This is a genomic window from Vibrio sp. A11 (genome assembly GCF_013048705.1).
Taxonomy (GTDB): domain Bacteria; phylum Pseudomonadota; class Gammaproteobacteria; order Enterobacterales; family Vibrionaceae; genus Vibrio; species Vibrio metschnikovii.
Genome location: NZ_VHSI01000015.1, coordinates 1 through 57,671, shown reverse-complemented (window position 1 = coordinate 57,671; position 57,671 = coordinate 1). Strand labels below are relative to the sequence as shown.

Genomic DNA, 57,671 nt, shown 5'->3' with positions numbered 1-57,671 from the left:
TATAGTTACAGAAAGAATAGTTATAAAAAGAAGGGGCTTGGCTGGAATAAACTTTCCACGTCAGGCACGTATTTTTTATCGACCAAGAACATCACCACGTGATCATCTTGTTCAATCACGGTGCGATCATGGGCAATCAGCACTTCTTCACCACGGACGATCGCTCCAATGGTCGTTCCCGGTGGCAAGCGTATTTCTCCCACCGTGCGTCCGACCACTTTAGAAGTAGTTTCATCACCGTGAGCAATCGCTTCAATCGCTTCTGCTGCGCCGCGCCGTAACGAAGAGACGTTGACAATGTCGGCACGACGCACATGGGTCAATAACGCCGAGATGGTCGCTTGTTGAGGCGAGATCGCCACATCAATTACCCCACCTTGCACTAGATCGACGTAAGCACCACGCTGAATCAACACCATGACTTTTTTCGCGCCCATGCGTTTTGCTAGCATAGCGGACATAATATTGGTTTCATCTTCGTTGGTTAGGGCAATAAACACATCGACTTGATCGATATTTTCTTCCGACAATAGCTCTTGATCCGCCGCATCACCACAAAATACAATCGTGTTTTCGAGCTCTTCAGACAGTTGCTCCGCCCGTTGATAATTACGCTCGATAAGTTTCACGCTATAGGTATGTTCTAAACGTTTGGCTAGACTCGCGCCAATATTACCGCCACCAACAATCATGATCCGTCGATACGGTTTTTCTAACCGTTGTAGCTCACTCATGACTGCACGAATGTGGTTGCTCGCAGCGACGAAAAAAACTTCATCGTCAGCTTCAATGATCGTCGTACCTTGCGGTCGAATCGGTCTACCTTGTCTAAAAATCGCCGCCACACGAGTATCAATATGTGGCATATGCTCGCGTAATGCCGATAATGCATTGCCCACTAACGGGCCGCCATAATAGGCTTTTACCGCCACTAAGCTGACTTTTTCTTCGGCAAAACTGACTACCTGCAACGCACCGGGATACTGAACTAAACGCTCAATATAACTGGTTACCAGCTCTTCTGGAGCGATCAGATGATCAACAGGCACCGCGCCCGATTGAAACAGTGCCTCTTTTTCTAGTAGGTATTCTGGAGAACGAATCCGCGCCACTCGATTTGGGGTGTTAAATAAAGTAAACGCGACTTGGCAGGCAGCCATATTCGTTTCATCTGTATTGGTCACGGCCACTAACATATCGGCATCTTGTGCACCCGCTTCACGTAGCACACTCGGATGGCTAGCATGGCCATTAATCACTCGCAAATCGTATTTATCTTGTAATTCACGCAACCGTTCGGGATTACGGTCAACAACGGTAATATCATTATTTTCGCCGACCAAGTTTTCTGCTAGCGTGCCACCGACCTGCCCTGCACCAAGAATGATGATTTTCATACCCTACTCTCTTGTCTTCACGTAATCCAACGGATGATATTTTGAACTCTGATGGTTTTAATCAACGCTCAACAACCATGATCGTCTATCTATGACTAGGCTTGCTTGCGCAACACCGCATAGTAGAAGCCGTCCATGTCCTGCTCACCAGGCAAAATTTGTCTGCCCGGCTGCTCGGGATCAGAGTCGATCAGCTGTGCCTTAGGCGTTCGCGCCAAGAAAGCTTTGATTTGCTGGCTGTTTTCTTGCGGAGTAATTGAGCACGTTGCGTAGACTAAAGTGCCGCCGATTTTAAGTTGCTTCCACATCGCATCGAGAATTTCACTCTGTAGCTCAGCTAAAGCCTCAATATCACTGGCGCGGCGTAACCATTTAATATCCGGATGACGGCGAATCACTCCCGTTGCCGAACAAGGCGCATCGAGCAAGATACGATCAAACTGCTCACCTTGCCACCACTCTTCTGGGTAGCGTGCATCGCCGCAAATCACATCCGCGCGCAGTTGCAGACGTTCTAAATTATCGTAGACTCGCTCCAAACGTGCCGCATCGCTGTCGATCGCCACTACTTCAGTATCTTGAGTATGCTCTAAAATATGCGCTGTTTTTCCGCCCGGTGCCGCGCAGCAATCTAAAATCAGCTCACCATCTTGCGGTTGTAAATAATCTACCGCTAACTGAGCAGCGGCATCTTGCACTGACACCCAACCACGATCAAAACCGGGCAATAAAGTAACATCACACGGACTCGCGAGCTTAATCGCGTCTGCCGCCTGTGGATGTACGGTGTATTCGATCTGCTCATTATCGAGCAGCGCAAGGTATGCTTCACGGCTATGATGCTGGCGATTAACCCGCAGCCACATCGGTGCTTTACTATTGTTGGCTTCAATGATGGTTTGCCATTGCTGAGGATAAGCCTCTTGCAGCAGTTTCAATAACCAACTTGGGTGCGCATATAATCCTGCATTATGGCTAACAGCAAAAGTATCAAGGGCTTCTTGATCGCGTAAATAGCTGCGCAGTACGGCATTGATCAGACCACTTAAACTTGGACCACGCAAAGTTTTGGTGGCTTCCACCGTCTCCGCTACCGCGGCATGGGAAGGAATGCGCATAAAGCTCAACTGATACAAACCGACTAAGATCAGATGATGAAAGACGCGCTTTTTACCTTTTAATGGATTATCCATTAACTGGCCGGCTATCGACTCTAAGCGGGGTAAATAACGTAATGCCCCGTAGCAGATTTCTTGTAATAAAGCATGATCGCGGGGACGGATGGTTTTTTGCGCCGCAGGCAAAGCGTGTGACAGAGAGTGGCCTTTATCGACCACTTGGAATAAAACATTGGCCGCAGCTGCGCGAACATTCATGAGTAATACCACATTAAAAAGAAAATCAATTAGGGCATCTCTGCCCTCGTAAAGGTTTAGCTAAGTTGGGTGCCCACCGCAAACCAACTGGCGCGAGCATTAAGAATATCCTGTACTGGCATAGCTTTTTTACCCGGCACTTGGATTTGCTCTAGCACTAACACACCACGGCCTGTCGCCACATAAATGCCCGATTTATCCGCTTGAATAATGGTACCGGGGGCATGAGTAGACTCGCGCTCATCGACACGGCTTTGCCAGACTTTAATCGTATTATCAGCGACATCAAAATGACTGATCGGCCAAGGATTAAACGCTCGCACGCAGCGTTCAATAAACGCCGCCTCTTGTGTCCAATCGATTTTCGCTTCTTCTTTACTCAGCTTCTGGGCGTAATTTGCCAAAGCATCGTCTTGCTTTTCTGGGCTAAGTTGGCCTAAAGCTAATTTATCAAGGCAAGCAACCAAAGCCTGTGGGCCAAGCTCAGCTAATTTGTCATACATTGAAGCGCTGGTATCACTGGCTTCTATCGGTAAGCGAACGATACTCAGCATATCACCGGTATCTAAACCAACATCCATCTGCATGATGGTGACGCCAGTTTCACTGTCACCGGCCCAAATCGAGCGCTGAATCGGCGCTGCGCCACGCCAGCGAGGTAAAATTGAGCCATGAACATTAATACAACCCAATTTAGGGATATCAAGCACAGCTTTCGGTAATAACAAACTGTAAGCCACCACTACCATCACATCGGCATTAAGATCAGCCAAGGTCTGTTTTGCTTCGTCGCTTTTGAAATTCTCTGGCTGATACACAGGGATTTTTTGCTCAAGCGCCATCTGTTTAACTGGGCTGGCGGTGAGTTTTTTACCGCGTCCGGCAGGTCGATCGGGCGGAGTATAAACCGCGATAACCTCATGCTCCGAAGACAACAACGCCGCCAAGTGACGGGCGGCGAAATCCGGAGTTCCTGCAAACACAATACGTAATGATTGGTTCACGCTGACCTCTCTATTGCATTAATTTCGTTTCTCGTTGAAACGCTTAATCTTTTCTAACTTCTCTTTGATACGCTTACGCTTTAATGGCGATAAGTAATCAACAAATAGCTTACCTTCTAAGTGGTCCAGCTCATGCTGAACGCAGATAGCCAATAAATCATCAGCCTCAAAGGTATACTCTTCGCCATCGCGATTAAGCGCTTTTACAGTCACCTCAGCAGCACGAGGCACTAAAGCTCGCGATCCAGGTACCGATAAACAACCTTCTTCGATACCATCTTCACCGCGCTTTTCAATAATTTGCGGGTTAATTAGCACCATGGGTTGATCTCGGCTATCCGAAACATCAATCACCACAATACGTTGATGAATATCGACTTGAGTCGCAGCAAGCCCGATACCCTCTTCGTCGTACATGGTTTCTAGCATGTCATCAACGATTTTTTGGATCTCTGGCGTGACCTTTTCAACCGGCTTGGCAACGGTGCGAAGACGATCATCAGGGAATGTTAATACTTGTAATACAGACATATACACTCGAAAAATTGAACTGTGCCGAAACAGCTTAACGCTGGTTGGGTCAATTCTAGACATTTTATGACCTAAATGACAGCATCCTGCCATATTTCTCACAAACCTTTTCTCATTCATCCAGCAAGGAAGTCAGGTGATGACCGTATTAATGACTCGATATCGCTCTCTGTGGCTACGGTTTAGCGCACTAGGTTTAGCCGCTCTCTGCTTATCCATCAATGCATTAGCCTCTCCGGCTCCGTTAAGCATCAAAGACTCAGCACCACGGACTTATACGGTAGTTAAAGGCGATACACTGTGGGGTATTTCTGCCCTGTATTTAGATAACCCTTGGTTATGGCCACGTCTGTGGCAAGCAAATCCTGAGATAAGTAATCCGCATTTAATTTATCCTGGCGATCAACTGACGTTAATCTGGCGCGACGGTCAACCGACATTAAGCCTTAAACCGATGATCAAACTCAGCCCACAAGCACGAGTACTCAAAAAACCGCCCCTCACAACGGTCGAAGAAGCGTTACTGCTGCCTTACTTACTGGCTGATAGACTGATTCTCTCCCAAGAGTTGAACGACCAGTTACGCATTCTTGGCTCAAATCAAGGCAAGCAATACCTGAGTCAACCGGATGCGCTATACCTTGAAGGTCAACATGAGGCGCAACATTGGGGTATCTATCGTCCCATGAACGAGTTTCAACGTGCCAACCACTCTATGCGAGCTCTACGTCGCTTGGCGACCGCACATCTGGTTGAAAGTACCCCCTCAATGACAACCTTAGCCATTGATGAGCTCAATCAAGAGATCCGTGCAAACGATATCGCTTTGCCAGAAATCAGCTTGGAATCATTACCATTAAGTACAACTTTTTTCCCTCGCCCAGCACCACATAATGCGCGCCCTAGGCTACTCGGCACGTTGGAAGGCAGTCAATACGCAGCGAAGCACCATGTGGTGGTTATCGACCATGGGCGAGAAGAGGGCCTAGAACAAGGCAGCATGTTTGAACTTTATCAAGCCGGCCAAACGGTTTACCAAAAGGGGGAGCAATATACCGACAAAGCACAGCGCGCCAGCCAAGTCATTACGTTACCAGCGAAAAAAGTCGGTACTCTCATGGTCATTCGTCCTTATCCCACCATGAGTCTAGCGCTGATCACCAGTAGCCAAGCCGCGATTGATAATCAGATAGTGATCCTACCTCCCGAGGTATCGGATAGCGCGACATCGACGTTCAGCTCACTTCACCCATAGCACAGTGATGCCAACCGACCAACACGATTTAACCATCTGGCTCGCACTCAGTTTTACGCCTAAGTTAACCCAAAAAAACTTAAGCCGATTACTGAGTCGTGATGCATTGACTAACCTTGCGGGTTACACCGCCCAACAATGGCTGGCTCTGGGATTAACCGCTCAACAAGTGGATTATCTGCTTAACCAAAGTAAGAAGGACGTTGAACAGTGTTTAATCTGGCAGCAACAAGCCACACAGCGTCATATCATCCCTCTCTATGATGAGGTCAATTATCCTCCGTTATTACGTGAAATTCCCTCGCCCCCCAAAGTACTGTTTGTTGAAGGACAACGGCACTGGTTAAAACAACCTCAAATCGCTATTGTCGGCAGTCGTAATGCGACGATTGATAATCAACATATCGCTCAACAATTTGCTGGTGAATTAGCCGCGCACAATATAGTGATCACCAGTGGACTGGCTTTAGGTATTGATGGTTATGCGCATGATGGAGCGCTGAAAGCTGGGGGAGCAACCCTCGCAGTATTAGGCTCTGGACTGAATTGTATTTATCCCACACGGCATAAAACGCTTGCGGAGCGGATCAAAGATAATGGCGCATTAATTTCTGAGTTTCGTCCTAATACACCACCGCGTGCCGAACATTTTCCACGACGCAATCGCATTATCAGTGGCTTATCTCTTGGGGTGTTGGTTGTAGAAGCCGCTGAAAAAAGCGGCTCATTAATCACCGCCCGCTATGCAATAGAACAAGGACGAGACGTTTTTGTGATTCCCGGCCCGATCACGAGTACCAATAGCCAAGGCAGTAATCAGTTGATCCGTCAAGGTGCCTGTCTCGTACAGACTGTTGAGGATATTTTGGCAGAAGTAGAAAACCTGCTCAATTGGTGCAAAGATTCACCCTCTAGCACACAAGGTGAACTTTTTTGTTGCCCAAATGATGAAGAACAATTGCCATTTCCCGAGCTGTTAGCTAACGTAGGAGTAGAAGCGACACCAGTTGATATTCTGGCACAACGGACCCATATCCCCGTGCAAGAAGTCATGATGCAGCTACTAGAGTTAGAGCTTTTAGGCCATGTTGTTGCCGTTTCCGGTGGCTATATTCGTAAGGGGAGAGGCAAGCTATGATGATGGATATTTTGATGTATCTATTTGAGACGTATATCCATAGCGATGCTGAATTGCAGGTGGATCAAGACGAGCTCGAAGATGAATTGTTAAGAGCAGGCTTTCATCAACCAGATATTTACAAAGCACTACATTGGCTCGAAGAGCTGGCAGCGTTGCAACAAACCGATACTCACTCTGCCATCGCCACCAGCGCAACTACGTCGATGCGAATGTTTACCGCCCAAGAAATGGAACGTTTGGACATTGAAGCACGTGGATTCTTACTGTTTTTAGAGCAAATAAAAGTATTAACCTCTGATACCAGAGAAATGGTTATTGATCGAGTCATGGGCTTAGAAACCAACGAATTCGAACTCGATGACCTAAAATGGATCATTTTAATGGTGCTGTTTAATGTTCCTGGCAATGAAAATGCCTACACTTTGATGGAAGAGCTACTGTACAGCAAAGAACAAGGTATTTTACATTAAGCCACCATGAGCAATTCGATCGATCCATCGCTATTTTCGGCTCATGAACAAGCCCTTAACCATCAACCATGCCCCAAGTGTGGCGGAGCCCTACAGCTTCGCCGCGCTAAACTTGGCCCATTCTTAGGCTGTGAGCACTACCCCCAGTGTGACTATATCAAACCCTTGCATCACAACGATGGACACATTGTCAAACCACTCGGTGTCGCTTGCCCAGAGTGTCAACATGAACTGGTGCTACGCCAAGGACGCTACGGCATGTTTATCGGTTGCAGTAACTATCCAATCTGTCACCATATCGAGTCACCAACCGCAAACACACCAAAAAAAAACCATACGAGTCACTTGGTTTGTCCAGAATGTCGCCAAGGCCATCTGATCGAACGTCAATCTCGGTTTGGCAAAGCCTTTTATGCCTGTGATGCCTTCCCAAAATGCAAATTTGCCGTCAATCAACCACCATTAGCAGGACAATGCCAAGTTTGTGGCTTTCAATTACTGGTAGAGAAAAAATTTGCCAGCGGCACTAAACACTTATGCGCAAATCGTAAATGCGCGCACGTTCAATCCGCCGACTAACTTACTTTACAGGTTCAGGTTACTGCGCCACACGCTGAATAAATTCACTTAACCACTCTTCAACTGCATCTTCAGGTACAGGATGGTGCTGAATATCAATCGTTAAACAATCTGCAATCGGTGTTGCGCCAATGTCTTCCAATAAATCATCAGCGTGTTTTCCCGCCGCACAAAAGGTGTCATAACTTGAATCACCAATCGCAACCACCGCGTAAGACAACTGCTGAGTATTCGGTGGCGTTTGCTGAAGATCATTAATAAAAGGCTGAATATTATCAGGATAATCTCCAGCACCATGAGTTGAGGTCACAATAAGCCATGTACCTTGCGCTGGAATATCCGTCAATACGGGCTGGTTATGAATCTGAGTATCAAGCCCCGCTTGCTGCAATACGTCACTAATGTGATCGCCTACGTACTCAGCCCCGCCCAAGGTACTTCCGGTAATAATATGAATCATGTGCATTACTCGATTAACTGATATAAAAAAATGACGTTATTTACCTTAATAGATGAGCTGAATTAAGGCGAATCCCCTACAGATTATGATGGCCGACAACAACTGACTAATCTATTTGCCGATACAGAAAGTGAAGTTTCCCATAATAGCTGGCCTCGCGCGACGTCTTGGGGACCGATTGGGGACCAAATTACAATTTATGGTCAAATTCTTACTTCCCAAGATGACTTCCATCATAGATCAATATGGGAAAAGTGGGAATGGTGGGAAATGGCTTTCCAACTGACAATCTATAGTAAGCAAATCCTGTCCAGAAGAGTAGAGCGAGAATACGAACCCTGTGAATAAGCAGAAGATATCTTTTGATCCAACAAGTGATAGAGAAGGTGATCAACAAAAGTTGCCAAACAGGATCATCAAGAGTCTCAGTAGGTTGATCACAACTCGTTTGATCTCGTCCATATCAATCATTCTTCCAGAAATAACCATTACCAGCTATATCAAAATGCTTATCCTTCATTGGGAGTCCGGTGCTTGGGTTGATGATTGTGCGTTTTGTCTTCGTTGGCTGTGTCATCGGTAGTTCGTACTGACGGTGCAAACTCCAAACGTGCTTAGCAAAATAAGTTAGCGCAGTAGCTATGCCAAGAAGCCAATGAAAGTAGATAAGTACCAACCAAAATAGCACCGCAGCCAAGCGTTTTTTGTGAAAAAAGTTCAGCGGAGTTTGAAACCAGACAACAAGTGGGATGGCCGTTAGCACCAATCCCCATGACTGGTATGTTGCGATTAAACAGCCAAGGGAAAATAAACAAAAGAGCGCAAAATTTATCAATGTCTTCATGCCGTTCTCTCCGCTAACCAAATTTATACTTAGTTATCCTAAGTATACAGATATAATAAAAACTTAGAAAATCTAAGCACCAAAGGTTGATGATGATTCTCACTTGTCTAGAACAAACGTATTCCCGCAGCGCCTTAAACAGGCTAGAAATCGAGTTGGCATCAGCCAAAGAGAGCTCGGTATCCGTTTGGGTATGGACCCAAGTTCTGCGAGTGGCCGAATGAATCATTATGAAAAAGGGCGTCATATGCCCGATATCGGTACGCTACAAAAGCTTGCTCAGGAGCTTGGTGTGCCTGTTGCGTTTTTCTTTTCAGATTCCGACAGCTCAGCAGAACTGGCATGTTTGATTGAAAAGCTCAGTGAAACTAAAAAGCAGGCGCTTATTGAGCAGATCAGGCAGGAACTCGATAACATCGACCAGTAATAAAGCTATCGCTCTCGTCCTGAATACCAAAATACCCCACCGACTGCGGCGACTGTCAGTAATAAACCCCCCAGCCAAAACCAAAGTTCCATATTCATCTCCTGTAAGTATCTTCTATCTTTGTTTAGCTTAGCTTTCCTAAGCATGAATTTCATTGAAAGCATGCGTTACTTGAGAAAAAACCGTCACAACCAACTTGTGTTCCGCTAAGGATGCAATTTGAAAGTAAATATTGCCTGTAGGGTTGGCCCAAATCTCATGTTGCTCGCTTCCGTAACGGAGTAGCTTTTGAAAGCGTGTTCTTGATGACAAAGTCAGTCTTTCTAGATTTGGGTGGGAGAGTTGCTTCTGTAAGCTGTGCCATGGATTGCGAATATCACCTTGCCTGTGCCTTTGTTGGTAGCGTTGCATTGCATGGTTGCTGATGGCGATGGTGCCAAGTTTTGCAACCTCAAACGTCGGATAGGGTGAAGCATAAGGCGTAATAATGTCTTTTGTTTCTGGATGAGTGATATCAACAATCTCGTCAGAATAAAGTTTGATACCGGATAGACGGTTGGACAGAAACAGTGCGGCAGTTTTGAGAGCTTCATTCTTGGCCGCTAAAATGGTTTCTTTGGTTAGGCTGAGTGCGAGACCTTTACCGCTGTTTGGTACGCGCCCGAATACCTGTTTGTCGAGTAGTAAGAACCTTGCCGCCGTTAACTCTGCGATAGCGCACCGGAACTCACTTTGAGCAATTTGAACCGTAACGATACCGTGATTGTTCAACCCCGTGAACCACGCGACTTCGACGCTTTCAGCATTGATGTTTTCAACCTGAACTTTCAATCTCATCACAGCATTTTCTCCTCACTTTACTACCAGCGTATCATCGATTTTGAAAATGCAAACTGTGGGGAGAAGCTTCATTTCACTGCATGAAGCTTCCTGATTGGATAGAACTAAATTTGCAGTTTTTTTATCGCTCGCATCGTTTTTCTCACCTGGCTAGACAGCTCTCTTATTGGATTCACACGCTGTTCCAGTCGGTTGATCTGGTCTAGCAAATGAAGATAGAGAGGGATTTCCCAATCCATTGCATGTGAAAAACGGCGTAACACCCCATTTGAAACTTCTTGGGTTTCAAGCTCAGGATACCAACCTACACGAGCGATCACGCGGTGCCACTTGATTTTAGGTAAGCGCTGTTCACTCGTAACAATGAACTCATAGCGAAATGGGTACTCTACGTTGTACTCTTTTGACAAGGCTTTCTTTAGTTTATCCATTTGTTTCTTCAGTTCTTTTGCTGCTGCCATCAAGTGCTTTGACTCTGTCGCAACGAAATTAGATAAACCATCGATTCTTTCTGGCAAAGGAACTGCCTCAGGCAGCTTCAACTTGAGATTACTTAACTCAATTTCCTTGCTTAGTTGTACGATCCCGACATTGGGTGTGGTTTTCTTCGTCATAGTGCTTCTCCATTTTGGGATTTTTGAAAGTGCTCACGAAGCTTGTTAAGCCGTTTTGTACAGATTTGTGCTTTTTGTTTGATGGTGAGGATTTCATGCCGCACTTCGCGGATCAGTGCGAAGGCATCTTCTGTGTACTCAATAAGATCGGATTCCCATTCCGAGTTTGCTTTTGAAAAGCGACCCGGTGGGTAACGAAAGCCTTTGCCTTTGGCTAAATGCTTTGATCGAACACGCTGTTCTTTGTTGTTTCGCTGTGACATTTGGTTGGCACTGAGATACCAGTTGTAGTACCAAGCCGCTTCAAAGCGATGGTTGCGAACCCGAACACGGCAGCCGTAGCGGCCAGGTGAGGTTTCCTTATGTGTTCGATGGATTCGCCAAAATTGGTTAGCGTAGCAACTGGCTAAAAACTCAAGCAGATAGGGCTCTTGCATTGCAAAGTTCTCGATATCATTAAGAGCTTTTAGCGATTGTGATAGCGCGAGTTCAAAGCACTCTTGTTCACTTTCGGGATGTCGCTGCTGGGCTCGTTGATGCCATTGATAGGCGGCGGAATGTTCATTTAATACAGTCATATTGGCTCCTTGTTTGTTTTGCTTAAGGTAGCGCAAACGTACGGTTACCTACGCATCTGTAATTGCCCTTTTTGAGCGCATAATTTTCCTCTAGTCCCATCGCTGATTGGTAGTCATGGCAGCGATTCCTCTCCTAGGACCTATCCCTGTACTTTCCAGATATCTATCCTTGTGGGACGTTGCTACGGATTATTTTCTTTGCTTTATTGTTTTGGCGGGGATGTAGGGATTTATAGTCCAATCATTGTGGGACCTGGGCGTCGATTATTTTTTTGATGGGATTGCGACGGTAAATTTCTAGATTATTGTGGGATTTGGTCAGTTTGAAGCGCTTGAGGGCTGATGCACTTTCACATGTGAAAGCCCATGGGGCAGCACGCGGTGGGCTGTGAGCAAGAGCGCTTTTGGGTTGCTTTTCGGTTGGTGGGTTTGATACTCGCGTTGGCACTTAAATCCAAAAGCAATCAAAATAATGACTTGTGATGAACTATGTGACTCTAACGAGGTGGTTTGTCTAATGGTTGAAACTAAACAGATCAATGTTATTTAAAGTGGATGAACTAAAGTGTGTTCAGCTTGCTTCCCTAAGTAAAAGCGTATTGCACTAAAAAACGATGGCCAGTCTCCTGCTCGATTTTTCCTAAGTATAGATGTGGCTAATGAACTACGAGCCTGTTCTATCGTTAGCCCACGTCCCACTCTTTCTGTGATTCGACTATTGAGGTCTTCAAGAATCATTTTTCGAGCCCGCATTAAGCGTGGAGAATTTAAATTTAGTTCTTTAATTGTGTGGCGCGCCATTTCAGCGTCTAACCCCTGAACTTCACAAGCTCTCTCATTTACATCCATTTGGCCCGTAGTTCGAGAAAACTTCCAAATGTTGTGGTGAGGTAAATTTAGTGGATTGAAGATAATCGTATCCAGAATTTTGTCATCTTTTGGTACATCACAAGAATAGTTTTTCCGATCAGTATCGAACCTCTGCTCAGGCTCAACAACTTTGCTTTGATTTCCACCACAGCAAACAACTAGTAAGTTAGCCCAATCTAACCCCCAGTTACGTTCTCCCTGCTCGCGTTTCGATTTTGGGTGAAAATGCTCGATGCGGCAGTCATCTAGAGCTCCGCTTGTTCCTGACAATAAATCCTGTTCACAATATGCACATAAATTGCCTTGGTCCGTCCGTAGTTGTTGCTGTGTTTCCTGATATCTTGCACCGCAACAGCGGAAAGTTTCGCCAATTAATTCATTGTCTTTTTTATCCCACAAAGCGTCAGGGTTTGCTGCTCTGAATACACCCAGTCGGTTTGGTTCCACTCCTTTATTGATGGTTTTCATTGTCTCGCTCAAACTCACGAATACGAATATCAGTTTCTAATTTTTGAAGTTCAGCTTCTGTCTGCCCACCCCATCGATATAGAACAGTTTTAAGCTCTAACGCTTCATCTGTATCCCATTGGTCAGCTTCTACCAATTCCGTATAACGATTTAGCTTTTTGACAATATCAATGTGTTGAGGTCGAATATTGCCTCCCAAGACGTCTTCCAACATTCTTGTACTTTCAGAGCCATAAGTACTAGTTCCTGTTAATAGTTTTGCTTCACTTTCATCGGCAGAAATAATTCGGATTGATTCTGCATGAACAGTGGTAAGTACTTGAGGACTATGCGTAGTAACAATAAATTGGACGTTCTTAAACAAGCTTGTAAGATCATTTAGAACTTTCTGCTGCCATCTTGGGTGTAGGTGAAGCTCAATTTCATCGATTAGAACAATCCCATTCACTGCTAGTGGGTTATTACTGGCAGGGTTAAGTAAATAGGCACGTCTTACTAAGTCGATTGTTAAAGCGACCATATTTCTATAGCCTTCGCTTAGCTGCTCTAAGGTAAGCTGTACACACTCATCCTTCTCATTTTTCCAATGCACCACAACATCATTGCTGTTTTTATCAAATTCTATGCTCGTTGCTCGCTCTACAATCTGATAAACAGCTTCAGAGACAAGTCTCTTTGCCGGGTGGATAAACTTGTGTTGTTTTAGCTCATCACGCTTTCGAAGCTCATCTACTTCAATTTTCGAGAACCAGTTTTTTATAATGCCGTAGTTCACCTTAGCATCTAGAGCAGAGTCATAACCTTCGCCACGAATATCTTTTTCGAAGGGGTTTATTGCTACTTTAGAACTTGTTGGGGTGAGGGCACGACTTGTTCCATAGTAGGCGATCAATGGAAATTCAGATTGGCTATCAACTAACTGACTGGCATAGCCAGTTAATGCTGCGGTTCCTATCTTCGGAGGCTCTGAAGTCCCCGCACCTTTAGCTACAAGGTCCCAACTCAAACTTGATGTTGTCTCAATCGCTATACGAGCATGGCTCGCAACCCCGTTTGAACTAACATGAATATCCGATTTTTTTATCAGCTTTCCCTTTGCATCAGGCATAGCGGTAAGAAAAGGACCAAGACCACAAGCCACCGCTTCTAAAATTGAAGTTTTACCGGCACCATTTTCACCAACCAAGACATTCAGAGAAGAATGCATTGGCACTTTAAAATCCGTGTATCCCCTAAAGTTGCTTACAGAAACTTCACTAACTTTGAGGTCTTTGCGTACGTAAAGAGAAGGATCTAAGTTAAATTGTCTTTCTGCTATCTGCCGAGGGGGCAAGCTAACACTAAATCGGCCCTCATTGTCACAAGCCTCAACAATCGCATTTATATTGTCGTGTGAGAGAACATTTCGACCTCGAGCTGGTTCATAAAACAACGAAGCATCGACAAATTTGACGCTTCTATTGTTTTTATTCTCTAACCCTGAATTGAGAACAATAAGCACTGTCGGAATTGACGTCGAGTAATGGATGTTTTTAGGTAATAAAATGACCTGTTCGATAACTCCTTGAGACACTAAATACTCGCGAACTTTGGCTTCAGAGCCTGTTCTCGTTAAGGCCCCTAGAGACATACCAACTAACAACTTACCTCTCTCAGTAAGAGCTGACAGCATTGATAGCGTTATAAACCAATCACTTCTACTTTCAGGCAGAATGCTGGCTACGTCTAGCCACTTATTACCCATTGAATAGTAAATATCTTCCCGAGATGATTTGGGGATTTTCATTCCAAAAGGTGGAAAGGAAACAATTAGGTCGTATTCATTTTTCTGATAGATGGGATTCGATAAGGAGTCTCCAAAAAAGTCTCTACCTTTTATCCCCCTGATTACTCGGCTTATTATTAGTTGAAAATAAGCGTCCTTGTTGACTTCTTGAGTATCTATATAAACTCTTTCTTTGCTTACATTGGAAAAAGAAAATGCTGTGTTTCCAGCCCCTGCAAATGGGTCGCACACTGACTTTGGTTGATAGCGCAAACCTAGCGCTGTGACCAAGTGGTTTACATCTTTGGGAGTGTAAAATTCCCCCCCTGATTTGCCTTCATTCTCAGCAAAGAGCAAATTTAATTCAGATAGAGAAAGTGACGCTATGGAAGCGCTTCTATTTAATAGCCCATCTCTGATTGCATTACGAACAAAAGACTCATTAATGTTGTCGAATGAACGAAATGTATTTTCTAAGTAATCACACAGAAAATTGGACACATCGCGATGAATTAATCCTAGATGAACAGCATGCTCAACCAACTCATAAGAGTAACGAGCAATAACATTAAAAGAATCGAACCTTGGTGCCTCAAAATGCTGACCGGTATTGGATTGGAGATAACGTATAAAGAAAATTGAATAGGCTAATGAACGATAGTTCGATATAGGAGATGCCCCTCGAACATAATCAAGTATCTTCCATATTTCTCTTGCCTGAGATCTAGCCAGTTTCAGGTCTTCATCGCGATAGGTCATTTCTTATCTCATTACTTAACGTTTTACGTATAGAGCCCTTAGTTACCCAAGCGTTCTCTATTCATTCATGCTGCTATTTTGCTTCATCATGTCAAAAATCAGCTCAACATAACTTGCTATTACCTGTGAGGCGCTATATCGCCCTTTTGACAACCGCAAGGTGTCTGATTCAAAGCGGCACTCTACACGGGTTTGACTGTCAGCACTTGTAAAGAGAACAAGCTCCCCTTGAGAGGCTGTGGGCTGTTATCTGCCATAAGTTCAGCCTCGTACGTTACTAGTTATGAATACTGAGTCAGTACCCCAGATCATACAGTTTCCACCTCAACTGCCTCACCAACGCTTTTCATCAATGAAGTAAATTGGTCGCTATCTTGCTTGAGTCGTTCAATGATTTGTCTGGCGGCTGTTTGCATTTCTGGTACATCTATAGGTATCGAACCACTTTCGAAGCACCCCTTTAAATGTGAAAATTCGTTATTGATTCTATCTACTAACACCGCTGGGATTTTTTCATCACCAAAAAACAGCTTTAACTTATCTTCATCAGATGTTTGATCAGGGTACTTATAGTAAAGATAAATCTCGAAAAATTTTCGCGCATTATTCGCAAAGTTATAAAACGAGTTGAAGTTTGCATCATCAACACTTTCGACATTGGCGCACTTGTAGATTTGATGAAAAAGATAATTGAACTCTGTGATGTATTTTTTTAGGTAATCAGGCATAGACTGAATTGTAGAAAATTTACCTTGCCTAATCACAACAAAGAAATCTTTCTGGTAGCTTTTTAACTTTCCAGAGCCTGCTGGATCGATATACTTGCCATTCAGCATTCTCAGATACTTCAAAAAATCAAGGTTGTGTGTTGAAACAAACAGTTGTGCAAATTTGCCCTTTTCGACCACTTCCGCATTCAACAAGCTATAAATAAAGAAAATATGGTTGCCATCGAGCGACGAGATAGGATCATCAATCCAAATAATGGGTTTTGAGTCTTTGGTTGCGACATCATCTAACTTGGCCAAAAAGTAGCAAAATGCCAGCAAGCTGCATTCCCCTTCACTAAGATGATAAGCTTTTTTACCATCACGGATCACTTCAAACCGAATACGTTTTGCCTCTTGCGTTAGCCCTTCATCCTTTTTAGCCTCCAACGTCAAAAACTGATGCCCGAAAAAATTATTCAGATATTCATTTACCTTTTTAGCCCCTTTTTCTTCGTCATTCAGTTCACGTTTCTTAGCCGTAACCTGTGCTTGTTTTTCGGTAATATTCGCATTGATAGTCTCCTGTGCTTGTTGAGCCTCGTATCTTTTTTGCCGTAAGGTTTCAATTGAATTGAGCTGTGTTTGGTAATCAATCGTAAGCAAGTACTCAGCGACCTCTTTCAATCGCAAGTCGGCTTTGGCCTTGGTTTGTTCGCCAGCTAATGAGCTGCTAAATAACTCTGATTGAGCGCAAAGGTCACTATATTCCTGCCAGATTTGCGTTAGTTTCGCGGTACCATCAGCGGGGCTCTCAAAGTCTTTAACGTTTAAAATATCACCTTTTCGCGCCTTCAGTTGCTTGGTTAGATTACCTAAAGCAAGCTGATAGTCTTTGGTTGCAGCTTTTAACCTTAAATTTAAGGCAGTTAGTTGTGAGTGAAACTTGGAATAAAAAGCAGATTGATCTATGGTGAGTGCGGATTGAATTGTTTGGTTTTCGGTTTCTATCTTAGCAAGTAACGCATCAATCGACTTTTCTAATTGCTCAGATTCTTCATCAAAGTGCTTTTCAAGCTCTGCCCACCGCTCAGTCGAAATTTCATTGTCACAAAATGCGCATTTTTCATGCTTATTTCGATGATGAGAACGACCTTCATTGACCCAGCGGTTAAGTACAGCATCTTTTACTAACGCCTGAATTTTATCAGACTCACTGATGGGCTTGGTTATCAACGTTTCAACTTGTAGTGCCAAGCTTAAAAAACTTAGCTGAGGTGAAGAAAATTTAGGTATTGCAGGCAAAACCTTTTCATCAATCAGCTTTTCGTGCTCGCTCACTTGCTCTGATGTTAACGGCTGAAAATCAGGGCTACTAACAGTTGTGATATCGGCCTTTAATTTGGTAATGGTGTAGTTTTGGTCACCAAAACGCTCAGGCTTGTATTTAATGCCGATGTCTTTATTAGTCGCTTTATCACCCAGTTGTTTTTCTAGACTTTCATTCGATTGTTTATGAGAGGCAAAGGCCTCGCTGTATGCAACTGCAGCCTGCTTTTTGCCGGCAAACAAACCGGTTTCTTGCCCTTCAATACTAGAACCGAGCTCTTCCTCAAGAGCTTCAATCTCTTTTTCGATCTTATTATTGTCATCGCCTAAAATGGCAAATGGCTCAATGCTGTCGTCAGGATTAGTGATAAATCGAAGGTTATCTCTAATAAAGTCTTCATTGAAAACACGAATGTTCTTGTCGTGGGTGGTTAAGGCCGCGAGTGTTACATCTGAGTTGTCAGTAAAATTTAGCTGGAACGATGGCGATCCATATTTTTCAGATAAATAGCCAGTCTCTAGGGCACGCGCAATACGTGATAGTGTGGTTTTACCGGAGTAGTTGCGACCATAGATGATGTTGATATCAACAAAGTTCTGAACAGCACCACCTTTGTTTTTAACTTCACTATCCCAACTGAAGTCTTTGAAGACACCAAGCTTCTTAATGTGTTGTATTTTCTTAAGCATTATCGCTCTCCTTATTGTGCTAGGTGGCCCATCTTTAATTTGGTGCTTGGTTGTTATTTTGATGAGTTATTACGCTCCATTGCTAAAAATGGCTTGCCAACGACAAAACGCATTGCGGTGCCTGTCTGTCCATTGGGTGCAAATCACGTAGGTTTTTCCATCTCGCTGGGCCACTTTAGTGGTGGAGTAGCGGTTTCGCTCTTTGGCATCTTTTGCTGCACTGCGAATGTCTTCTGGCCGTGGTGATTTAGCCAGTTTTAGCACCGGGAATGACAACCCGAAGGTGTTGCGACAATAGGTTAGCTGCGTGAGGTTTTCTATTTCACTCAGTGGTAGAGCGTGTTCAACCAAGCCTTGGATAGCTTCGGTTATTTCGGCATTGCTGATTTTGTTTTGTGTTTGGCTGTGTAAGGATCCTTGTGCCTCAGCTTCATTTTCAAGGGCAACCGAAAACGGAAAGCCTTTGGCTTGAACGGACTTTGCTAAAAACACGTTGATGGCCTGTTCAATCGGTAAACCTAACTCAGCAAAGATACTCGTCGCTTTTTCAAGTAGTTGAGGGTCTATCTTGGTTGATTTCATGTGGCTTACAAACCTACAAATTGTAATTTTTGTATCTTAGCGGGTTTTATGTGTAGTGGTGAGTACTTGGGTCAAAAAAGCGAGAAGAAATTGGCGTAGTGATTGCTTGGGATGAGAGAGGTGTACCGTTTTCGTCAAATCGGTACAGTTTGGTAACGTTGTAGTGATTAAAAGTTAATTTATAACAATGTTTTAATTGGTTGGTCAGTTTAACTGTACCGTTTTAGGTGTACCGAACAAAAGCGGTACACTTAGTTGTTTTGTCCGTTCAAAGCATCATGTTTTGCTACTTTCACATGTGAAAGTGTGTCTCTAATCACTATGCGTTAACTATGGTGAGCAACTTAACGCATTAGCGGGTTACTTAACGCATAGCGCTTTGTGGCTTGATGAATAACGCTGAAGTAACGCCTAATCACATTACCGCACCATTATCTGCTTCTGTAACCCTAAATAAAGCATTTTACAGGCATATTTTCTGCTCCATCTGCCCATTTTGGGCCTGAGCACCGCGCGCCTTTGTATTGCTCATTCTGCAAACTACTCCTTGATTATCCATTAACTATTAGGAGTAGTTATGACTGAACAAAATCAATCAAATCAGCTATTAAGCTATCAAGGAGTTTGTCAGTTAACTCAGTTGTCTCAGGCAACCATTCGCCGTTATGTGAAAAATGGTTCTTTTCCTTCTCCAGTGAATTTATCGCCTGGTGCTCGAAGTGTGAGATTTCGTGTTGAAGACGTGCAGAAGTGGCTGCTGAGCCTGTGACGGTGAGGTGTGTATGTATCGAAACAAAAATAACGCACTGGAATACTGTGACAAAGAAGAAGGTTGGATGGCTATTAGCTCTGAACTTTCTGTCGTAGCGAGAGTAAGGGCACAAGATAAAAAATCGGCTTACGGTGCCTGCATTGAGTTTGTAAATATGGATCTTGTTCCTGTCCGGTTGGTTGTGCCTGCAAATCGAATTTTAGGTAGCGCAAGTAATGTACTACGTGAGGAGCTATTTGATCGCGGCTTTTGGCTAGAAGATGAGAAGTATAACTGGAGCCTTGTATTACGCTACTTACGTCAACATATAAAACAAGCGCCAACTGGCATCAGTGCATTTAATACAGGCTGGCATGACGATGTATTCGTGACAACTGAAACCAGTTTTGGCGTATCTGAGGAGCCATATTTTTACGCTGGAGCAATTGTTGATAGCAATTTTCAAGTCAAAGGTAGCCTAGATCATTGGCAACAGGAGATAGGCTGTCTTTTGAGCGGAAATCCAACCTTGATATTTTGTGTTGGAGTCGCACTTGCAGCACCACTACTAGCACCATCGGGAGGAGAAAGCTCAGTCTTTCATTTAATGGGTTCATCAAGCCAAGGTAAGTCTGGCGCTATTTATGTTGGATCGTCAGTTTACGGCTCTCATTCGTATAAGAAGACTTGGTACAGCACGAACAATGGCATCGAATCTGTATCAGCCAATTACAACGATGTCATGTTGCCTCTGGATGAGATTGGCATGGCGAGAAGTGAAAATTTGGATACTGCGGCTTACCAAATTGTGAATGGCGATGGAAAGTTAAGATCGTTAATTACAGGGGCTTTAGGCAAACAAGCAAAGTGGCGAACCTTAGTGCTTAGCACTGGTGAAGTTGGTTTGATCGATTTGCTGGAAGAAATAGGCAAAAAGCCCGCCGCAGGCCAATTGGTCAGAATTGTGGAGATACCGCTGACGGAAAAATATGGCTGTTTTTCTAGTGTTCACCGATTTAATGATTCTCATGAATTTGCCAAACATTTGGAGGAGGCAACGAAAAAGTACCATGGTTCGCTATTTCCAGCTTGGATGTGCTTGATAGTAAAGCAACCAGATCTGGAACTACTATTGAGATCGGAAATGGATAGACTGATGCAACGCTGGAAAGAAAGCTGTATGTCAGCTCAAGTCCTCAGAGTTCTACATCGCTTTTGCTTGGTTGCCGTTGCACTCTCGCTGGCTTCTCGACACAAATTAGTACCTTGGAGCGAAGAAGAGTCTTTCTTCTCCATACATAGTATTTTTCAGCGCTGGATTGCAGCCCGAGGACATACTCAAAATCATGAAGAGTTTGAAGTGCTTTTGGCATTGAAGCAGGCACTCTCCAAATGGGAAAAGCAGTTAAGTGAGATATCCAGCGGCAGAGCATCAAGTACGGGGTACTACCGACAAGACGGAGAGGAAGTACAGTGGCTGATTCATAAAAATGTGTTTATTCGTGATCTCCAGCTGCGCAAGCAATACATCAGCCAGCTGACTCCTTTGGTTCAAAGGCGGTGGTTTGAATCAAACGAGGGGGCTAGAGGGACGCTACGAGTAAAAGTGAACGGCAAATTGGAAAGGTTCTTTGCCTTTACACCTTCTCAAATTATCGAAGAACTAGAGGAGCTGACAGCCGATGCGTAATCCGTTTCCCAGTTTTCCCATATTTCCCATATTTCCCAACGCAGCGACATGGAGGGGGAGTTATGACAAGCAATGAACAGGTCCTTCTCCAGTCCATTTTGGCTAAAATCGATCATGTCGAGCGGGTTGTGTTAGAGCAGCGTTTGCAGCAACAAAAGGTGGAACTCCTTGGAAAGGATATTCTAACGGTTGATGAATGTGCAGCCTTGTTGGGCTTATCAACCAACCAGCTTTATAAGCTGACCAGCTCTGCGGAAATACCATTTTTCAAGCTTGGTAAGCACCTCCGATTTGAGCGGCAAGCCATCATGAAATGGGTTGAGGAGCAGCGTGTTTCATCTCATTATGAGATCGAAAAAAGGGCAGCAAACTATATCGCCACCACATCTCGTAAATAATACTTTCATAGCAGCGGCCTTAGGCCGCTGGATCCTTTCCAGAAGCAAAAATATCAGGGAATGTCAGCATGGCTTCCATCCTGCGCTGTTCTATGATGTCAGCGTAGATCTCGGTTGTCTTGAGTTCGCTATGGCCGAGCAGTTTCGATACTGCATATATATCAATTCCTCGACTCAACTGAATTACAGCAAAGGTGTGACGACCGCTATGGAATGTAACATGTTTACTGATCCCTGCAGCCATACACCATCTGAGCAACTCGACATTCATGTATGCGGAGTACTTTAATCCCTTAAATACTCGCTCATGTGCCGCTTTGACTGGGCCTAAGAGTGATTCTGCAGACTTAGACATATCCAAATACTGAAGGCTTTTAGCATCGCCGTGAGAGAGTTTGGCTTGGTCGAAGATAATGCGTTTGTGATTATTGAATGTCTCTATTTCTGACCAAGTAAGTCTGTGGATATCGCACCACCGCATCCCGGTTGAACACGAGAACAAAAATGCACGTTTAAGTACAGAATAGCGACATTCTGTGTGGGCTAATGCGTTGACTTCATCCAGTGTTAGATAAACCCTTTTAGTTGTTTTCGCTTTGATACTGGTTACTTGTGAAAGCGGGTTATCGCGAATAATACCTTCTCGATATGCTTGGTTGATCGCCGCTCGAACTTTATTGAAGTAGGAGCTTTGTGTGTTGCGAGATAACGCTGTGTCACTTTTGGTTTTCGCTTCATTGGTTAGGTAATACTTAAACCCGTCTAACCAGTCTTTATCCAGTTCATCAAAACTAAGATCATTTTTCCCGCAGTAGAACAACAGGTGCTTACGAGCTGAAAGCCAGATCGAATGGTTCGAGGTTGAAGTGGTTTGTTCTTTGATATCAACTTGCCGTTGAAAGTAATCAATGAAGCTAGCTGAACGCTTGGTTCGATCCTCAAATCCATGCTTCTGAGATTGCCACTCAACCAGTCGTTTACTCTTAATGGTTTCGGCGAGAAGCATATGTTCTTTATTGTGTTGGCGCTGAGCTGGCGTTTTGGGTTTGTCATAGATAAACAGATCTAGTATTTCGTGTTCACGTTTTCGCTGACGAGATCCGTTTGATTTAGTGGTATAACCGTGGTCATAAATGAGACGCAATGTTCGCGTTCCATCTGCTTTAAGTGCCCGTTTTTCAATGAAAATTTTCATGTTTGTCCCCAATTGGTCCCCAATACGGCATTTATAATGTCATTGGGGACCAACTGGGGACTAGATTTGGCAATTAACGGCAACGGATAGAAACAAACGGCAAATGACGATCTAATAAAATCAGTATGTTATCTACCGTTGCTTGCTGTTGTTTTCCGTTATTTGCCCACTTTACTTCCCGATACAAAACGAAGAGAAAATGCGTCCAAGGAGATCATCAGAGCTGAACTCGCCGGTGATCTCATTTAAGTGTTGCTGAGCTATGCGTAACTCTTCGGCAAGAATCTCACCGGCCATGTAGCCTTCGAGTTGCTGTTGACCAATCGCTAAGTGTTCTGCGGCACGCTCTAACGCATCAAGATGGCGACGACGCGCCATAAAACCGCCCTCTTGGTTACCGGTAAAGCCCATGCACTCTTTCAAATGCGTGCGTAGTGCTTCGACGCCTTGACCGGTTTTGGCAGAAAGACGAATCAAAGTCGGTTGGCTAGCGTGACAGATACCCAGTGTTTCACCGGTTTGATCGACTTTATTACGGATCACCGTCATCCCCATTTGATCGGGTAGACGGTCAACAAAGTCCGGCCAAATATCCTTTGGATCGGTTGCTTCAGTCGTCGTGCCATCGACCATAAATAGCACTCGGTCAGCTTGTTTGATCTCTTCCCACGCACGCTCGATACCAATTTTTTCTACTTCATCAGAGGCATCTCGTAGCCCTGCGGTATCAATGATGTGCAGCGGCATACCATCAATATGAATGTGTTCACGCAATACATCACGCGTGGTACCAGCAATGTCGGTCACAATCGCCGAGTCTTTACCCGATAACGCATTTAACAGGCTCGATTTACCGGCATTAGGGCGACCGGCTATCACTACCTTCATCCCTTCACGCATAATCGCGCCTTGGTTGGCTTCTTGACGAACCGCAGCCAGATTATCAATGATGGCTTGTAAATCAGCAGCAACTTTACCATCCGCCAGAAAATCAATTTCTTCTTCCGGGAAATCAATTGCCGCTTCAACGTAAATGCGTAAGTAGATCAAAGACTCAACTAAGGTATTAATTCGTTTAGAAAATTGCCCTTGCAGCGATTGAAGAGCAGATTTTGCCGCCTGCTCTGAGCTGGCGTCAATTAAGTCCGCAATCGCTTCCGCTTGGGTTAAATCTAACTTATCGTTCAAAAACGCTCGCTCAGAAAACTCGCCAGGCCGCGCTGGACGAAGACCAGGAATCGCTAAGATACGCTTGATCAACATGTCCATTACCACGGGTCCGCCATGACCTTGTAGCTCAAGGACATCTTCACCGGTAAAGGAGTGAGGATTTGGAAAATACAGCGCGATGCCTTGGTCTAGTTCAGCACCATCAGCATCTTTAAAAGGCAGATACTGCGCATAACGAGGCTTAAGGTCCATTCCGGTTACTTGCTTGGCCACGAAAGCGGCTTGTGGGCCAGAAACACGAATGATGCCAACGCCGCCTCGCCCAGGAGCGGTAGCTTGCGCGACAATGGTATCGGTGGTCATACTATTACCTACTTAACGATCGATGAGTGATTATTGTAATCAGCAGCGAACAAAAAGGCGACCAAAAGGTCGCCTTCATTAACTCAATCGCCTATTACTTAGAGTGCAAACCGCGCTTCTCTAATGAACGGTAAATCAACGTTTGTTGAATTAACGTTACGATGTTCGATACCAACCAGTAAAGCACTAAGCCTGATGGGAAGAACAAGAAGAAGAAGGTAAACATCACCGGCATGAAGGTCATGATCTTCTGCTGCATAGGGTCAGTAATGGTGTTCGGACTCATTTTCTGAATCAGGAACATACTGGCACCCATCAGCAATGGCAAGATGTAGTATGGGTCTTGCGCTGATAAGTCATGAATCCAACCAAAGAATGGTGAATGACGCAGTTCAACTGATTCCATCAATGCCCAGTATAAAGCAATGAAGATCGGCATCTGTAGCAAGATAGGTAGACAGCCACCCAGAGGGTTAACTTTCTCTTTCTTGTACAATTCCATCATTTCTTGGCTCATACGCTGACGATCATCGCCAATACGCTCACGCATCGCTTGCAGCTTAGGCTGTAGCATACGCATTTTGGCCATTGACGTGTATTGCGCTTTGGTCAGTGGGTACATGGCACCACGGACGATAAAGGTCAAACAGATAATCGCAACACCCCAGTTGCCGACAAAGCTCTGAATAAATGACAGCAAAGTATGCAGCGGCTTAGCAATAAACCATAACCAACCGTAGTCGACCACTAAATCTAGATTCGGAGCGGTAGCGGCCATGTCATTTTGCAATTTAGGGCCAACCCATAAGGTCGCCGTAAACTGAGTCGCATCACCATCAGCAATAGTTTTGTTTGGCATGCGCACACCAATATCACCAACGTTACCAATCACACGAGAATACAGATTGGTACCAGGTTCATTGCGAGGAATCCATGCGCTAGCAAAGTAATGCTGGATCATCGCTGCCCATCCCTGACCATTAGGTAAAGGTAGTGACAAGTTACGATCTTGCATATCTTTGAAACTGAATTTTTTATAACGTGTATCTTCGGTAGAGTAAGCGCCACCACGATAAGTCGGCATCGCTAAACTGCCGCCTGAATCAAGTAAGGTTTGACGCAAATGCGCATACATACCTAACGTCGCGTTATTACCAGAACGGTTGATCACATCAAACGTAACATCAACGGCATAATCACCACGTCTAACAATGAAGGTTTTCACGTACTCAATGCCATTCGCTTGATAGGTCATAGGAATACGCAATTCCTGCTCACCATCCGCTAACGCAAAATGATCACCATCAACGTGATAAACCGGACGATGATTGCTACTCAAATCGATACCTTGCGGACCAATCAAACCACTTTGAGCGATAAACAAGTGATTAGGGTCATTTCTTAACAAAGTAAATGGCGTCGATGAATTAAGTTCATCAGCGTACTGATTGAGCAAAGCATGAATAATATCCCCACCAACGGTATCAATTGACAGAGTCAAAACATCCGTGGTGACCGTCACGGTTTGTGCAGCAGCACGATGTTGCTCAGGAGCAGGATCAAATTCATCTGCAAATGAAGGTGCTGGGGCCGTGGTGCTGGTTTGAGCCTGCTCAATCACTTGTGGGGCTGGGTTCTTTGCTGCTTGCCATTGCTGGAAAAGTAAAAAAGAAACAAGCGCCAAAGCAATTAACAGGATATTACGTTGAGAATCCATCGTTATTTGTCTCTGTCTGGTTTTTTGACTGGTGGAATGGGGTCATATCCCCCTTCGTTCAAAGGGTGGCATTTTAATAGACGTTTGCCAGATAACCAACACCCTTTTATAAAACCGTGAGCTCTCAATGCTTCTATCGCATAATTTGAGCAAGTCGGCGTAAACCGGCAACGAGGGCCGATAAGCGGACTGATGATCCATTGGTAAAGTTTAACTAAACCAATAGTCAACCACGTGAAGGGCGAGATAGGCGATGCCATAACTTGTCGAATAAAGTAAACAGTTCTTCATTGCTTAAATCTTGCGCGGTTTTCTTCGCGATCACAACAAAATCTTTGTTAGCAAGTTTATGTTGATGGAGACGAAAACTTTCACGAGCAATACGTTTAAAGCGATTACGACCCACAGCCGTTTTAATTTGCTTCTTTGGGACAGCTAATCCTAAACGAGGATGAGAAAGGTTATTATCGCGAGCAATGATGGTAAAGTGAGGAGAGCCAGCACGATGCGCTTGCTGGAAGACTTTTTGATAATGCTCGGGAGTTAACAGACGTAACTCCCGATTGAACGCGTACGTATTCAAAATAATTCAGTGATTATTTTGACAGGCGCTTACGGCCTTTTGCACGACGTGCATTGATTACTTTACGACCGTTCGCAGTCGCCATGCGTGCACGGAAACCGTGGCTACGCTTGCGCTTTAGAACTGAAGGTTGAAAAGTGCGTTTAGACATTATTATTACCTTTACTGATCAGTAGTGTTAGGTTCTTAAGTTAACCCGGCGTGGGATATGTGTCTTCGTAAAGACGCCGACGCCTCTCAACAAAGAGGCGGAATTGTAATCACAGTCACAAAAAGTGTCAATGACTTGGGGTGGCGAAGTGTTACTCATTTTTCAATAAGCCATTTACCTCCCCATTCTTTCCGGTCGGGCGATTATACGGAGTATCAATGAAATCTCAAGGATCCTCGCTCGATCTTCACGCTTTTTTACTTAATCTGGCTTTTTCCACAGACTCAACGACGGATCAATATCTCATCTGATGCACATCTTATACCGAGTTAACCATAGCTTATCGGCGATTAATACAAAATAAGATAGTAAAAATCACTATTGGGGATAACTTAGCAAGATCTTAGTATATGTGGATCATAATGGGGGTAATTAGCTTGATCCCTGTGAGGATCTTCGTAAATATCCCCTGAACCTTGTGCATAAGTTCGATCTTATTCAAGAGTTTATCGATCAATCACTGGCGATCTAAGTTATCAACAGGTAGAATCACCTTCTTTATTAGCCATTAATTTTAGAGTGAGGGAACCGTGTCATCTTCGCTTTGGTTGCAGTGTTTGCAACAGCTTCAAGAAGAGCTACCAGCCACAGAATTCAGTATGTGGGTTCGTCCGTTACAAGCGGAGCTCAATGACAATACTCTCACTTTGTTCGCCCCAAACCGCTTTGTGCTCGATTGGGTACGTGATAAATACATAAACAATATCAATAGGTTACTTAGAGAACATTGCGGGCACAATGCACCCAGTTTACGGTTTGAAGTCGGCAGTCGACGAGTAATTGCGTCCGCTCCAGCCGCCCCCATCCGAACCGCAGCGGATGTTGCTGCCGAATCCTCTGCCCCAGCGCAATTAGCTCAGCGCCGACCGGTTCATAAAACATGGGATGACGATTCTGCCGCTAGCGATATCAATCATCGCTCTAATGTAAACCCTAAGCATAAGTTTAATAATTTTGTTGAAGGTAAATCGAACCAACTCGGTCTTGCCGCCGCGCGTCAAGTGGCCGATAACCCAGGTGCAGCTTATAACCCATTGTTTTTATATGGGGGAACCGGCTTAGGTAAAACTCACCTATTGCACGCGGTGGGTAATGCGATTGTCGATAAAAAACCCAATGCGAAAGTGGTCTACATGCACTCTGAGCGTTTTGTGCAAGATATGGTTAAAGCGCTGCAAAATAACGCGATTGAAGAATTTAAACGTTATTATCGTAGCGTCGATGCTTTATTGATCGATGACATTCAATTTTTCGCCAACAAAGAACGTTCTCAAGAAGAGTTTTTCCACACCTTCAACGCATTACTTGAAGGGAATCAACAGATCATTTTAACATCGGATCGTTATCCCAAAGAGATCAACGGGGTAGAAGATCGTCTGAAGTCTCGTTTCGGGTGGGGATTAACCGTTGCGATTGAGCCTCCGGAATTGGAAACTCGCGTAGCCATATTAATGACCAAAGCGGAAGATCATCAAATTCATCTTCCTGATGAAGTGGCATTCTTTATTGCTAAACGCTTACGTTCTAATGTGCGTGAATTGGAAGGAGCACTTAACCGAGTGATCGCCAATGCCAATTTTACCGGTCGACCGATCACGATTGATTTTGTTCGTGAAGCACTCCGCGATCTGCTTGCTTTACAAGAGAAGCTGGTCACGATTGATAACATTCAAAAAACCGTTGCTGAATACTACAAAATCAAAGTTGCTGATTTGTTATCTAAACGCCGCTCTCGTTCGGTGGCTCGTCCTCGCCAGCTAGCCATGGCGCTTTCGAAAGAGTTGACCAACCATAGCCTACCAGAAATTGGCGATGCATTTGGTGGTAGAGACCATACTACGGTGCTGCATGCTTGCCGAAAAATCGAACAATTGCGTGAAGAAAGTCACGACATAAAAGAAGATTATTCCAATTTAATTCGTACCCTTTCTTCATAAGTTTTTACGCTATATTGAACGCTTATTAGGTACCGTTTTATTCCATATTGTTAGGTTAAGATCTCACTATGAAATTTACCATTGAACGTAGTCACTTTATTAAACCCCTGCAACAGGTCTCCGGTACATTAGGTGGGCGAGCTGCGTTACCCATTCTAAGTCATTTATTATTAAAGATTGAAGATAACCAACTATCGATCACCGCAACCGACTTAGAAGTGGAATTGATCAGTCGAGTTACCCTAGAAGGGGACTTTGAAGCAGGCAGTATTACCGTTCCAGCGCGTAAATTTTTGGATATCTGTCGAGGTTTACCAGACAGTGCGGTGATCACCGTGCTGCTTGAAGGAGACCGCATTTCGATTCGCTCAGGTCGCAGCCGTTTTTCACTGGCAACCCTACCAGCCAATGACTTCCCAAATATTGAAGATTGGCAGAGCGATATCGATATTACAGTCACTCAAGCCGAATTACGGGGCCTGATTGAGAAAACTCAGTTTTCTATGGCTAACCAAGATGTGCGTTATTATCTGAATGGAATGATGTTTGAAATCGATGCTTCGACCTTACGTGCCGTAGCAACAGATGGCCATCGTATGGCTGTCGCTCAAACGACCGTCTCTCAAGCGTTGGCAAACAAACAAATTATCGTCCCTCGTAAAGGCATTTTAGAGCTCGTAAAACTACTTGATGCACCAGAACAACCGGTTGTGTTACAAATTGGTGCGTCAAATCTACGTGCAGAAGTCAACCAATTTGTCTTTACATCCAAGCTCGTTGACGGCCGTTTCCCTGATTATCGCCGAGTTTTACCGCAAAATACTAATAAGACGCTAATCACTGGCTGTGATGAATTACGCCAAGCTTTCTCGCGCGCGGCGATTTTATCTAATGAAAAGTTTCGTGGCGTGCGCGTCAACCTTGCTGAAGGAACGATGCGCATTACCGCCAATAACCCAGAGCAAGAAGAAGCCGAAGAGATGCTCGATGTGAGCTTTACTGGTGAGGCAATTGAGATTGGTTTTAACGTCAGTTACGTGATTGATGTGCTCAATACCTTGCGCTGTGACCAAGTCCGCATCTCAATGTCAGATGCGAATGCCAGTGCATTAATCGAAAACGTTGAGGACGACAGTGCCATGTATGTGGTGATGCCAATCCGTCTTTAATTGACAGATAAAGAACATAGCATGCCATTAACGCGCTTAGTCGTTCAGCAGTTTCGTAACATTAAAGCCTGTGATATGACCCTGTCATCAGGCTTTAATTTTCTTATTGGTCCAAATGGCAGCGGTAAAACCAGTGTACTAGAAGCTATCTATTTATTGGGTCATGGCCGCTCATTTAAGAGCTCATTAACTGGCAGAGTGATCCAAAATGAGTGCTCAGAACTGTTTGTTCATGGCCGTTTTTTGAACTCGGATCAATTTGAGCTACCGATTGGCATTAATAAGCAGCGAGATGGCTCAACAGAGGTTAAAATAGGCGGTCAATCAGGACAAAAGTTAGCTCAGCTGGCGCAAGTCCTACCATTGCAGTTAATTCATCCTGAAGGATTTGAACTACTAACCGATGGACCGAAACAGCGTCGAGCCTTTATTGATTGGGGGGTTTTTCATTCTCAACCCGCTTTTTTTGATGCTTGGGGACGATTTAAACGCTTAAATAAACAGCGTAATGCGTTGCTTAAAACCGCCAAAAGCTATCGCGAGATCAGCTACTGGGATCAAGAATTAGCTCAGCTTGCCGAGCAAATAGATCAATGGCGTCAGATCTATGTCGAGCACATGAAAAAAGTCGCCGAAGCATTGTGCCAAAGCTTCTTACCCGAATTTTCGATCAGCTTAACCTACTATCGAGGTTGGGATAAACAAACGCCTTATAAAGAGATATTGCAAAACAACTTTGCCCGTGACCAATTGTTGGGTTACACCTTCAGCGGTCCAAACAAAGCGGATTTGAAAATAAAAGTGAATGGAACACCTGTAGAAGATGTTCTATCACGCGGCCAGCTTAAGTTGATGGTCTGCGCCCTGCGCGTAGCACAAGGTCAACATTTAACCGAGCTGACCGGGAAGCAATGCATTTATCTGATTGATGATTTTGCTTCCGAACTCGATAGCCAACGTCGTCAGCGTCTAGCAGACTGCTTAAAAGCGACGGGGGCTCAAGTTTTTGTAAGTTCTATTACTGAAAGCCAAGTCACCGACATGATCGAGCCGAATAGCAAGATGTTTCATGTCGAACATGGCACAATAGAGCAAGGATAACTACTGAGAGAGTCACTCATGTCGAATAATTACGATTCATCGAGTATTAAGGTACTGAAGGGTCTAGACGCGGTACGTAAGCGTCCAGGAATGTACATCGGCGACACCGATGATGGCACCGGTCTTCACCACATGGTTTTTGAGGTGGTGGATAACTCAATAGATGAAGCGTTAGCGGGTCACTGTAAAGATATCGTCGTGACAATTCATGAAGATAATTCGGTATCGGTCAGCGATGATGGCCGTGGTATCCCAACGGAATTACATACCGAAGAAAACGTCTCTGCTGCAGAAGTTATCATGACCGTATTGCACGCTGGGGGTAAGTTTGATGATAACTCCTACAAAGTATCCGGTGGCTTGCACGGCGTTGGGGTTTCTGTCGTCAACGCGTTATCTGAAAAAGTCGTGTTAACCATTTATCGTGGTGGCAAAGTTCACACTCAAACCTATCGTCATGGCGTACCTCAAGCCCCCTTAGCGGTGGTTGGTGATACCGAACGTACTGGTACTACACTGCGCTTTTGGCCAAGTGCCGAGACGTTTACCAACATTGAATTCCATTATGAGATTCTAGCTAAACGCCTGCGTGAGCTGTCTTTTTTAAACTCAGGTGTCTCTATTCGTCTACAAGATGAGCGTGAAGCGGATAAACACGATCACTTTATGTATGAAGGGGGAATTCGAGCGTTCGTTACCCACCTCAATCGCAATAAAACGCCTATTCATGACAAAGTATTCCACTTCAATCATGACCGTGAAGATGGCACCAGCGTTGAAGTCGCTATGCAATGGAATGATGGTTTCCAAGAAAACATCTACTGCTTTACCAATAATATTCCACAGCGTGATGGCGGGACTCACTTAGCCGGATTCCGTGCTGCACTGACTCGAACGCTTAACACCTATATGGAAAAAGAAGGCTACAGCAAAAAAGCCAAAACCGCGACCTCTGGCGATGATGCTCGTGAAGGCTTAACAGCGGTCGTTTCTGTTAAAGTTCCCGATCCTAAGTTCTCCAGCCAAACCAAAGACAAATTGGTCTCTTCTGAAGTGAAGGCAGCGGTTGAGTCAGCGATGGGTGAAAAGCTCAATGAGTTTTTAGCAGAGCATCCTTCTGAAGCGAAAATGGTGTGCAGTAAAATTATTGATGCCGCTCGAGCTCGCGAAGCGGCACGTAAAGCGCGTGAAATGACGCGTCGTAAAGGCGCACTCGACCTTGCAGGCTTGCCAGGCAAACTTGCTGATTGCCAAGAGAAAGATCCAGCACTGTCTGAACTGTATATTGTCGAGGGAGATTCAGCGGGCGGCTCTGCAAAGCAGGGACGCAACCGTAAGAATCAAGCCATTTTGCCGCTCAAAGGTAAAATCCTTAACGTAGAAAAAGCGCGTTTTGATAAAATGCTCTCGTCACAAGAGGTGGCGACGCTGATCACCGCACTGGGCTGTGGTATTGGCCGCGATGAATACAACCCAGACAAACTGCGTTATCATAATATCATCATCATGACCGATGCTGACGTCGATGGTTCGCACATCCGAACACTATTATTGACCTTCTTCTATCGTCAAATGCCAGAATTGATCGAACGTGGCTACATCTATATTGCTCAGCCACCACTGTATAAAGTCAAAAAAGGCAAACAAGAGCAGTACATCAAAGATGAAGATGCCATGACGCAATATCAAATTGCTTTAGCGCTCGATAATGCCTCTTTGCATGTGAATGCCGATGCGCCAGCGTTAGCGGGTGAACCACTCGAGAAACTGGTGCTGCAATACAATGCAGCGATGAAATTAGTGGAAAGAATGAGCCGCCGTTATCCACTGGCGATGCTCAATGAATTTACCTATATGCCACGTTTAACCGAGCAACAATGCCAAGATAGCAGTGCGGTAGAAGCATGGACCGAACGTTTGGTCACTCAATTGAACGCCAAAGAAGTCGGTGCAAGTCAGTATCACTTTGCGATTGAGCATAATCCAGAGCTCGGTGTTTATTCACCGAAAATTATCGTCCGTACCCATGGAGTTACGTACGATTACCTACTCAGTGTTGATCTACTTAATTCTAAAGAATACAACCGATTAGCGGATCTTTTTGACTCGCTCGATGGGCTTCTAGAAGAGGGGGCATACATTCAACGTGGCGAGCGTACCCAAGTGGTTTCCAGTTTCACCGCCGCCCTTGACTGGCTCATTAAAGAATCACGTCGTGGTTTAGCAATCCAACGTTATAAAGGTTTGGGAGAAATGAACCCAGATCAACTTTGGGAAACCACCATGGATCCTGAGTCACGTCGCATGATGCAAGTCACCATTGAAGATGCCGTCGGTGCTGATGAACTATTTACCACATTGATGGGCGATCAAGTAGAACCTCGTCGGGCCTTTATTGAGAACAACGCATTAAGAGTAGCAAACTTAGATGTGTAGTTTTTCATAACATCGTGTTCTCTCACGCAGTGCTTCGGCACTGCGTTTTTGTTTATATAAACAGCGAAAATAACCATTTTATTCTCTTATTTCGATAAAACTGGCCTTTAGTCCTAGTATCAATCTTACCCTTACCATTTTCTGTCCTTTAATGACTAAAAACGCCATTTTCTCTGGTCGAGCACTTTTGCTTTCTTTTTTTAACTCGCTATAGTCAACAGACTTCATGATATAGCCCAATCGTCACTAGCCGTGACAGGGAATCACACAACGTTTGCAGGAGGAATAGTGATGGCATTTCTGGTTTAGACCGAGAGCAAACTTGCTCTCGGGAGACACTTAACGGCTGTCTTGTTATCAGGAGTGAGGAGAAATCACTATGCTTTACCGCTTTTATCGATCATGGCTACAAACGCTACGCATGTGGTGGCTAACCAGTGGGTTTATCACCTACCAATCCCCTTTGCTCCTCATTCAATTGTTCGAGCGACAAGAGCAGCAAAATACCCCGCATTGCCCTCGAGCCACCAGCATTCGCTTAGGTGATACCGTACACCTATTGGATGTAGCCACTAACAGTCCTTTTAAAATCAAGCTGGTTGCAGATCATCGTTGTGATCATACCGTGGGCTATATTGCGGTCGATTCCTACTTAGGAGCCGCACTGTTTGGCCGAACTGAGCAAGAAGTGATTAGTCTGCTACTGCTCGGCCAACGACACTCTTTTGTTATCACCCAAGTTACCCGTCAGTCATACCAACCTCGACGTACATCTGTACCATGTGGTTGTTTACTTTGTCAGTAAATGAAGGAGATCTCACTCATGAGTAAAAAAGACCTGAAGAAACCTCAATTAAGCTTAAAGGAAAAGCGTAAATTGAAACAAGAAAAAGCCTCAGAAAACGGAGTAGAAAAAGCACGTAAAAGTCGCGCCAAGTAACGTTTTCTTAGCTAATCGATTCTCCCTGAGCCTAATCATCCGATTAGGCTTTTTTTTAAAAAAAATCGATACGCGACTCTTGAAAGTCCAACGACTGACCTTATATAAAGTAGTGAAGAGGATGCCGCAAGGGCCTCAACTTGGATTGGCGTTACGCTCACTGAGGTAAGCCCGTCCATCAACATTAATCTTGATGAGCTTAGTTGTTAACAATAAGCCTCATCCTTAACGAAACTCGTTAAGACTATTGCTTACTAAGAGGATAGCATTATGAGAACTGTCGATTTTACTCCTTTATACCGCAACGCGATTGGCTTTGACCGTCTATTAAATATGATGGAAGCAAACAGTAACAAAAATACTCAAGGGGGTTATCCTCCTTACAATATCGAGCAACAAGAAGACAATAAATACCGTATCACAATGGCGGTTGCTGGCTTTGCCGAGCAAGAACTCGATATTACTCAACAAGAAAATACCTTAATTGTTCGCGGTGAGCGTCAGCAAGAAGACAACCGCAACTATATCTATCAAGGTATTGCTGAACGTAATTTTGAACGTAAATTCCAATTAGCGGACTACGTAAAAGTGATGGGAGCAGGGCTTGAAAACGGTTTATTGCATATCGACTTAGAACGAGAAATACCACAAGCTATGCAACCGCGTAAGATTGCCATTAATCAGCATCATCTATTAGAAAATCAGTAATCCCTACTCTCAGAAACAACAAAAAAGCGGCTTCGGCCGCTTTTTTACGTTTTTCACTCTTCATACCCATCACTTTTTATCCCTATTCACTTGGTTGACTCTCCGAACACTTGTGGATAAGTATGTCTTTATACGGTGATTAACCTATAGTTATTCTTTTTAAACTGAAGATCTTTTTTATGCCTGTGCATAAAACCTTTTTTTGATCCCAGCTAATACGCGATTTGATCAGTGTCTGAACACATGATCTGATCGCTAACATGATCATGATCTTGTTGATCATTTCCCGCTTATCCACAGAGATCATCTTGCGTAATAATAGATCTAATAAAAGATCTCTCTATAGATCTTTCTTTATATTATTAAATAACGCGTGAAGTAAAAAACTCGAAAACCGATTTTCTCTGCTTAGGAAAGAAGGTAGAATACGTCTCTTTTGTTTATCCCTATCTCAATAAATACCTGAGGTCGTTCATGCTTTATCACGAAACATTTGACGTCATTGTGGTTGGTGGCGGTCACGCAGGAACGGAAGCCGCACTCGCAGCCGCTCGTACAGGACAGCGTACGTTACTTCTGACTCATAATATCGATACTTTAGGCCAGATGTCCTGCAATCCCGCGATCGGCGGAATTGGTAAAGGCCATTTAGTCAAAGAAGTGGATGCGATGGGTGGTTTAATGGCACAAGCCATTGACCATGCAGGTATTCAATTTAGAACTTTAAATGCTTCTAAAGGTCCAGCGGTTCGTGCAACTCGAGCTCAGGCAGATCGTGCACTTTATAAAGCTTATGTTCGTCATGCATTAGAAAATACGCCGAATTTAACCCTGTTTCAGCAGGCAGCCGACGACTTGATCGTTGAACAAGATCATGTGCGTGGTGTTGTCACGCAAATGGGCCTTAAGTTTCACGCTAAATCGGTGGTATTGACGGTAGGGACTTTCCTTGGTGGCAAGATCCACATAGGATTAGAAAACTTTTCAGGCGGTCGAGCTGGGGATCCTCCTTCGATCGCTTTGGCTCATCGTTTACGTGAACTGCCATTCCGTGTCGATCGTTTAAAAACGGGTACTCCGCCACGAATTGATGCACGTAGTGTTGATTTCTCCCAGCTAGAAGCACAACACGGCGATAATCCAACGCCAGTTTTTTCATTCATGGGTAATCGTGAGCAACATCCACGTCAAATTCCTTGTTTTATTACCCACACTAATGAAAAAACCCATGATGTGATTCGTAATAACTTGGATCGTAGCCCGATGTATGCCGGAGTTATCGAAGGGATTGGTCCGCGTTATTGCCCATCCATTGAAGATAAAGTGATGCGCTTTGCAGATAAGAACAGCCACCAAATTTTTATTGAGCCTGAAGGACTAACAACAACCGAGCTTTACCCTAATGGTATCTCGACCAGTTTGCCGTTTGATGTCCAAGTACAAATTGTGCGCTCGATGCAGGGCTTCGAAAATGCGCATATTGTTCGACCTGGTTATGCGATTGAATATGACTTCTTTGACCCAAGAGATCTAAAACAGACTTACGAGACCAAGTTTATTAACGGCCTGTTCTTTGCTGGACAAATCAATGGTACCACCGGCTATGAAGAAGCGGCCGCTCAAGGCTTGATGGCAGGTTTGAATGCCAGCTTGTATAGCCAAGATAAAGAAGGTTGGAGCCCGCGCCGCGATCAAGCTTATATGGGCGTATTGATCGATGATCTTTCAACCATGGGCACCAAAGAACCTTATCGTATGTTCACTTCTCGCGCTGAATACCGTTTGTTGCTGCGCGAAGATAACGCCGATCTCCGTCTCACAGAAAAAGCTTATCAACTGGGTTTAGTTTGTGAACAACGTTGGGCTCGTTTTAATCAAAAAGTCGAGCATATGCAGCAAGAACGCCAGCGTTTAAAAGAAACCTGGATTAATCCAACGTCTACAGATGCTGAGGCGTTGAACGCATTATTGAAAACCCCTATTTCGCGAGAAGCCAATGGGGAAGATTTGTTGCGTCGTCCAGAAATGAGCTATCAACAGGTGACGTCTATCGCGACGTTTTCTCCAGCGATTGAAGATAGTGAAGCGGCGGAACAAGTTGAGATTCAAGTTAAATACGAAGGTTATATTCAGCGTCAGCGAGATGAAATAGAAAAATCATTGCGCTATGAGCATACCAAATTGCCTGCAGATTTAGATTATAAGCAAGTCAAAGGCTTATCGAATGAAGTTGTACTTAAATTAAACGCGGCGAAGCCAGAAACATTAGGGATTGCATCGCGTATCTCGGGGATAACTCCTGCCGCTATCTCGATTTTATTAGTACACCTGAAAAAGCAAGGTCTCTTGAAAAAAGGAGAGGCTGCGTAATGAACCCATTACGAAGTAAACTCGATGCATTGATTGCACAAACGGATTTGGTCGTTTCCGATCAGCAGCGTGAGCAACTGGTCGGTTACGTAGAGTTACTCAATAAGTGGAATAAAGCGTATAATCTAACTTCTGTACGCGATCCACAGGAAATGTTGGTTAAGCATATTCTCGATAGTATTGTGGTCAGCCCGTATTTACAGGGGCAACGCTTTATTGATGTAGGTACGGGGCCTGGATTGCCTGGAATTCCTTTGGCGATCATGAACCCAGATAGACAGTTTGTGTTACTCGATAGCTTAGGCAAGCGGATCCGATTTATTAAGCAAGTTTTGCATGAGCTGAGAATCGATAATGTCACCGCACTGCAAAGTCGAGTAGAAGAGTTTAAGCCAGAGCACGGTTTTGATGGCGTACTCAGTCGTGCCTTTGCTTCCATGTTAGATATGGTAGAGTGGTGTCATCACTTACCTTGTGCTAAACAGGGGATGTTTTTAGCCTTAAAGGGGCAACGTCCGCAAGAAGAGCTAAACTCTCTTCCTGAATGGTGCAGTGTGATCGACATCAAAGCTTTGAAAGTTCCGGAGTTGGAAGGTGAGCGTCATCTTGTAATCTTATCGCGCAAGGGATAATAGCGAGGCATACCGTGGGCAAAATCGTAGCGATCGCCAACCAGAAAGGTGGCGTAGGTAAAACAACAACGTGCATTAATTTAGCGGCTTCAATGGCGGCCACAAAACGTAAAGTTTTGGTGGTTGATCTTGACCCGCAAGGCAACGCAACGATGGCCAGTGGCGTGGATAAATACCAAGTCGATGCCACCGCTTATGAATTACTTGTCGAAGAAGCACCATTTGAACAAGTGGTGTGTAGAAAAACGTCGGGTTACTATGATTTGATTGCCGCGAATGGCGATGTCACCGCGGCCGAAATTAAGCTGATGGAAGTGTTTGCTCGAGAAGTACGTTTGAAAAATGCGTTGGCATTAGTTCGCGATAACTATGATTTCATCTTTATTGATTGCCCCCCTTCTTTAAACCTACTTACAATCAATGCGATGGCTGCCGCCGATTCGGTGTTGGTGCCCATGCAGTGTGAGTATTTTGCGTTAGAAGGGTTAACGGCTTTGATGGACACCATCAGTAAACTTGCCGCCGTCGTCAATGAGAATCTAAAGATCGAAGGATTATTACGAACCATGTATGATCCACGTAATCGACTCGCGAATGAAGTGTCTGATCAACTGAAAAAGCATTTTGGCAATAAAGTGTATCGCACGGTTATTCCACGTAACGTTCGGCTCGCTGAAGCCCCAAGTCATGGTAAACCAGCCATGTATTATGATAAGCATTCCGCGGGTTCTAAAGCTTACCTCGCTTTAGCGGGCGAAATGCTGCGTCGCGAAGAAATCCCTGCATAATACCGAAAAGGAACGCTCTGAGATGTCGAAACGTGGTTTAGGAAAAGGCTTAGATGCTTTACTGGCAACCAGCTCTATGGCGAGGGAAAAGCAACAAACCGCTTCACACAGCCAAGCGATGTCAACCGATGGTGAGTTAATCGAGTTATCGATTACTAGCCTGAAACCAGGCATTTATCAGCCTCGTAAGGATATGTCATCAGAAGCACTGGAAGAGCTTGCTCTTTCTATTCAGTCACAAGGCATTATTCAACCCATCGTGGTTAGGCCGCTTGAGTTTGGTGGTTTTGAGATCATCGCGGGTGAGCGCCGTTGGCGTGCCGCTAAGCAGGCGGGTTTAAAACAAGTGCCTTGCTTGATCAAGCGGGTCGATGATCGTGCCGCGATCGCGATGGCGTTGATCGAAAATATCCAGCGTGAAGATCTTAATGCGATCGAAGAAGCTCAGGCACTAGAACGATTACAAGATGAATTTAAGTTAACCCATCAGCAAGTAGCGGATGTGATCGGCAAATCGCGCACCACAGTAAGTAACTTACTGCGTTTAAATCAGTTGGATGATGCCGTTAAGCGTCTCGTTGAAAGTAAACAACTGGAAATGGGCCATGCTCGTAGCCTACTGGTTTTACCTGTAGATCAACAGCAGCCTTGTGCACAAGTAATGGTCGACAAGCAACTAACGGTACGTCAGGCTGAATCTTTAGTTAAACGTTGGTCTAGTGAGGCTCCTGCGGCTCCTGTTTCACCCGTCTTGGCTACGGAGGTTGAGCAGCAGTTATCTGCACTGGCTGAGCGATTACAAAAAAAGATGGCGGTAAAGTTACAAGTCAATGGCAAAGGACGTTTAACCATTGATTTTACAAATCAAGAACAATTGATCGAGCTATTGAAACAATTAGATACGATTGCATCATAAAAATCGGTCATAGAATATATTTTCTGCGGCTTGGCTCACCCGCTTTCAGTTGAGTTTTTACGATACCTATATATAATTTCGAAGCTTTTTTCACCGAGTTGCAATGTTTTATTAACGTACTGTAACTTGGCGAATAATACAGAAAACAGGTGCTTTTGATGTTTATAGCAACACAGAGTCAGCAAGCTAAGGCGGCATTTCGAGTTGTTCACCTTCAGCTGGTTTTTTTGTTGCTGATCGGAGGCGTGACGTATATGTACTGGGGACCCGATGAAGCGCGTTTTATCTTAAAAGGTGGAGCGATTGCCCTCATCGGTAACTATGTCTATACACTGTTTGCCTTTCTCCCAAAACCAGATGCTGACGGTACGGTTATGCTCGGGTTTATTATGATGGGGTGGGCTTTAAAGCTGGTGTTAACCGTTATCATGTTTGTGCTGATTTTTAATCTCACTGATGTGCATCATCCTGGTGCCATGATGTCAGGTTATAAACTGACCATCTTGATGTTTTGGTTTGCACCTATACTACTTACCGCAAAAAATGGGAACCACCATGGCTGATACTCCGAAGGAATATATTCAGCACCACCTCACAAGCGCTCAAGTTTGTTTGGTTGATGGCAACATCACCACAAACTACGGCTGTGCGGATGCTGGATTTTGGACGTTAAACTGGGATGCGTTATTGTTCTCAGTGGGTCTAGGCGTGCTGTTTTTGTGGTTGTTTTATCGTGTTGGGAAAAATGCAACCACGGGAGTTCCTGGTAAATGGCAATGCTTTGTTGAAATGCTCGTTGAGCAGGTTGACGGCTTAGTCAAAGGAACTTTTCATGGCAAGGATAAGTTGGTCGCACCATTAGCATTAACCATTTTCGTCTGGATTTTCTTGATGAACTTAATGGACTTAGTGCCAGTGGATTATGTCCCTACAGCAATGACATTGGCTGGTGTCGAATATTTCAAGATTCTCCCTACGGTTAACTTGAATATCACCTTGGCAATGGCTATTGGGGTCATGATATTGGTAATTGCTTATTACATCAAATACCAAGGATTTAAGGGGTTTGTTAAGGCATTTACCCTACATCCAATTAACCATTGGGCGTTGATTCCTTTCAACTTAGTTCTTGAGACGGTGTCATTTTTGGCAAAACCGGTATCCCTTTCGCTACGTCTGTACGGTAACATGTACGCGGGTGAGCTGATCTTTGTTTTGATCGCAATCACTTACGGTGCTGGTTTCGTACTCGGTGGCTTAGGCGTTGTCGCGCATGTCATTTGGGCCATCTTCCATGTACTGGTTATTACTCTGCAAGCCTTTATTTTTATGATGTTGACGATAGTTTATCTCAGCATGGCAAGTAATGACTCTCATTAAACTCTTAATTTAAACAACCCAAGAAAACTGGAGACTTTTATTATGGAAACTTATTTCGTTGTTGCTCTACTACTAGGTATGTGTGCTCTAGCGACTGCTTTTGGCTTTGCTATCCTTGGTGGTAAATTCCTTGAATCTGTTGCTCGTCAACCAGAAATGGCCCCTGTACTACAAACTAACATGTTTATTATTGCTGGTCTGCTTGATGCGGTACCTATGATTGGTGTTGGTATCTCTATGTACATGCTGTTTGCATAACTTGTCCTTTTTGTGTCACCCAAACGCACAGATGATTGGGTAAACAGAAGCAAAATAAAGGAGAGTTAGTGTGAATATCAATGCAACTCTGTTGGGCCAAACCATCGCATTTTTAATCTTTGTTTGGTTCTGCATGAAGTATGTATGGCCTCCTTTGATGAGTGCCATAGAAGAGCGTCAGAAAACGATCGCTGATGGTTTAGCTTCTGCTGAGCGTGCTGATAAAGCCCTTAATCTGGCTAAAAGCAATGCTGCAGACCAGCTTAAAATTGCTAAAAAAGAGGCGCTAGTCATTATTGAGCAAGCGAACAAACGCAAAGCTCAAATTTTAGACGAAGCTCGTCAAGAAGCAGCGCACGAGCGTGAGCATATCTTGGCTCAAGGCCAAGCAGAACTAGAAGCGCAAATTTTGCGAGCTCGTAATGAGCTACAAAAAGAAGTGTCTACTCTTGCTTTACTTGCCGCTGAGAAGATTGTTCAACGAACTGTCGATAAGGCAGCTAACCAAGACATACTTGATAGTATTTCTGCGAAGCTATAAAGGAGTGCATTTGTATGTCGGATTTGACAACGATTGCTCGTCCATACGCTAAGGCTGCATTCAGTTATGCCAGTGAACACAGTATGGTTGAACAGTGGTCAGCTATGCTCGAATTGGCAAAAACAATGTCGTTGGTGCCTGAATTATCATCGGCCGCTTTTAGCTTACAATCACAACAATTGTTGCAGGTGTACGCTGATGTTGCGGGTGAGCAGTTTGATCAACCCATGCTTAATTTTTTATTGGTGTTGATGGAAAATCGTCGCATAGCGGCGCTCGGTGATATATGTCAGCAGTTTCAAAAGTTTGCTACAGAATCTTCTGGTACTAAAGAAGTTCAAGTGGTGAGCTCTTATGAGTTAAGCGATGAACAGGTTGAAACTTTAACCAGTAACTTAGAAAAACGCTATGACTGTAAAGTAAAGCTGAATTGCCAAATTGACAGCAATCTTATTGGCGGAGCCGTTATTCGAGTAGAGGATAATATCCTTGATAACTCGTTACTGGGTCGTATTAATCGTCTGAAAGACGTGATGAAGTCTTAATTAGGGGAATTGGAGCAATGCAACTTAATTCCACGGAAATCAGCGAAATCATCAGAAAGCGAATTGAAGGTTTCAACGTTGTTTCTGATGCTCGCAATGAAGGTACTATCGTATCAGTAAGCGATGGTATCATCCGTATTCACGGCCTAGCGGACGTGATGCAAGGTGAAATGATTGAACTGCCGGGCGGCAATTTTGCTCTCGCACTTAACCTTGAACGTGATTCGGTAGGTGCTGTTGTCATGGGCCCTTACACTGATCTCAGTGAGGGTATGAAAGTGACCAGTACTGGGCGTATTCTTGAAGTCCCAGTAGGTCCAGAGCTTTTGGGTCGAGTGGTGAACACGTTAGGTGTGCCAATTGATGGTAAAGGTCCGATTGAAGCAAAATTAACTTCTCCAGTAGAAGTGATTGCCCCTGGGGTTATTGATCGTAAATCGGTCGATCAGCCTGTACAAACGGGTTATAAATCTGTTGATGCGATGATTCCTATCGGTCGTGGTCAGCGTGAGCTGATTATCGGTGACCGTCAGACGGGTAAAACCGCTTTGGCGATTGATGCGATCATTAACCAGAAAGATTCAGGTATCTATTCTATCTACGTAGCGATTGGCCAAAAAGCGTCAACCATTGCTAACGTTGTACGTAAACTGGAAGAGCATGGTGCATTGAAAAACACCATCGTTGTGGTCGCTTCTGCTTCTGAATCAGCAGCACTACAATATCTAGCGCCTTATTCTGGCTGTGCCATGGGTGAATACTTCCGTGACCGTGGTGAAGATGCGCTGATTGTTTATGATGACTTATCAAAGCAAGCGGTGGCGTATCGTCAAATCTCGCTATTGTTGCGTCGTCCACCGGGTCGTGAAGCTTTCCCTGGTGACGTTTTTTACCTCCACTCTCGTCTCTTAGAGCGTGCGGCTCGTGTGAGTGAAGTGTATGTAGAACGTTTCACTAACGGTGAAGTGAAAGGTAAAACCGGTTCTTTAACGGCATTACCGATCATTGAAACCCAAGCCGGTGACGTTTCTGCTTTCGTACCAACCAACGTAATTTCGATTACCGATGGTCAGATCTTCCTACAAACTGAGTTATTTAATGCTGGTGTTCGTCCTGCGGTCGATCCCGGTATCTCTGTATCTCGGGTAGGTGGTGCTGCACAGACAAAAATCATCAAAAAGCTCTCTGGTGGTATCCGTACTGCTCTGGCGGCTTATCGTGAACTTGCGGCATTTGCTCAGTTTGCTTCTGATCTGGATGAGGCGACGAAACGTCAGCTTAACCATGGTCAAAAAGTGACTGAATTGATGAAGCAAAAGCAGTATGCACCAATGTCAGTTTTTGATCAGGCGTTGGTTATTTTTGCTGCTGAGCGCGGTTACTTAAGCGATGTCGAATTGAATAAAGTGTTGGATTTTGAATCTGCACTTCTGTCGTATGCTCATTCTCAATATGCCGATTTAAAAACGGAAATTGACAAGACGGGTGCTTACAACGATGAAATTGAAGCTAAGTTGAAAAAGTTAGTGGAAGATTTTAAAGCAACTCAGACTTGGTAATTACAAGCCACATTGTAATTAACGGAGAGTAACGATGGCCAATACAAAAGAGATTCGCAGTAAGATTGGGAGTGTCAAAAGCACTCAAAAAATTACTAAAGCAATGGAAATGGTTGCGGCTTCTAAAATGCGTCGAACTCAAGATGCGATGGAAGGGCCTCGTCCATATTCAAAAACAATTCGTAAAGTCATTGGTCATTTAGCAAACGGTACTTTGGAGTTTACTCATCCTTACTTAGAAGAACGTGAAGCTAAACGTGTTGGGTATATCGTCGTATCCACCGATCGCGGTTTGTGTGGTGGTTTAAACATTAATATGTTTAAAAAAGCCGTTGCGCATATGAATGAATATTCTAGCCGTGGCACTGCGATTGAAATCGCGATGATTGGAAGTAAAGGTAGTTCTTATTTCCGAGGCATAGGGGCAAAAATTGTCGCTCAGAAAACCGGTATCGGTGATGAGCCACAATTAGATGATTTGATCGGTTCTATCAGCGTTATGCTGACTAAGTACAAAGAAGGTGAAATCGATCGTTTGTTCCTAGTGTACAACGAGTTTGTTAACTCGATGACTCAACAACCAAAGATGGAACAATTGTTACCTTTGCCGAAAGCGCAAGAAGATGATTCAGGTCGCAAGCATGCTTGGAGTTACATGTTTGAATCTGATCAGAACAAACTACTGAATACTTTGATGACTCGTTATATCGAAGCACAAGTATATCAATCCGTAGTGGAAAACTTAGCGTGTGAAATGTCTGCCCGAATGGTTGCGATGAGAGCAGCATCGGATAACGCAGGTAATCTGATTGATGATTTACAACTGGTGTATAACAAGGCTCGCCAAGCAGCCATCACCCAAGAATTGTCAGAGATTGTTAGCGGCGCAGCAGCGGTTTAACAAAGGTAATTAACAGACTAGAGGATTAACGATGGCTACAGGTAAGATCGTACAGATCATCGGTGCGGTAGTCGACGTAGAGTTTCCACAGAGCTCAGTGCCTAGCGTTTATGATGCACTTAACGTTCAAGACTCAAAAGAGCGTCTTGTTCTTGAGGTTCAACAACAGTTAGGCGGTGGTATCATTCGCTGTATTGTAATGGGCAGCTCAGATGGTTTACGTCGTGGAATGACAGTTGAAAATACTGGCGGTCCAATATCAGTACCAGTAGGGGTTAAAACCCTTGGTCGTATCATGAACGTACTCGGTGATGCGATTGACGAGCGCGGAGAAATTGGTGCAGAAGAGACTTACTCTATTCACCGTTTAGCGCCAAGTTATGAAGAGCAATCTAACTCGACAGAGCTACTTGAAACTGGTGTAAAAGTAATTGATTTGATTTGTCCGTTTGCTAAAGGCGGTAAAATCGGTCTCTTTGGTGGTGCTGGTGTAGGTAAGACCGTTAACATGATGGAGCTTATCAATAACATCGCACTACAACACTCAGGTCTTTCTGTATTTGCTGGGGTGGGAGAGCGTACTCGTGAGGGTAACGATTTCTACCATGAAATGCAGGAAGCGGGTGTTGTTAACATCGAAAAGCCAGAAGAATCAAAAGTAGCGATGGTTTATGGCCAGATGAACGAGCCACCAGGTAACCGTCTACGTGTTGCTTTGACTGGCTTGACCATGGCGGAGAAATTCCGTGATGAAGGTCGTGACGTATTGCTGTTTATCGATAACATTTATCGTTATACCCTGGCGGGAACAGAAGTGTCGGCACTGCTTGGTCGTATGCCTTCTGCGGTAGGTTATCAACCAACGCTTGCTGAAGAGATGGGTGTACTGCAAGAGCGTATCACGTCAACGAAGACGGGTTCTATCACTTCAGTACAAGCGGTTTATGTACCTGCGGATGACTTAACTGACCCGTCACCAGCGACGACGTTTGCTCACTTGGATGCAACGGTAGTACTTAACCGTAACATCGCGGCAATGGGTCTTTACCCTGCGATTGACCCGCTTGATTCAACGTCTCGTCAGTTGGATCCATTGGTGGTTGGCCAAGAGCATTACGATGTCGCTCGTGGTGTTCAGTCAACGCTACAGCGCTATAAAGAACTTAAAGATATCATTGCGATTTTGGGTATGGACGAGTTGTCTGAATCTGATAAGCAAGTGGTTGCTCGCGCGCGTAAGATTGAGCGTTTCTTAACTCAGCCTTATCACGTAGCGGAAGTCTTTACTGGTGACCCAGGTGTTTACGTATCGCTGAAAGAGACGTTGCGTGGCTTTAAAGGTTTATTAGCTGGCGATTATGATGACATTCCAGAGCAAGCGTTCATGTACTGCGGTACGATTGACGATGCACTTGAGAATGCCAAGAAGCTATAACGCTCAAATCTCCAAGGAGGCTTTATGACAGCATCAGTAACCTTTAACTTAGATGTAGTCAGTGCTGAAAAGCGGATTTTTTCCGGTTGGGCGCGGTCTATTCAAGTCTCGGGTGAAAGCGGAGATTTAGGCGTTTTAGCAGGACACGTCCCTTTACTGACTTACATCAGACCGGGGATGGTGCGTATTGTGACCATAAAAGGTAAAGAAGAAATTATTTATCTTTCTGGTGGCATACTCGAAGTTCAACCGAATGATGTAACGATTTTAGCAGATACTGCGATTCGTGCTGAAGAGCTTGATGAAGCAAAAGCGGCTGAAGCGAAACGCTCAGCAGAAGAGTTGCTAAATGACAATCATGGTGATGTGAACTTTGCGCAGGCATCGAGTGAACTGGCTAAAGCGATTGCTCAGTTACGAGTCATTGATCTAATAAGAAAGCGTCGCTGATCTCTTTTCAGTACGTAATCATAAAAGGCGACCTTCTGGTCGCCTTTTTGTTTAACAAATTCCCTCACATAAGAAAGAAGCTCTGGGGGAATCATTTTTGGGCAAGAGGTTACTTTGTTGATACGGTTGGCGTAAATGAAGAAATCATCAGACGGTACGTCAGACACCAAGACAAGAAAGATCAAGAATATGAGGCGCTGTTAGAGTTGAAGATGAACTAACAGCGCGAGTATGCCCCCTTTCAGGGGGCTGTAAACCAAAGCCTCCTTCTAAGAAGGCGGATTTTTACTGGTTTTTTATCAAAAACTTGCACTAGAAAATTAACACGTCTCGTGTTACCCGCTAAAATGCGAGCCATATTTTATATAACGTCATAGGTATCCGATGAAATTTAGCGCTGTGATCCTTGCTGCAGGCAAAGGCACCCGTATGCACTCCCATATTCCTAAAGTGCTGCACACTTTGGCAGGAAAGCCCATGGTCAAACATGTGATTAGCACCTGCCATAATCTTGGAGCACACAATATCCATTTGGTGTATGGGCATGGTGGAGAGCAAATGCAACACGTTCTGGCCGATGAGCCCGTTAACTGGGTTTTGCAAGCAGAGCAACTCGGCACTGGACACGCGGTGGATCAGGCGTCGGATCAGTTTAGAGACGATGAGAAAATCTTGGTTTTGTATGGTGATGTTCCATTGATCTCGGAACAAACCATAGAAAGCTTACTTGAAGCTCAACCAACAGGTGGTATTGCGCTGTTGACGGTGGTTCTCGATAACCCAACGGGCTATGGACGTATTGTCCGTAAGAACGGCCCAGTGGTGGCGATTGTTGAGCAGAAAGATGCCAGTGAAGAGCAAAAACAAATTAAAGAGATCAACACGGGTGTTATGGTTGCCACTGGTGGAGATTTAAAACGCTGGTTAAAAGGGCTTAATAAGAATAACGCTCAGGGTGAGTATTATTTAACGGATGTGATTGCCGCTGCTCATGATGAAGGGCGGGCGGTTGAAGCGGTACATCCAGTCAGTTCAATTGAAGTGGAAGGTGTCAATGATCGCATTCAACTTGCTCGTTTAGAGCGTGCTTTCCAAGCTCGCCAAGCTAATAAGTTGCTTGAGCAAGGCGTGATGTTGCGCGATCCTGCACGATTTGATCTGCGCGGTGAGTTGCAATGTGGGGTTGATGTCGAAATTGACGTTAATGTCGTGATCGAAGGTCAGGTATCGATAGGCAATAACGTTGTGATTGGTGCCGGTTCAATCCTTATTGATTGTGAGATTGATGATAATACAGTAATTCGTCCCTATAGCATTATTGAAGGTGCAACGGTCGGTGAAGATTGTACCGTCGGTCCATTCAGCCGTTTACGCCCCGGCGCTGAACTGCGTGATGATGCCCATGTCGGTAACTTTGTCGAGATGAAAAATGCTCGCTTGGGTGAAGGCTCAAAGGCCAATCATCTTACTTACCTAGGGGATGCCGAGGTTGGGCAGCGGGTTAATATTGGGGCAGGGGTAATTACTTGTAATTACGATGGGGCTAATAAACATAAAACGATTATTGGCAATGACGTATTTATCGGTTCAGATAGCCAATTGATTGCACCGGTTACGATAGCGGATGGAGCAACGATTGGTGCGGGAACCACGCTGACTAAGCCTGTGGCCGCTGGTGAGTTAGTGATTACTCGCGCTAAAGAAAAGAAAATTTCTGGGTGGTCACGGCCTGTGAAAAAATAAACCGTGTTCTAAACACCATCGCCCGCATTATGCGGGCGATGGTGTTTTTGCACTTCGTTTACGTCGCTATTTATCGCGCACAACGCGAGAGTTATCCGGCGTGGTAAACTGTTGGCTTAAGTGTCGGTTAGCAATGATGTATCCGACCCAAAGACCAAACATACAAATAATAATTGCGACGCCAGTAACCACTTGAGCTTGACTTGCTAATGTAGCGACTAAAGCGCTGGCTAAACTTGCGGCACAAATTTGCAGGCTATTTTGCATACCCGCGGCAGTAGCTGGGCTATGTTTTGCGCTCGATAGTGCACGATTAACTACTATTGGGTAAAGTGCACCATTCGCTACAGCGATCAAACAGAAAGGCGCTAAGATTGGCCAAATAGAGGTGAGTGTCCACTGCGATGCAACAAATATCAGTACCGATGATAAGGTAAATAGGGCGAGTAGTTGCTTAAGGACTTTCTCATCCCCATATTTGTTGACGGATTTTTTACCAATATAACCCCCAACCATGAACGCGATAGTTTGTGGGATAAAGCTCATCCCAATGTCTTTGGCTTCATAACCTAGCTGTGCCATGATTTCTGGCATTCCGGTTAGATAGGCAAAAAAAGCCGCAGAAGCACAAGCAAACATCATCACATTACCGATATAAGCCCGACTTTGGAAAAGATATTTGATATCTTCGGCAATCGATGTTGTTTTCGGATCACCTTTGACGTTGTCTTGTAAACCCGTACAGATGACCAGAGCAATCCCCATCAGAGTGAGCGTAAAGAAAATACTATGCCAGCCGAAGGTATTGGCGAGCAGCACTCCCAATTGTGGTGCTAGCGCAGGGGATAATGCGACTAGTGGCATTATCGTTGCAAAAAGTTGTTGGCTAACTTGACTCGGGTAACGCTTAATCACCATCGCTTGCCAAATAACCGCTGGTGCACAAACCCCAATCGCTTGGACAAAACGTAAACTCAGCAATTGCCATACTTCTTCGCTATAAGCTAAGCCGCAAGAAGCAATGGTAAAAATCACCAGTCCGACAATTAAGGTATTACGATGTCCAAACTTATCGGAGGCTAAGCCCCATAAAAGTTGACCGATCGCCATCCCCATTAAAAATACCGTCAAAGACAGCGCGATCTGCTCTGGACCTGTCGCAAAATCATGTTCCATGATTTTAAAGGCAGGTAAATACATATCGGTAGCAATAAAGCCGAGCATCGATAGCGCTGATAAGTAAAACAGTTGTAAAGGTGAGACTTTCATTTTTATTCCTATCAAAAAAATTAATTCATTTTTTCTTGTTGTTTGCTATTGATAGCTATGTTCTCTATGGTTATTTATTGTATTGATTATTTTGTATTAAATAAAACGCGAAATTTATTGGTTATCGTTCAAAAAAATTGATTGGTGGGTTGGCTATGTTCTCTAAATCATCTCTGGAAATGCTTGATACCGTTGCCAGATTAGGCAGTTTTACTGCGGCAGCAGAGGTCTTGCATAAAGTTCCCTCGGCGATCAGCTATGGGGTTCGTCAAGTCGAAACGGAGTTGGGGGTGATTTTATTTCGTCGTTTACCGCGAAAAGTGGAATTAACCAGTGCTGGTGAGCTTTTTATGGTCGAAGCTCGCCATTTGTTGCGGCAAATGGAAGAGATTAAATCTCAAACCAGAAGAGCAGCACACGGATGGCAAAAAACCCTTAAATTGACGCTAGATAATGTCGTCAAGCTTGATTGCATCAAACCTATGGTTGAGAACTTTTATCAAACGTTTGAATTTGCCGAGCTACAAATCAATATGGAAGTGTTTAATGGATCGTGGGAGGCGATTTCTCAAGGCCGGGCAGATATTGTGATTGGGGCGACCTCCGCAATACCTGTTGGTGGGGATTTTGAAGTGCGCGATATGGGATTATTAGATTGGGTGTTCGTGCTATCCCCAGATCATCCTTGTGCAGATGTCGATATGTTAACTGAAGAACTGGTGAGCCAATATCCTGCGATTTGTTTGGATGATACTTCCAGTCTATTACCTAAGCGTCATACAGGGCATTATCCAAAGCAGCGACGTCTTTTACTACCCAATTGGTATAGTGCGAAGGAGTGTTTAAAAAAAGGATTAGGGGTAGGTTTTATGCCCAGTCATATGGCTCAACCTTTGCTGTCTTCTGGTCAGTTAATTGCTAAAGATCTCCCTGATAATAAGCCATTAAGTCAATGTTGCTTAGTGTGGCGTAAAGATGAGAACCATCAATTAATTGAATGGATGGTAGATTATTTAGGTGATAGTGAGCAGTTACATCGCGATTGGTTAAAAACTGACGCTTAAAAAAGAAGAGCCAGTGATTAAACTGGCTCTTCAAACATAAATCAACGTGTTATGGACGTTCAAAAATCGTTGCTATACCTTGACCTAGGCCAATACACATCGTAGCCAGACCATATTTAGCATCTTTCTCTTCCATGAGGTTGATCAATGTCGTCGAAATACGGGTTCCTGAACAGCCTAAAGGATGGCCTAAAGCAATCGCACCACCGTTTAAGTTGACTTTCTCATCGACTAAATCCATCAAACCAAGATCTTTCGCACAAGGCAGAGATTGGGCGGCAAAGGCTTCATTTAACTCGACGAGATCGATATCAGCCATTGTTAGTCCAGCGCGTTGCAGCGCTTTTTTGGTCGCGGGTACTGGTCCATAACCCATAATCGATGGGTCGCAACCGGCAATCGCCATTGATTTGACTTTAGCGCGAATGGTCAGTCCTAAGGCTTTAGCTTTGGCTTCACTCATGATCAGCATAGCCGATGCGCCATCAGAAAGAGCAGATGAAGAGCCAGCAGTCACAGTTCCATTGGCGGGATCAAAAACTGGACGCAGTTCTGCTAAACCTTCAACCGTCGTTTCTGGGCGGATGACTTCATCATAATCTAGCGTAAATAAGGTTCCATCTGCGCTATGACCTTCGGTTGGTAAAATCTCATTTTTAAAACGGCCTTCGACGGTTGCGGCTTGAGCGCGTTGATGAGAACGAGCCGCGAAAGCATCTTGTTGCTCACGGCTTATGCCATGCAGCTTGCCAAGCATTTCTGCGGTTAAGCCCATCATACCGGCGGCTTTGGCTACGTTCTTTGATAAACCAGGGTGGAAGTCAACACCATGATTCATCGGTACATGACCCATATGCTCAACACCACCAACCAAACAGATCTCCGCATCACCAACCATAATTGCTCGTGCTGCGTCGTGTAAAGCTTGCATCGATGAACCGCATAAACGGTTGACGGTAACCGCGCCAATATCTATCGGTAGGCCAGCAAGTAAGGCGGCATTACGAGCGACATTAAACCCTTGTTCTAAGGTTTGTTGTACACAGCCCCAATAAATGTCTTCGATCTCTTGCGGATTGACTTGTGGGTTACGAGCCAATATTCCCTTCATCAGATGAGCCGAGAGATCTTCAGCGCGCTGGTGGCGAAATGCTCCGCCTTTCGAACGTCCCATTGGCGTACGAAGGCAATCAACAATCACTACAGTATTCATTTTGTTATTCCTTTTCCAAATCACTGTTTATAAAGAAGCCGGAGCAGGGATGGGGTAAAAGCGCTGCCCTTTTTCTGCCATATCCAGTAACAGTTGTGGTAGGTGATACATCGCGCCTAAATGCTGATGCTGTCTGGCCATCGCAATGTATTGCTCTAAACCGATGGTATCGAGGTAGCGGAAAACCCCACCACGGAATGGAGGGAATCCTAAACCGTAGACCAAGGCCATATCGGCTTCTTGAGGAGAAGCAATAATTCCCTCTTCTAGACATAGCACGACTTCGTTGATCATCGGAATCATCATGCGTTCAATGATCGTTTGAGCTTCAAAAGGCTGTGGGTTGGCACAGACGTCAGCAAGAAGAGGTAAAATTTCATCCGAGAAGTTTTTCTTCGGTTTGCCTTTTTTATCTATCGAGTAGCTATAGAAGCCATGACCATTTTTTTGGCCATATTTATTGGCTTCATAAAGAACATCGATCGCATCACGGCCTTGTTTACCCATTCGTTCAGGAAAACCTTCTGCCATGACCGCTTGTGCGTGATGGGCGGTATCAAGACCAACCACGTCGAGTAAATACGCGGGTCCCATTGGCCAGCCAAACTGACGTTCCATAACTTTATCGATTTGGGTGAAATCAGCACCATCACGTAATAGCAAGCTGAAACCACCGAAGTAAGGGAACAGAACACGGTTAACGAAAAAGCCCGGACAATCATTAACGACAATTGGCGATTTACCCATTTTGGCCGCATAAGCGACAACGCGATTAATGGTATCGTCAGAGGTTTTCTCGCCACGAATGATCTCAACTAATGGCATACGATGCACAGGATTAAAAAAGTGCATACCACAGAAGTTTTCTGGGCGTTTCAGTGATTTGGCGAGCAAATTAATCGGAATAGTTGACGTATTGGACGTAATGATCGTGTTATCCGAAACTTGGCTTTCAACTTCACTCAATACCGCTGCTTTAACTTTAGGATTTTCGACTACTGCTTCAACAATCACATCGGCCTGTTCTATACCCGCATAATGTAAGCTTGGGGTGATGGAAGCAAGAATGCCCGCCATTTTAAAGCCATCAATTTTACCGCGTTCTAGTTGCTTATTGAGTAGTTTAGAAGCCTCGGTCATGCCTAGGTCGAGTGAAGGCTGAGCGATATCTTTCATCAAGACTGGCACACCTTTACTGGCAGATTGGTAAGCGATACCGCCTCCCATAATGCCGGCACCCAATACAGCTGCACGTTGGGTGTCTTGGCTGGCTGATTTAGCCGATTGTTTCGCTAATCCTTTAATGTGTTGATCATTTAAAAAGAGCCCCACTAACGCTTGAGCTTCGGTTGATTTCGCCAATTTGATGAAGTGCTGACGTTCAATATCCAGTGCTTCATCGCGTGAGCTACGCGCGGCTTGTTCAATAGTAACTACTGCGGTCATTGGCGCGGGATAATGTTTACCAGCGACTTGAGCAACAACACCTTTTGCCATGGTAAAGCTCATCATGCTTTCCATTTTGCTTAAGGTTAACGGTGACGTTTTTTGTTGGCGTCGTCCTACCCAGTCAATTTTCTCATTAATCGCTTGAGTGATGGTATTGAGTGCGGATTCAAGTAGCTTATCGCTGTCGACAATCGCATCAAGTAAGCCTAACTTAAGCGCTTCCTCAGCTCGGCAGGCTTTACCTTGAGTGATGATTTCCATTGCGCTGTCAGCGCCAATCAAACGTGGTAGGCGAACGGTTCCACCAAATCCAGGCATGATCCCGAGCTTGGTTTCTGGTAGTCCAATGCTGGTTGTCTTATCGCCGATTCTAAAGTCAGTAGCAAGTACACACTCACAGCCACCACCTAAAGTGAAACCTGTTAAGGCAGATAAGGTTGGGACTGGTAGGTCTTCTAATTTGTTAAAGATAGTGTTAGCAAACACTAACCACTGATCAAGCTCAGCATCAGGCATCGCAAATAAACCTAAAAACTCAGTAATATCAGCACCGACGATAAAAGCAGGTTTATTTGAAGTCAGGATCAGTCCTTTTAATCCAGAGTGCTGGTGTAAAGCATCTAGAGCTTCATTAAGTGCGGTAAGGGTTGCTAGATCAAGTTTATTGACGGATTCAGGAGAGCAAAAGTTCAGCTCTGCGATACCATCTTGCAATTCCTTTACCTGTAGGGTTTTGGCTTGGTAAATCATTGTCTATCTCCGTGACATACAATCCGGCGATTGCGTGTGAGAGTGTTGTGGTATTAATGTTCTGGTTTGACCAGTTTTTTCAGTTTGAACGGGAGATAGATTAATTTCAATACATTTTTTAAACAAGTGTTTAACATTGTGCGCTTGTTACCAATCCGAGCCGACTTTTGTTACGTTCGTGATACACTAAGTCACCTTTTTACGATCGACTATTGAGTTATGAACGTTCAGTCTTATCCTATTCCAGCAGAGGCCTGCTTGTTTGAGGAAGAGATAAAAAAAAGCCGCTTTCTTACTTATCTTACTCATACCTCTGGAGTTGAAGAAGCTAAGGCATTTATTGCTTCTATTAAGCAACAGCATCCCGATGCGCGACATCATTGCTCAGCATTTATCGCAGGACGGCCTGAAAACTCAACGTTATGGGGCTTTAGTGATGATGGTGAACCTTCTGGTACGGCGGGTAAGCCGATGCTTGCACAATTATCAGGTTCTGGAATTGGAGAAATTACCGCTGTCGTCACACGTTATTATGGTGGTATTTTGCTTGGTACAGGAGGGTTAGTAAAAGCCTACGGTGGCGGGGTACAGCAAGCGCTTAAGCAGCTTCAAATAAATGAGAAAAAAATCACCACAAAAGTATTGCTAACGTTAGACTACAGTTTTATTGCCTTAGCTCAATCGATCATGAATGAGTATGAAGCCAAACAGGTTGAAGCTCAGTACCATGATAATGTTCAGATTATCATGGAGTTACCTTGGGGTAATCTGAATGATTTTACACAAAATATTATTAACAAGAGTGGTGCTAAAATTCTTGTTACTCACATAGAACATACTTAGGAAGTCAGAAGCAGAGCTTCGTCATTTTTTATGCAATTTCGTTCAATTATTCGAATCGTCGGGCTATTGCTCGCTTTGTTTAGTGTGTCTATGTTGATACCGGCTTCTGTTGCCTTAATCTATGGTGATGGTGCCGGGGTGCCTTTTGTCTCTACTTTTTTCGTGCTTTTTATTTTAGGGAGCTTGCTATGGCTGCCTAATCGCCACCATCGCCATGAGTTAAAAGCACGAGATGGATTTTTGATTGTTGTTTTATTCTGGACCGTTATTGGTAGTGCTGGAGCACTGCCGTTTTTATTAGCGGACAACCCAAATGTGTCTGTAACCGATGCCTTTTTTGAATCGTTCTCTGCCTTAACGACCACGGGAGCAACGGTGATTGTTGGCCTTGACGATTTGCCTAAAGCGATTCTTTTTTATCGTCAGTTTTTACAATGGTTTGGTGGAATGGGGATCATCGTTCTCGCTGTGGCTATCTTACCAGTGTTGGGGATTGGGGGAATGCAGCTCTATCGTGCAGAAATTCCTGGCCCAGTTAAAGACAATAAAGTTACCCCCCGAATAGCTGAAACGGCGAAAGCCTTATGGTATATCTATTTAAGCCTAACTATTGCTTGCGCGGCAGCGTATTGGTTTGCTGGTATGACGCTGTTTGATGCAATATGTCATAGCTTCTCAACCATTGCGATTGGTGGTTTTTCAACCCATGATGCGAGTATCGGATACTTTGACAGTTATGCGATTAATCTGATCACCGTAATTTTCTTACTCATTTCTGCTTGTAACTTTACTCTTCACTATGCCGCCTTTGCTACAGGAGGCGTTCATCCTAAATATTATTGGGCTGATAGGGAGTTTCGAGCTTTTATCCTGATCCAAGTGATTTTATTTATCATCTGTTTTCTGGTCATTCTTAAGCATCATAGTTATGACTCGCTATACCATGCTTTTGATCAAACGCTGTTTCAAACGGTTTCTATATCCACTACCGCTGGCTTTACGACGACGGGTTTTTCTGAGTGGCCGCTCTTTTTACCGGTTTTATTATTATTTTCTTCTTTTATCGGTGGCTGCGCTGGTTCGACAGGCGGCGGGATGAAAGTGATCCGAGTGTTCTTATTAACATTACAAGGTGCACGTGAAATGAAGCGTTTGGTGCACCCAAGGGCTATTTATCCGATCAAGTTAGGTGATAGCGCTCTACCACAACGGGTTGTTGATGCCGTTTGGGGTTTTTTTTCTGCGTACGCTTTAGTATTTGTGGTCTGTATGTTGGCGTTAATCTTTACTGGAATCGATGAATTAACCGCCTTTTCTGCGGTAGCCGCGACGTTAAATAATCTTGGTCCAGGACTTGGCGAGGTTGCGTCTCATTTTGCGGATATTAACGATGCGGCTAAATGGATTCTGATCGTATCTATGCTATTTGGTCGACTAGAGATATTCACATTACTTATTTTACTCACGCCTACTTTTTGGCGTAGCTAAGGGGATTTCGTGAAAATATTGATGTTATATTCGTCCCGTGAAGGACAAACTAAGAAAATCATCCAGTTTATCGCTAATAAGCTTGTTGGTAGCCAATGTGAGATTCAGGACTTACAAGACTACACTGCAGAAGACTTATCAACTTACGATAAAGTTCTTATTGGCGCATCCATTCGTTATGGTCGATTGAATCCTCAGCTTTATTCATTCATAGCAGCGAACCAGAGTTATTTACAGCAAAACAAGTGCGCTTTTTTTTGCGTTAATCTTACGGCTCGCAAAGAACAACAAGGTAAAGATACTCCTGAAGGGAGTGTTTATATTCAAACCTTCTTAAAAAAATCGCCTTGGAAGCCGAGTTTGATCGGTGTTTTTGCTGGTGCTTTATATTATCCGCGTTATGGTCTGTTCGATAAGATGATGATTCGCTTTATTATGAGTTTAACTGGTGGAGAAACGGATACTACGAAAGAGGTGGAGTACACAAATTGGCAAAAGGTGACTAATTTCGCTAATCAGTTTAATCAGATGTAACGAAATATGGTTGGTTTTGTTCTGTTTGCTTTGTTTTTGTACGCTTGTTTATTGATTGGCAAAAAAGTTCAAAAAAGTGCTTGCCAATGTGATGTTGATCTCTATAATTCCGCCTCGCTGACAAGGTAAAGCTTAAATTATTAAGCCAGTCAGTAAGTTGTTTTAAAAAGGTTTTTACCTTGAAAAGATAAATGAAAAAAAGTGTTTGACACGAAAGTTTATCTCGCTAAAATAGCTGCCTCTTCCGAGTTGACTAAGTTAACTATGAAGCGTTCTTTAACAATTTAAACCAATCAATCTGTGTGGGCACTCGTTGATGATAATCAAAATGCTTAGCAATAAGCACTTCGGTTTCAATGAACTGAGTGACCAAATTGATAGCGCTTTTAGCACTATCGGCACAGTCAATTCATTATCGTTCTGTTGGAGCGATAATAGCTTTGAATTACGCTTCTATTTATAGGAGCTAGGTAATTTAGAGTCAGTAT

Annotated in this window: 54 protein-coding genes and 1 pseudogene; 33 read left to right on the top strand and 22 right to left on the bottom strand. The window is 44.2% G+C overall.

Annotated elements, in window-relative coordinates; all coding sequences use genetic code 11:
- Positions 1 to 20: 20 nt before the first annotated feature.
- The 4 genes from trkA to def all read right to left on the bottom strand — a co-directional run bounded on the left by trkA (position 21) and on the right by def (position 4,308).
- Positions 21 to 1,397, bottom strand: coding sequence for a Trk system potassium transporter TrkA (gene trkA, locus FKQ60_RS14340; protein WP_004397573.1), 1,377 nt, complete (start codon positions 1,395 to 1,397; stop codon positions 21 to 23).
- A 95-nt stretch (positions 1,398 to 1,492) separates the two neighbouring features.
- The gene (rsmB, locus tag FKQ60_RS14335) at positions 1,493 to 2,773 is read right to left on the bottom strand and encodes a 16S rRNA (cytosine(967)-C(5))-methyltransferase RsmB (protein WP_170905016.1); all 1,281 of its coding nucleotides are present in this window, start codon (positions 2,771 to 2,773) and stop codon (positions 1,493 to 1,495) included.
- 56 nt (positions 2,774 to 2,829) lie between these two features.
- The gene (fmt, locus tag FKQ60_RS14330; RefSeq protein ID WP_170905017.1) at positions 2,830 to 3,777 is read right to left on the bottom strand and encodes a methionyl-tRNA formyltransferase; all 948 of its coding nucleotides are present in this window, start codon (positions 3,775 to 3,777) and stop codon (positions 2,830 to 2,832) included.
- Positions 3,778 to 3,795: 18 nt separating this feature from the next.
- Entirely contained in the window at positions 3,796 to 4,308 is a 513-nt protein-coding gene (def, locus tag FKQ60_RS14325; protein ID WP_004397567.1) for a peptide deformylase, read from the bottom strand.
- A 139-nt stretch (positions 4,309 to 4,447) separates the two neighbouring features.
- Between def and FKQ60_RS14320 the strand changes: the two genes are divergently transcribed.
- Genes FKQ60_RS14320 through FKQ60_RS14305 form a run of 4 tightly spaced genes read left to right on the top strand, consistent with a single transcriptional unit; the run spans position 4,448 to position 7,753 of the window.
- Positions 4,448 to 5,563, top strand: a complete 1,116-nt coding sequence (locus FKQ60_RS14320) for a LysM peptidoglycan-binding domain-containing protein (protein WP_170905039.1) — start codon at positions 4,448 to 4,450, stop codon at positions 5,561 to 5,563.
- A gap of 7 nt (positions 5,564 to 5,570) precedes the next feature.
- The gene (dprA, locus tag FKQ60_RS14315; RefSeq protein ID WP_170905018.1) at positions 5,571 to 6,701 is read left to right on the top strand and encodes a DNA-processing protein DprA; all 1,131 of its coding nucleotides are present in this window, start codon (positions 5,571 to 5,573) and stop codon (positions 6,699 to 6,701) included.
- Positions 6,698 to 7,174 (top strand): DUF494 family protein, encoded by a 477-nt coding sequence (locus FKQ60_RS14310; protein ID WP_154169673.1) that lies wholly within the window; start codon positions 6,698 to 6,700, stop codon positions 7,172 to 7,174. Before dprA ends, FKQ60_RS14310 begins: the two co-directional genes overlap by 4 nt.
- 6 nt (positions 7,175 to 7,180) lie before the next feature.
- Positions 7,181 to 7,753, top strand: a complete 573-nt coding sequence (locus tag FKQ60_RS14305; RefSeq protein ID WP_170905019.1) for a type I DNA topoisomerase — start codon at positions 7,181 to 7,183, stop codon at positions 7,751 to 7,753.
- Positions 7,754 to 7,772: 19 nt separating this feature from the next.
- Here FKQ60_RS14305 and mioC read toward each other — a convergent pair whose 3' ends face one another.
- Positions 7,773 to 8,213, bottom strand: coding sequence for an FMN-binding protein MioC (mioC, locus tag FKQ60_RS14300; RefSeq protein ID WP_170906669.1), 441 nt, complete (start codon positions 8,211 to 8,213; stop codon positions 7,773 to 7,775).
- Positions 8,214 to 8,676: 463 nt separating this feature from the next.
- On the bottom strand, positions 8,677 to 9,057 hold the full coding sequence (locus FKQ60_RS14295; RefSeq protein ID WP_170905021.1) for a hypothetical protein: 381 nt from the start codon (positions 9,055 to 9,057) through the stop codon (positions 8,677 to 8,679).
- 103 nt (positions 9,058 to 9,160) lie between these two features.
- Here FKQ60_RS14295 and FKQ60_RS14290 point away from each other — a divergent pair, with 103 nt between their 5' ends.
- Entirely contained in the window at positions 9,161 to 9,484 is a 324-nt protein-coding gene (locus FKQ60_RS14290; RefSeq protein WP_170905022.1) for a helix-turn-helix transcriptional regulator, read from the top strand.
- 138 nt (positions 9,485 to 9,622) lie between these two features.
- Here the strand turns inward: FKQ60_RS14290 and FKQ60_RS14285 are convergent, their stop codons facing one another.
- The 7 genes from FKQ60_RS14285 to FKQ60_RS14255 form a co-directional block, all read right to left on the bottom strand.
- Entirely contained in the window at positions 9,623 to 10,321 is a 699-nt protein-coding gene (locus FKQ60_RS14285) for a hypothetical protein (RefSeq protein WP_170905023.1), read from the bottom strand.
- A gap of 107 nt (positions 10,322 to 10,428) precedes the next feature.
- Complete coding sequence (locus tag FKQ60_RS14280; protein ID WP_170905024.1) at positions 10,429 to 10,938, bottom strand: hypothetical protein; 510 nt, start codon at positions 10,936 to 10,938, stop codon at positions 10,429 to 10,431.
- Entirely contained in the window at positions 10,935 to 11,516 is a 582-nt protein-coding gene (gene mobI / locus FKQ60_RS14275) for a conjugative transfer protein MobI(A/C) (RefSeq protein ID WP_170905025.1), read from the bottom strand. The genes FKQ60_RS14280 and mobI overlap by 4 nt, the downstream gene beginning before the upstream one ends.
- A gap of 546 nt (positions 11,517 to 12,062) precedes the next feature.
- On the bottom strand, positions 12,063 to 12,854 hold the full coding sequence (locus FKQ60_RS14270; protein ID WP_170905026.1) for a retron system putative HNH endonuclease: 792 nt from the start codon (positions 12,852 to 12,854) through the stop codon (positions 12,063 to 12,065).
- Entirely contained in the window at positions 12,838 to 15,378 is a 2,541-nt protein-coding gene (locus tag FKQ60_RS14265; RefSeq protein WP_170905027.1) for an N-6 DNA methylase, read from the bottom strand. The genes FKQ60_RS14270 and FKQ60_RS14265 overlap by 17 nt, the downstream gene beginning before the upstream one ends.
- Before the next feature lie 308 nt (positions 15,379 to 15,686).
- On the bottom strand, positions 15,687 to 18,104 hold the full coding sequence (locus FKQ60_RS14260) for an AAA family ATPase (protein ID WP_170905028.1): 2,418 nt from the start codon (positions 18,102 to 18,104) through the stop codon (positions 15,687 to 15,689).
- Between the two features lie 69 nt (positions 18,105 to 18,173).
- On the bottom strand, positions 18,174 to 18,686 hold the full coding sequence (locus FKQ60_RS14255; protein WP_170905029.1) for a type II toxin-antitoxin system RelB/DinJ family antitoxin: 513 nt from the start codon (positions 18,684 to 18,686) through the stop codon (positions 18,174 to 18,176).
- Positions 18,687 to 19,263: 577 nt separating this feature from the next.
- Between FKQ60_RS14255 and FKQ60_RS14250 the strand changes: the two genes are divergently transcribed.
- The 3 genes from FKQ60_RS14250 (at position 19,264) to FKQ60_RS14240 (ending at position 21,525) form a co-directional block, all read left to right on the top strand.
- Positions 19,264 to 19,455, top strand: a complete 192-nt coding sequence (locus FKQ60_RS14250; RefSeq protein WP_170905030.1) for an AlpA family phage regulatory protein — start codon at positions 19,264 to 19,266, stop codon at positions 19,453 to 19,455.
- Positions 19,456 to 19,468: 13 nt separating this feature from the next.
- Positions 19,469 to 21,127, top strand: a complete 1,659-nt coding sequence (locus tag FKQ60_RS14245; RefSeq protein WP_170906668.1) for a DUF927 domain-containing protein — start codon at positions 19,469 to 19,471, stop codon at positions 21,125 to 21,127.
- A gap of 62 nt (positions 21,128 to 21,189) precedes the next feature.
- Complete coding sequence (locus FKQ60_RS14240) at positions 21,190 to 21,525, top strand: helix-turn-helix domain-containing protein (RefSeq protein WP_078558392.1); 336 nt, start codon at positions 21,190 to 21,192, stop codon at positions 21,523 to 21,525.
- Between the two features lie 19 nt (positions 21,526 to 21,544).
- On the opposite strand, the gene FKQ60_RS14235 is transcribed toward FKQ60_RS14240, so the two are convergent.
- The 6 genes from FKQ60_RS14235 to rpmH form a co-directional block, all read right to left on the bottom strand.
- Complete coding sequence (locus FKQ60_RS14235; RefSeq protein ID WP_113610673.1) at positions 21,545 to 22,720, bottom strand: site-specific integrase; 1,176 nt, start codon at positions 22,718 to 22,720, stop codon at positions 21,545 to 21,547.
- 171 nt (positions 22,721 to 22,891) lie between these two features.
- Positions 22,892 to 24,253: a tRNA uridine-5-carboxymethylaminomethyl(34) synthesis GTPase MnmE gene (gene mnmE, locus FKQ60_RS14230; RefSeq protein WP_170905032.1), complete on the bottom strand. Its 1,362-nt coding sequence runs from the start codon at positions 24,251 to 24,253 to the stop codon at positions 22,892 to 22,894.
- A gap of 94 nt (positions 24,254 to 24,347) precedes the next feature.
- Positions 24,348 to 25,970 (bottom strand): membrane protein insertase YidC, encoded by a 1,623-nt coding sequence (gene yidC / locus FKQ60_RS14225; RefSeq protein WP_004397551.1) that lies wholly within the window; start codon positions 25,968 to 25,970, stop codon positions 24,348 to 24,350.
- A 2-nt stretch (positions 25,971 to 25,972) separates the two neighbouring features.
- Positions 25,973 to 26,230: a membrane protein insertion efficiency factor YidD gene (yidD, locus tag FKQ60_RS14220; protein WP_072670255.1), complete on the bottom strand. Its 258-nt coding sequence runs from the start codon at positions 26,228 to 26,230 to the stop codon at positions 25,973 to 25,975.
- The gene (rnpA, locus tag FKQ60_RS14215) at positions 26,197 to 26,520 is read right to left on the bottom strand and encodes a ribonuclease P protein component (protein WP_233268204.1); all 324 of its coding nucleotides are present in this window, start codon (positions 26,518 to 26,520) and stop codon (positions 26,197 to 26,199) included. The genes yidD and rnpA overlap by 34 nt, the downstream gene beginning before the upstream one ends.
- A gap of 46 nt (positions 26,521 to 26,566) precedes the next feature.
- Entirely contained in the window at positions 26,567 to 26,704 is a 138-nt protein-coding gene (rpmH, locus tag FKQ60_RS14210; protein WP_004397549.1) for a 50S ribosomal protein L34, read from the bottom strand.
- Positions 26,705 to 27,294: 590 nt separating this feature from the next.
- Between rpmH and dnaA the strand changes: the two genes are divergently transcribed.
- The 21 genes and pseudogenes from dnaA (at position 27,295) to glmU (ending at position 48,573) form a co-directional block, all read left to right on the top strand.
- Entirely contained in the window at positions 27,295 to 28,701 is a 1,407-nt protein-coding gene (dnaA, locus tag FKQ60_RS14205; RefSeq protein ID WP_170905033.1) for a chromosomal replication initiator protein DnaA, read from the top strand.
- 68 nt (positions 28,702 to 28,769) lie between these two features.
- Positions 28,770 to 29,870, top strand: coding sequence for a DNA polymerase III subunit beta (gene dnaN / locus FKQ60_RS14200; protein ID WP_161425217.1), 1,101 nt, complete (start codon positions 28,770 to 28,772; stop codon positions 29,868 to 29,870).
- A 21-nt stretch (positions 29,871 to 29,891) separates the two neighbouring features.
- The gene (gene recF / locus FKQ60_RS14195; protein WP_004397546.1) at positions 29,892 to 30,971 is read left to right on the top strand and encodes a DNA replication/repair protein RecF; all 1,080 of its coding nucleotides are present in this window, start codon (positions 29,892 to 29,894) and stop codon (positions 30,969 to 30,971) included.
- 18 nt (positions 30,972 to 30,989) lie between these two features.
- The gene (gene gyrB / locus FKQ60_RS14190) at positions 30,990 to 33,407 is read left to right on the top strand and encodes a DNA topoisomerase (ATP-hydrolyzing) subunit B (RefSeq protein WP_154169693.1); all 2,418 of its coding nucleotides are present in this window, start codon (positions 30,990 to 30,992) and stop codon (positions 33,405 to 33,407) included.
- A gap of 379 nt (positions 33,408 to 33,786) precedes the next feature.
- Positions 33,787 to 34,212 carry a GreA/GreB family elongation factor gene (locus FKQ60_RS14185; RefSeq protein WP_158137555.1) on the top strand — a complete coding sequence of 142 codons (426 nt, stop codon included), beginning with the start codon at positions 33,787 to 33,789 and terminating at the stop codon, positions 34,210 to 34,212.
- A 405-nt stretch (positions 34,213 to 34,617) separates the two neighbouring features.
- Complete coding sequence (locus FKQ60_RS14180) at positions 34,618 to 35,055, top strand: Hsp20 family protein (protein WP_154169699.1); 438 nt, start codon at positions 34,618 to 34,620, stop codon at positions 35,053 to 35,055.
- A 474-nt stretch (positions 35,056 to 35,529) separates the two neighbouring features.
- The gene (mnmG, locus tag FKQ60_RS14175; protein ID WP_154169701.1) at positions 35,530 to 37,425 is read left to right on the top strand and encodes a tRNA uridine-5-carboxymethylaminomethyl(34) synthesis enzyme MnmG; all 1,896 of its coding nucleotides are present in this window, start codon (positions 35,530 to 35,532) and stop codon (positions 37,423 to 37,425) included.
- Positions 37,425 to 38,057, top strand: a complete 633-nt coding sequence (gene rsmG / locus FKQ60_RS14170) for a 16S rRNA (guanine(527)-N(7))-methyltransferase RsmG (protein WP_170905034.1) — start codon at positions 37,425 to 37,427, stop codon at positions 38,055 to 38,057. Before mnmG ends, rsmG begins: the two co-directional genes overlap by 1 nt.
- A 14-nt stretch (positions 38,058 to 38,071) precedes the next feature.
- Positions 38,072 to 38,845, top strand: coding sequence for a ParA family protein (locus tag FKQ60_RS14165; RefSeq protein WP_004397540.1), 774 nt, complete (start codon positions 38,072 to 38,074; stop codon positions 38,843 to 38,845).
- 22 nt (positions 38,846 to 38,867) lie between these two features.
- On the top strand, positions 38,868 to 39,761 hold the full coding sequence (locus FKQ60_RS14160; protein ID WP_158137551.1) for a ParB/RepB/Spo0J family partition protein: 894 nt from the start codon (positions 38,868 to 38,870) through the stop codon (positions 39,759 to 39,761).
- 158 nt (positions 39,762 to 39,919) lie between these two features.
- Positions 39,920 to 40,324, top strand: coding sequence for an ATP synthase subunit I (locus FKQ60_RS14155; protein ID WP_072670267.1), 405 nt, complete (start codon positions 39,920 to 39,922; stop codon positions 40,322 to 40,324).
- The gene (gene atpB / locus FKQ60_RS14150; RefSeq protein ID WP_004397537.1) at positions 40,317 to 41,141 is read left to right on the top strand and encodes a F0F1 ATP synthase subunit A; all 825 of its coding nucleotides are present in this window, start codon (positions 40,317 to 40,319) and stop codon (positions 41,139 to 41,141) included. The genes FKQ60_RS14155 and atpB overlap by 8 nt, the downstream gene beginning before the upstream one ends.
- Before the next feature lie 42 nt (positions 41,142 to 41,183).
- Entirely contained in the window at positions 41,184 to 41,399 is a 216-nt protein-coding gene (atpE, locus tag FKQ60_RS14145) for a F0F1 ATP synthase subunit C (protein WP_004397536.1), read from the top strand.
- 70 nt (positions 41,400 to 41,469) lie between these two features.
- Complete coding sequence (gene atpF, locus FKQ60_RS14140; protein ID WP_004397535.1) at positions 41,470 to 41,940, top strand: F0F1 ATP synthase subunit B; 471 nt, start codon at positions 41,470 to 41,472, stop codon at positions 41,938 to 41,940.
- Between the two features lie 14 nt (positions 41,941 to 41,954).
- Positions 41,955 to 42,485 carry a F0F1 ATP synthase subunit delta gene (locus FKQ60_RS14135; protein ID WP_154169707.1) on the top strand — a complete coding sequence of 177 codons (531 nt, stop codon included), beginning with the start codon at positions 41,955 to 41,957 and terminating at the stop codon, positions 42,483 to 42,485.
- A gap of 17 nt (positions 42,486 to 42,502) precedes the next feature.
- Positions 42,503 to 44,044 carry a F0F1 ATP synthase subunit alpha gene (atpA, locus tag FKQ60_RS14130; RefSeq protein WP_154169709.1) on the top strand — a complete coding sequence of 514 codons (1,542 nt, stop codon included), beginning with the start codon at positions 42,503 to 42,505 and terminating at the stop codon, positions 44,042 to 44,044.
- A gap of 34 nt (positions 44,045 to 44,078) precedes the next feature.
- Positions 44,079 to 44,945, top strand: a complete 867-nt coding sequence (atpG, locus tag FKQ60_RS14125; protein ID WP_154169711.1) for a F0F1 ATP synthase subunit gamma — start codon at positions 44,079 to 44,081, stop codon at positions 44,943 to 44,945.
- Positions 44,946 to 44,976: 31 nt separating this feature from the next.
- Positions 44,977 to 46,380, top strand: a complete 1,404-nt coding sequence (gene atpD / locus FKQ60_RS14120; protein WP_154169713.1) for a F0F1 ATP synthase subunit beta — start codon at positions 44,977 to 44,979, stop codon at positions 46,378 to 46,380.
- Between the two features lie 24 nt (positions 46,381 to 46,404).
- On the top strand, positions 46,405 to 46,830 hold the full coding sequence (locus FKQ60_RS14115; RefSeq protein WP_040905769.1) for a F0F1 ATP synthase subunit epsilon: 426 nt from the start codon (positions 46,405 to 46,407) through the stop codon (positions 46,828 to 46,830).
- 47 nt (positions 46,831 to 46,877) lie between these two features.
- Positions 46,878 to 47,051: pseudogene (locus tag FKQ60_RS14110) on the top strand (transposase); the annotation flags it as partial.
- A 163-nt stretch (positions 47,052 to 47,214) separates the two neighbouring features.
- Positions 47,215 to 48,573, top strand: coding sequence for a bifunctional UDP-N-acetylglucosamine diphosphorylase/glucosamine-1-phosphate N-acetyltransferase GlmU (gene glmU, locus FKQ60_RS14105; RefSeq protein WP_170906667.1), 1,359 nt, complete (start codon positions 47,215 to 47,217; stop codon positions 48,571 to 48,573).
- A 66-nt stretch (positions 48,574 to 48,639) separates the two neighbouring features.
- On the opposite strand, the gene punC is transcribed toward glmU, so the two are convergent.
- Positions 48,640 to 49,842, bottom strand: coding sequence for a purine nucleoside transporter PunC (punC, locus tag FKQ60_RS14100; protein ID WP_004397528.1), 1,203 nt, complete (start codon positions 49,840 to 49,842; stop codon positions 48,640 to 48,642).
- A 155-nt stretch (positions 49,843 to 49,997) separates the two neighbouring features.
- Between punC and punR the strand changes: the two genes are divergently transcribed.
- Positions 49,998 to 50,906 carry a DNA-binding transcriptional activator PunR gene (gene punR / locus FKQ60_RS14095; protein ID WP_154169719.1) on the top strand — a complete coding sequence of 303 codons (909 nt, stop codon included), beginning with the start codon at positions 49,998 to 50,000 and terminating at the stop codon, positions 50,904 to 50,906.
- A gap of 49 nt (positions 50,907 to 50,955) precedes the next feature.
- Here punR and fadA read toward each other — a convergent pair whose 3' ends face one another.
- The gene (fadA, locus tag FKQ60_RS14090; protein WP_154169721.1) at positions 50,956 to 52,119 is read right to left on the bottom strand and encodes an acetyl-CoA C-acyltransferase FadA; all 1,164 of its coding nucleotides are present in this window, start codon (positions 52,117 to 52,119) and stop codon (positions 50,956 to 50,958) included.
- A 27-nt stretch (positions 52,120 to 52,146) separates the two neighbouring features.
- On the bottom strand, positions 52,147 to 54,318 hold the full coding sequence (fadB, locus tag FKQ60_RS14085; protein ID WP_154169723.1) for a fatty acid oxidation complex subunit alpha FadB: 2,172 nt from the start codon (positions 54,316 to 54,318) through the stop codon (positions 52,147 to 52,149).
- A 219-nt stretch (positions 54,319 to 54,537) separates the two neighbouring features.
- Here fadB and FKQ60_RS14080 point away from each other — a divergent pair, with 219 nt between their 5' ends.
- Genes FKQ60_RS14080 through hemG form a run of 3 tightly spaced genes read left to right on the top strand, consistent with a single transcriptional unit; the run spans position 54,538 to position 57,183 of the window.
- A complete protein-coding gene (locus FKQ60_RS14080) occupies positions 54,538 to 55,161 on the top strand; it encodes a YigZ family protein (protein WP_004397524.1) in 624 nt (207 codons plus the stop codon).
- Positions 55,162 to 55,191: 30 nt separating this feature from the next.
- Complete coding sequence (locus tag FKQ60_RS14075; protein WP_004397523.1) at positions 55,192 to 56,649, top strand: TrkH family potassium uptake protein; 1,458 nt, start codon at positions 55,192 to 55,194, stop codon at positions 56,647 to 56,649.
- 21 nt (positions 56,650 to 56,670) lie between these two features.
- Positions 56,671 to 57,183: a menaquinone-dependent protoporphyrinogen IX dehydrogenase gene (hemG, locus tag FKQ60_RS14070; protein WP_004397522.1), complete on the top strand. Its 513-nt coding sequence runs from the start codon at positions 56,671 to 56,673 to the stop codon at positions 57,181 to 57,183.
- Positions 57,184 to 57,671: the final 488 nt, after the last annotated feature.

Excerpts from the sequence above, each read along its gene's own strand:
- trkA (WP_004397573.1), bottom strand. The coding sequence starts at position 1,397 with ATGAAAATCATCATTCTTGGTGCAGGGCAGGTCGGTGGCACGCTAGCA.
- rsmB (WP_170905016.1), bottom strand. The coding sequence starts at position 2,773 with ATGAATGTTCGCGCAGCTGCGGCCAATGTTTTATTCCAAGTGGTCGAT.
- def (WP_004397567.1), bottom strand. The coding sequence starts at position 4,308 with ATGTCTGTATTACAAGTATTAACATTCCCTGATGATCGTCTTCGCACC.
- FKQ60_RS14320 (WP_170905039.1), top strand. The coding sequence starts at position 4,448 with ATGACCGTATTAATGACTCGATATCGCTCTCTGTGGCTACGGTTTAGC.
- dprA (WP_170905018.1), top strand. The coding sequence starts at position 5,571 with ATGCCAACCGACCAACACGATTTAACCATCTGGCTCGCACTCAGTTTT.
- FKQ60_RS14310 (WP_154169673.1), top strand. The coding sequence starts at position 6,698 with ATGATGATGGATATTTTGATGTATCTATTTGAGACGTATATCCATAGC.
- FKQ60_RS14305 (WP_170905019.1), top strand. The coding sequence starts at position 7,181 with ATGAGCAATTCGATCGATCCATCGCTATTTTCGGCTCATGAACAAGCC.
- mioC (WP_170906669.1), bottom strand. The coding sequence starts at position 8,213 with ATGATTCATATTATTACCGGAAGTACCTTGGGCGGGGCTGAGTACGTA.
- FKQ60_RS14295 (WP_170905021.1), bottom strand. The coding sequence starts at position 9,057 with ATGAAGACATTGATAAATTTTGCGCTCTTTTGTTTATTTTCCCTTGGC.
- FKQ60_RS14285 (WP_170905023.1), bottom strand. The coding sequence starts at position 10,321 with ATGAGATTGAAAGTTCAGGTTGAAAACATCAATGCTGAAAGCGTCGAA.
- FKQ60_RS14280 (WP_170905024.1), bottom strand. The coding sequence starts at position 10,938 with ATGACGAAGAAAACCACACCCAATGTCGGGATCGTACAACTAAGCAAG.
- mobI (WP_170905025.1), bottom strand. The coding sequence starts at position 11,516 with ATGACTGTATTAAATGAACATTCCGCCGCCTATCAATGGCATCAACGA.
- FKQ60_RS14270 (WP_170905026.1), bottom strand. The coding sequence starts at position 12,854 with ATGAAAACCATCAATAAAGGAGTGGAACCAAACCGACTGGGTGTATTC.
- FKQ60_RS14265 (WP_170905027.1), bottom strand. The coding sequence starts at position 15,378 with ATGACCTATCGCGATGAAGACCTGAAACTGGCTAGATCTCAGGCAAGA.
- FKQ60_RS14260 (WP_170905028.1), bottom strand. The coding sequence starts at position 18,104 with ATGCTTAAGAAAATACAACACATTAAGAAGCTTGGTGTCTTCAAAGAC.
- FKQ60_RS14255 (WP_170905029.1), bottom strand. The coding sequence starts at position 18,686 with ATGAAATCAACCAAGATAGACCCTCAACTACTTGAAAAAGCGACGAGT.
- FKQ60_RS14250 (WP_170905030.1), top strand. The coding sequence starts at position 19,264 with ATGACTGAACAAAATCAATCAAATCAGCTATTAAGCTATCAAGGAGTT.
- FKQ60_RS14245 (WP_170906668.1), top strand. The coding sequence starts at position 19,469 with ATGTATCGAAACAAAAATAACGCACTGGAATACTGTGACAAAGAAGAA.
- FKQ60_RS14240 (WP_078558392.1), top strand. The coding sequence starts at position 21,190 with ATGACAAGCAATGAACAGGTCCTTCTCCAGTCCATTTTGGCTAAAATC.
- FKQ60_RS14235 (WP_113610673.1), bottom strand. The coding sequence starts at position 22,720 with ATGAAAATTTTCATTGAAAAACGGGCACTTAAAGCAGATGGAACGCGA.
- mnmE (WP_170905032.1), bottom strand. The coding sequence starts at position 24,253 with ATGACCACCGATACCATTGTCGCGCAAGCTACCGCTCCTGGGCGAGGC.
- yidC (WP_004397551.1), bottom strand. The coding sequence starts at position 25,970 with ATGGATTCTCAACGTAATATCCTGTTAATTGCTTTGGCGCTTGTTTCT.
- yidD (WP_072670255.1), bottom strand. The coding sequence starts at position 26,230 with ATGGCATCGCCTATCTCGCCCTTCACGTGGTTGACTATTGGTTTAGTT.
- rpmH (WP_004397549.1), bottom strand. The coding sequence starts at position 26,704 with ATGTCTAAACGCACTTTTCAACCTTCAGTTCTAAAGCGCAAGCGTAGC.
- dnaN (WP_161425217.1), top strand. The coding sequence starts at position 28,770 with ATGAAATTTACCATTGAACGTAGTCACTTTATTAAACCCCTGCAACAG.
- recF (WP_004397546.1), top strand. The coding sequence starts at position 29,892 with ATGCCATTAACGCGCTTAGTCGTTCAGCAGTTTCGTAACATTAAAGCC.
- gyrB (WP_154169693.1), top strand. The coding sequence starts at position 30,990 with ATGTCGAATAATTACGATTCATCGAGTATTAAGGTACTGAAGGGTCTA.
- FKQ60_RS14185 (WP_158137555.1), top strand. The coding sequence starts at position 33,787 with ATGCTTTACCGCTTTTATCGATCATGGCTACAAACGCTACGCATGTGG.
- FKQ60_RS14180 (WP_154169699.1), top strand. The coding sequence starts at position 34,618 with ATGAGAACTGTCGATTTTACTCCTTTATACCGCAACGCGATTGGCTTT.
- mnmG (WP_154169701.1), top strand. The coding sequence starts at position 35,530 with ATGCTTTATCACGAAACATTTGACGTCATTGTGGTTGGTGGCGGTCAC.
- rsmG (WP_170905034.1), top strand. The coding sequence starts at position 37,425 with ATGAACCCATTACGAAGTAAACTCGATGCATTGATTGCACAAACGGAT.
- FKQ60_RS14160 (WP_158137551.1), top strand. The coding sequence starts at position 38,868 with ATGTCGAAACGTGGTTTAGGAAAAGGCTTAGATGCTTTACTGGCAACC.
- FKQ60_RS14155 (WP_072670267.1), top strand. The coding sequence starts at position 39,920 with ATGTTTATAGCAACACAGAGTCAGCAAGCTAAGGCGGCATTTCGAGTT.
- atpB (WP_004397537.1), top strand. The coding sequence starts at position 40,317 with ATGGCTGATACTCCGAAGGAATATATTCAGCACCACCTCACAAGCGCT.
- atpE (WP_004397536.1), top strand. The coding sequence starts at position 41,184 with ATGGAAACTTATTTCGTTGTTGCTCTACTACTAGGTATGTGTGCTCTA.
- FKQ60_RS14135 (WP_154169707.1), top strand. The coding sequence starts at position 41,955 with ATGTCGGATTTGACAACGATTGCTCGTCCATACGCTAAGGCTGCATTC.
- atpA (WP_154169709.1), top strand. The coding sequence starts at position 42,503 with ATGCAACTTAATTCCACGGAAATCAGCGAAATCATCAGAAAGCGAATT.
- atpG (WP_154169711.1), top strand. The coding sequence starts at position 44,079 with ATGGCCAATACAAAAGAGATTCGCAGTAAGATTGGGAGTGTCAAAAGC.
- atpD (WP_154169713.1), top strand. The coding sequence starts at position 44,977 with ATGGCTACAGGTAAGATCGTACAGATCATCGGTGCGGTAGTCGACGTA.
- FKQ60_RS14115 (WP_040905769.1), top strand. The coding sequence starts at position 46,405 with ATGACAGCATCAGTAACCTTTAACTTAGATGTAGTCAGTGCTGAAAAG.
- glmU (WP_170906667.1), top strand. The coding sequence starts at position 47,215 with ATGAAATTTAGCGCTGTGATCCTTGCTGCAGGCAAAGGCACCCGTATG.
- punC (WP_004397528.1), bottom strand. The coding sequence starts at position 49,842 with ATGAAAGTCTCACCTTTACAACTGTTTTACTTATCAGCGCTATCGATG.
- punR (WP_154169719.1), top strand. The coding sequence starts at position 49,998 with ATGTTCTCTAAATCATCTCTGGAAATGCTTGATACCGTTGCCAGATTA.
- fadA (WP_154169721.1), bottom strand. The coding sequence starts at position 52,119 with ATGAATACTGTAGTGATTGTTGATTGCCTTCGTACGCCAATGGGACGT.
- fadB (WP_154169723.1), bottom strand. The coding sequence starts at position 54,318 with ATGATTTACCAAGCCAAAACCCTACAGGTAAAGGAATTGCAAGATGGT.
- FKQ60_RS14080 (WP_004397524.1), top strand. The coding sequence starts at position 54,538 with ATGAACGTTCAGTCTTATCCTATTCCAGCAGAGGCCTGCTTGTTTGAG.
- FKQ60_RS14075 (WP_004397523.1), top strand. The coding sequence starts at position 55,192 with ATGCAATTTCGTTCAATTATTCGAATCGTCGGGCTATTGCTCGCTTTG.
- hemG (WP_004397522.1), top strand. The coding sequence starts at position 56,671 with ATGTTATATTCGTCCCGTGAAGGACAAACTAAGAAAATCATCCAGTTT.